Source organism: Polaribacter marinivivus, from assembly GCF_042651285.1.
In the GTDB taxonomy this organism is placed as follows: Bacteria; Bacteroidota; Bacteroidia; order Flavobacteriales; family Flavobacteriaceae; genus Polaribacter; species Polaribacter marinivivus.
Window position 1 is genome coordinate 1,436,917 of record NZ_JBHSCY010000001.1, and the last position, 57,671, is coordinate 1,494,587.

General features: G+C 28.5%; 58 protein-coding genes (2 of these 58 only partly in view). 31 read left to right on the top strand and 27 right to left on the bottom strand.

Annotation, left to right across the window (positions count from 1 at the left end; all coding sequences use genetic code 11):
- The 3 genes in view from ACFOWD_RS06780 to ACFOWD_RS06790 are tightly spaced (at most 22 nt apart) and all read left to right on the top strand, a layout consistent with a single transcriptional unit that may run on beyond the window.
- Positions 1 to 245, top strand: the end of a protein-coding gene (locus ACFOWD_RS06780) for a hypothetical protein (protein WP_377409156.1). Its footprint begins 664 nt before the window's first position; the window shows 245 of its 909 coding nt (coding positions 665-909); its start codon lies beyond the left edge, outside the window; it ends in the stop codon at positions 243 to 245.
- A gap of 4 nt (positions 246 to 249) precedes the next feature.
- Complete coding sequence (locus ACFOWD_RS06785) at positions 250 to 720, top strand: DUF6428 family protein (protein ID WP_377409158.1); 471 nt, start codon at positions 250 to 252, stop codon at positions 718 to 720.
- Positions 721 to 742: 22 nt separating this feature from the next.
- Positions 743 to 997 (top strand): hypothetical protein, encoded by a 255-nt coding sequence (locus tag ACFOWD_RS06790; RefSeq protein ID WP_377409160.1) that lies wholly within the window; start codon positions 743 to 745, stop codon positions 995 to 997.
- Here the strand turns inward: ACFOWD_RS06790 and ACFOWD_RS06795 are convergent.
- Both ACFOWD_RS06795 and ACFOWD_RS06800 read right to left on the bottom strand, forming a co-directional pair.
- Positions 981 to 2,015, bottom strand: coding sequence for an RluA family pseudouridine synthase (locus ACFOWD_RS06795; protein ID WP_377409162.1), 1,035 nt, complete (start codon positions 2,013 to 2,015; stop codon positions 981 to 983). The genes ACFOWD_RS06790 and ACFOWD_RS06795 overlap by 17 nt on opposite strands.
- Before the next feature lie 60 nt (positions 2,016 to 2,075).
- The gene (locus ACFOWD_RS06800; RefSeq protein WP_298992307.1) at positions 2,076 to 2,630 is read right to left on the bottom strand and encodes a PASTA domain-containing protein; all 555 of its coding nucleotides are present in this window, start codon (positions 2,628 to 2,630) and stop codon (positions 2,076 to 2,078) included.
- A 93-nt stretch (positions 2,631 to 2,723) separates the two neighbouring features.
- Between ACFOWD_RS06800 and ACFOWD_RS06805 the strand changes: the two genes are divergently transcribed.
- The 6 genes from ACFOWD_RS06805 to ACFOWD_RS06830 are packed head-to-tail and all read left to right on the top strand — an operon-like array spanning position 2,724 to position 9,785.
- On the top strand, positions 2,724 to 3,698 hold the full coding sequence (locus ACFOWD_RS06805) for a D-alanine--D-alanine ligase (protein ID WP_377409164.1): 975 nt from the start codon (positions 2,724 to 2,726) through the stop codon (positions 3,696 to 3,698).
- A gap of 5 nt (positions 3,699 to 3,703) precedes the next feature.
- The gene (gene coaD, locus ACFOWD_RS06810) at positions 3,704 to 4,159 is read left to right on the top strand and encodes a pantetheine-phosphate adenylyltransferase (protein WP_298992313.1); all 456 of its coding nucleotides are present in this window, start codon (positions 3,704 to 3,706) and stop codon (positions 4,157 to 4,159) included.
- 52 nt (positions 4,160 to 4,211) lie between these two features.
- On the top strand, positions 4,212 to 5,963 hold the full coding sequence (locus tag ACFOWD_RS06815; protein WP_377409167.1) for a M14 family metallopeptidase: 1,752 nt from the start codon (positions 4,212 to 4,214) through the stop codon (positions 5,961 to 5,963).
- 2 nt (positions 5,964 to 5,965) lie between these two features.
- Positions 5,966 to 7,069 (top strand): lactonase family protein, encoded by a 1,104-nt coding sequence (locus ACFOWD_RS06820; protein WP_377409169.1) that lies wholly within the window; start codon positions 5,966 to 5,968, stop codon positions 7,067 to 7,069.
- Between the two features lie 35 nt (positions 7,070 to 7,104).
- Positions 7,105 to 7,569, top strand: coding sequence for a (2Fe-2S)-binding protein (locus ACFOWD_RS06825; protein WP_298992320.1), 465 nt, complete (start codon positions 7,105 to 7,107; stop codon positions 7,567 to 7,569).
- Entirely contained in the window at positions 7,566 to 9,785 is a 2,220-nt protein-coding gene (locus tag ACFOWD_RS06830) for a xanthine dehydrogenase family protein molybdopterin-binding subunit (protein WP_377409171.1), read from the top strand. Before ACFOWD_RS06825 ends, ACFOWD_RS06830 begins: the two co-directional genes overlap by 4 nt.
- A 22-nt stretch (positions 9,786 to 9,807) precedes the next feature.
- Here the strand turns inward: ACFOWD_RS06830 and ACFOWD_RS06835 are convergent, their stop codons facing one another.
- Positions 9,808 to 11,436 (bottom strand): SulP family inorganic anion transporter, encoded by a 1,629-nt coding sequence (locus ACFOWD_RS06835; protein WP_377409172.1) that lies wholly within the window; start codon positions 11,434 to 11,436, stop codon positions 9,808 to 9,810.
- Positions 11,437 to 11,486: 50 nt separating this feature from the next.
- Positions 11,487 to 12,083, bottom strand: a complete 597-nt coding sequence (locus ACFOWD_RS06840) for an NUDIX hydrolase (RefSeq protein ID WP_377409174.1) — start codon at positions 12,081 to 12,083, stop codon at positions 11,487 to 11,489.
- Positions 12,084 to 12,090: 7 nt separating this feature from the next.
- Between ACFOWD_RS06840 and pyrE the strand changes: the two genes are divergently transcribed.
- Together pyrE and ACFOWD_RS06850 are read left to right on the top strand one after the other, a co-directional pair.
- Positions 12,091 to 12,732, top strand: coding sequence for an orotate phosphoribosyltransferase (pyrE, locus tag ACFOWD_RS06845; protein ID WP_377409176.1), 642 nt, complete (start codon positions 12,091 to 12,093; stop codon positions 12,730 to 12,732).
- A gap of 16 nt (positions 12,733 to 12,748) precedes the next feature.
- The gene (locus tag ACFOWD_RS06850; protein ID WP_298992333.1) at positions 12,749 to 13,138 is read left to right on the top strand and encodes an SRPBCC family protein; all 390 of its coding nucleotides are present in this window, start codon (positions 12,749 to 12,751) and stop codon (positions 13,136 to 13,138) included.
- Here the strand turns inward: ACFOWD_RS06850 and ACFOWD_RS06855 are convergent.
- The gene (locus tag ACFOWD_RS06855; RefSeq protein WP_377409178.1) at positions 13,135 to 13,863 is read right to left on the bottom strand and encodes a biotin--[acetyl-CoA-carboxylase] ligase; all 729 of its coding nucleotides are present in this window, start codon (positions 13,861 to 13,863) and stop codon (positions 13,135 to 13,137) included. The two genes, ACFOWD_RS06850 and ACFOWD_RS06855, sit on opposite strands and share 4 nt — an antisense overlap.
- A gap of 86 nt (positions 13,864 to 13,949) precedes the next feature.
- Here ACFOWD_RS06855 and rsfS point away from each other — a divergent pair, with 86 nt between their 5' ends.
- From rsfS to ACFOWD_RS06890, 7 genes are read left to right on the top strand one after another with little or no spacing between them, the layout of a single operon-like run.
- Positions 13,950 to 14,318 carry a ribosome silencing factor gene (gene rsfS, locus ACFOWD_RS06860; RefSeq protein WP_298992338.1) on the top strand — a complete coding sequence of 123 codons (369 nt, stop codon included), beginning with the start codon at positions 13,950 to 13,952 and terminating at the stop codon, positions 14,316 to 14,318.
- Positions 14,319 to 14,338: 20 nt separating this feature from the next.
- Positions 14,339 to 16,309: an ATP-dependent zinc metalloprotease FtsH gene (gene ftsH / locus ACFOWD_RS06865; RefSeq protein ID WP_298992340.1), complete on the top strand. Its 1,971-nt coding sequence runs from the start codon at positions 14,339 to 14,341 to the stop codon at positions 16,307 to 16,309.
- A gap of 8 nt (positions 16,310 to 16,317) precedes the next feature.
- Positions 16,318 to 16,902 (top strand): LUD domain-containing protein, encoded by a 585-nt coding sequence (locus ACFOWD_RS06870; RefSeq protein WP_377409181.1) that lies wholly within the window; start codon positions 16,318 to 16,320, stop codon positions 16,900 to 16,902.
- A 1-nt stretch (position 16,903) separates the two neighbouring features.
- The gene (locus ACFOWD_RS06875; protein WP_377409183.1) at positions 16,904 to 17,698 is read left to right on the top strand and encodes a phosphatidate cytidylyltransferase; all 795 of its coding nucleotides are present in this window, start codon (positions 16,904 to 16,906) and stop codon (positions 17,696 to 17,698) included.
- Positions 17,699 to 17,700: 2 nt separating this feature from the next.
- The gene (locus ACFOWD_RS06880; RefSeq protein WP_298992345.1) at positions 17,701 to 18,357 is read left to right on the top strand and encodes a phosphatidylserine decarboxylase family protein; all 657 of its coding nucleotides are present in this window, start codon (positions 17,701 to 17,703) and stop codon (positions 18,355 to 18,357) included.
- Positions 18,332 to 18,625, top strand: coding sequence for an acyl-CoA-binding protein (locus ACFOWD_RS06885; protein ID WP_298992347.1), 294 nt, complete (start codon positions 18,332 to 18,334; stop codon positions 18,623 to 18,625). Before ACFOWD_RS06880 ends, ACFOWD_RS06885 begins: the two co-directional genes overlap by 26 nt.
- Positions 18,626 to 18,629: 4 nt before the next feature.
- Positions 18,630 to 19,253 carry a YceI family protein gene (locus ACFOWD_RS06890; RefSeq protein WP_377409186.1) on the top strand — a complete coding sequence of 208 codons (624 nt, stop codon included), beginning with the start codon at positions 18,630 to 18,632 and terminating at the stop codon, positions 19,251 to 19,253.
- 5 nt (positions 19,254 to 19,258) lie between these two features.
- On the opposite strand, the gene ACFOWD_RS06895 is transcribed toward ACFOWD_RS06890, so the two are convergent.
- Together ACFOWD_RS06895 and ACFOWD_RS06900 are read right to left on the bottom strand one after the other, a co-directional pair.
- Positions 19,259 to 20,134: a TIGR01777 family oxidoreductase gene (locus ACFOWD_RS06895; protein WP_377409188.1), complete on the bottom strand. Its 876-nt coding sequence runs from the start codon at positions 20,132 to 20,134 to the stop codon at positions 19,259 to 19,261.
- Positions 20,135 to 20,216: 82 nt separating this feature from the next.
- Positions 20,217 to 22,844, bottom strand: coding sequence for a zinc-dependent metalloprotease (locus ACFOWD_RS06900; protein ID WP_377409190.1), 2,628 nt, complete (start codon positions 22,842 to 22,844; stop codon positions 20,217 to 20,219).
- A gap of 134 nt (positions 22,845 to 22,978) precedes the next feature.
- On the opposite strand from ACFOWD_RS06900, the gene ACFOWD_RS06905 reads away from it, so the two are divergent.
- Positions 22,979 to 24,103 carry a vWA domain-containing protein gene (locus ACFOWD_RS06905; RefSeq protein WP_298992356.1) on the top strand — a complete coding sequence of 375 codons (1,125 nt, stop codon included), beginning with the start codon at positions 22,979 to 22,981 and terminating at the stop codon, positions 24,101 to 24,103.
- Between the two features lie 21 nt (positions 24,104 to 24,124).
- The gene (locus ACFOWD_RS06910; protein ID WP_377409192.1) at positions 24,125 to 25,579 is read left to right on the top strand and encodes a magnesium chelatase; all 1,455 of its coding nucleotides are present in this window, start codon (positions 24,125 to 24,127) and stop codon (positions 25,577 to 25,579) included.
- 41 nt (positions 25,580 to 25,620) lie between these two features.
- On the opposite strand, the gene ACFOWD_RS06915 is transcribed toward ACFOWD_RS06910, so the two are convergent.
- Both ACFOWD_RS06915 and ACFOWD_RS06920 read right to left on the bottom strand, forming a co-directional pair.
- A complete protein-coding gene (locus ACFOWD_RS06915) occupies positions 25,621 to 26,205 on the bottom strand; it encodes a hypothetical protein (protein WP_377409194.1) in 585 nt (194 codons plus the stop codon).
- Between the two features lie 19 nt (positions 26,206 to 26,224).
- Complete coding sequence (locus ACFOWD_RS06920; protein WP_377409196.1) at positions 26,225 to 28,624, bottom strand: TonB-dependent receptor domain-containing protein; 2,400 nt, start codon at positions 28,622 to 28,624, stop codon at positions 26,225 to 26,227.
- Between the two features lie 188 nt (positions 28,625 to 28,812).
- On the opposite strand from ACFOWD_RS06920, the gene ACFOWD_RS06925 reads away from it, so the two are divergent.
- Both ACFOWD_RS06925 and ACFOWD_RS06930 read left to right on the top strand, forming a co-directional pair.
- Positions 28,813 to 29,859: a sensor histidine kinase gene (locus ACFOWD_RS06925; RefSeq protein WP_377409198.1), complete on the top strand. Its 1,047-nt coding sequence runs from the start codon at positions 28,813 to 28,815 to the stop codon at positions 29,857 to 29,859.
- Complete coding sequence (locus ACFOWD_RS06930) at positions 29,856 to 30,584, top strand: LytR/AlgR family response regulator transcription factor (protein ID WP_377409200.1); 729 nt, start codon at positions 29,856 to 29,858, stop codon at positions 30,582 to 30,584. The genes ACFOWD_RS06925 and ACFOWD_RS06930 overlap by 4 nt, the downstream gene beginning before the upstream one ends.
- Before the next feature lie 206 nt (positions 30,585 to 30,790).
- Here ACFOWD_RS06930 and ACFOWD_RS06935 read toward each other — a convergent pair whose 3' ends face one another.
- The 4 genes from ACFOWD_RS06935 to ACFOWD_RS06950 form a co-directional block, all read right to left on the bottom strand.
- Complete coding sequence (locus ACFOWD_RS06935) at positions 30,791 to 31,375, bottom strand: hypothetical protein (protein WP_377409202.1); 585 nt, start codon at positions 31,373 to 31,375, stop codon at positions 30,791 to 30,793.
- Between the two features lie 104 nt (positions 31,376 to 31,479).
- Positions 31,480 to 32,277: a M23 family metallopeptidase gene (locus tag ACFOWD_RS06940; RefSeq protein ID WP_377409204.1), complete on the bottom strand. Its 798-nt coding sequence runs from the start codon at positions 32,275 to 32,277 to the stop codon at positions 31,480 to 31,482.
- Positions 32,278 to 33,603, bottom strand: coding sequence for a M28 family metallopeptidase (locus ACFOWD_RS06945; RefSeq protein WP_377409206.1), 1,326 nt, complete (start codon positions 33,601 to 33,603; stop codon positions 32,278 to 32,280).
- Positions 33,604 to 33,607: 4 nt separating this feature from the next.
- Positions 33,608 to 34,945, bottom strand: coding sequence for a hypothetical protein (locus tag ACFOWD_RS06950; RefSeq protein ID WP_377409208.1), 1,338 nt, complete (start codon positions 34,943 to 34,945; stop codon positions 33,608 to 33,610).
- A gap of 201 nt (positions 34,946 to 35,146) precedes the next feature.
- On the opposite strand from ACFOWD_RS06950, the gene ACFOWD_RS06955 reads away from it, so the two are divergent.
- The 5 genes from ACFOWD_RS06955 to ACFOWD_RS06975 are packed head-to-tail and all read left to right on the top strand — an operon-like array spanning position 35,147 to position 40,499.
- Positions 35,147 to 37,465, top strand: coding sequence for a hypothetical protein (locus tag ACFOWD_RS06955; protein WP_377409210.1), 2,319 nt, complete (start codon positions 35,147 to 35,149; stop codon positions 37,463 to 37,465).
- 4 nt (positions 37,466 to 37,469) lie between these two features.
- On the top strand, positions 37,470 to 38,009 hold the full coding sequence (locus tag ACFOWD_RS06960; RefSeq protein ID WP_298992382.1) for a hypothetical protein: 540 nt from the start codon (positions 37,470 to 37,472) through the stop codon (positions 38,007 to 38,009).
- An 11-nt stretch (positions 38,010 to 38,020) separates the two neighbouring features.
- A complete protein-coding gene (locus ACFOWD_RS06965; protein WP_298992384.1) occupies positions 38,021 to 38,503 on the top strand; it encodes a hypothetical protein in 483 nt (160 codons plus the stop codon).
- On the top strand, positions 38,504 to 39,463 hold the full coding sequence (locus tag ACFOWD_RS06970; RefSeq protein WP_377409213.1) for a DUF6175 family protein: 960 nt from the start codon (positions 38,504 to 38,506) through the stop codon (positions 39,461 to 39,463).
- 7 nt (positions 39,464 to 39,470) lie between these two features.
- The gene (locus tag ACFOWD_RS06975) at positions 39,471 to 40,499 is read left to right on the top strand and encodes a hypothetical protein (RefSeq protein WP_377409215.1); all 1,029 of its coding nucleotides are present in this window, start codon (positions 39,471 to 39,473) and stop codon (positions 40,497 to 40,499) included.
- A gap of 85 nt (positions 40,500 to 40,584) precedes the next feature.
- Here ACFOWD_RS06975 and ACFOWD_RS06980 read toward each other — a convergent pair whose 3' ends face one another.
- Positions 40,585 to 40,965 (bottom strand): DUF6249 domain-containing protein, encoded by a 381-nt coding sequence (locus ACFOWD_RS06980; RefSeq protein ID WP_298992392.1) that lies wholly within the window; start codon positions 40,963 to 40,965, stop codon positions 40,585 to 40,587.
- Between the two features lie 139 nt (positions 40,966 to 41,104).
- On the opposite strand from ACFOWD_RS06980, the gene ACFOWD_RS06985 reads away from it, so the two are divergent.
- Positions 41,105 to 41,689 (top strand): RNA polymerase sigma factor, encoded by a 585-nt coding sequence (locus tag ACFOWD_RS06985; RefSeq protein WP_377409217.1) that lies wholly within the window; start codon positions 41,105 to 41,107, stop codon positions 41,687 to 41,689.
- A complete protein-coding gene (locus ACFOWD_RS06990) occupies positions 41,676 to 42,086 on the top strand; it encodes a hypothetical protein (RefSeq protein WP_377409219.1) in 411 nt (136 codons plus the stop codon). Before ACFOWD_RS06985 ends, ACFOWD_RS06990 begins: the two co-directional genes overlap by 14 nt.
- Here ACFOWD_RS06990 and ACFOWD_RS06995 read toward each other — a convergent pair.
- The 8 genes from ACFOWD_RS06995 to ACFOWD_RS07030 all read right to left on the bottom strand — a co-directional run bounded on the left by ACFOWD_RS06995 (position 42,083) and on the right by ACFOWD_RS07030 (position 50,844).
- Positions 42,083 to 42,697 carry a TMEM175 family protein gene (locus tag ACFOWD_RS06995; protein ID WP_377409221.1) on the bottom strand — a complete coding sequence of 205 codons (615 nt, stop codon included), beginning with the start codon at positions 42,695 to 42,697 and terminating at the stop codon, positions 42,083 to 42,085. The two genes, ACFOWD_RS06990 and ACFOWD_RS06995, sit on opposite strands and share 4 nt — an antisense overlap.
- Positions 42,698 to 42,702: 5 nt before the next feature.
- Positions 42,703 to 43,884 (bottom strand): nuclear transport factor 2 family protein, encoded by a 1,182-nt coding sequence (locus ACFOWD_RS07000; protein ID WP_377409223.1) that lies wholly within the window; start codon positions 43,882 to 43,884, stop codon positions 42,703 to 42,705.
- Positions 43,885 to 43,914: 30 nt separating this feature from the next.
- Complete coding sequence (locus ACFOWD_RS07005; protein ID WP_377409225.1) at positions 43,915 to 44,430, bottom strand: GNAT family N-acetyltransferase; 516 nt, start codon at positions 44,428 to 44,430, stop codon at positions 43,915 to 43,917.
- Positions 44,431 to 44,459: 29 nt separating this feature from the next.
- Positions 44,460 to 45,482, bottom strand: a complete 1,023-nt coding sequence (locus ACFOWD_RS07010; protein WP_377409227.1) for a transglutaminase domain-containing protein — start codon at positions 45,480 to 45,482, stop codon at positions 44,460 to 44,462.
- Positions 45,483 to 45,488: 6 nt separating this feature from the next.
- The gene (locus ACFOWD_RS07015; RefSeq protein ID WP_377409229.1) at positions 45,489 to 45,896 is read right to left on the bottom strand and encodes a carboxypeptidase-like regulatory domain-containing protein; all 408 of its coding nucleotides are present in this window, start codon (positions 45,894 to 45,896) and stop codon (positions 45,489 to 45,491) included.
- 145 nt (positions 45,897 to 46,041) lie between these two features.
- The gene (locus ACFOWD_RS07020) at positions 46,042 to 47,277 is read right to left on the bottom strand and encodes a DEAD/DEAH box helicase (RefSeq protein ID WP_377409231.1); all 1,236 of its coding nucleotides are present in this window, start codon (positions 47,275 to 47,277) and stop codon (positions 46,042 to 46,044) included.
- Positions 47,278 to 47,417: 140 nt separating this feature from the next.
- Positions 47,418 to 49,328 carry a molecular chaperone HtpG gene (gene htpG, locus ACFOWD_RS07025; RefSeq protein ID WP_377409233.1) on the bottom strand — a complete coding sequence of 637 codons (1,911 nt, stop codon included), beginning with the start codon at positions 49,326 to 49,328 and terminating at the stop codon, positions 47,418 to 47,420.
- Between the two features lie 124 nt (positions 49,329 to 49,452).
- Positions 49,453 to 50,844, bottom strand: coding sequence for a Gfo/Idh/MocA family protein (locus ACFOWD_RS07030; RefSeq protein WP_377409234.1), 1,392 nt, complete (start codon positions 50,842 to 50,844; stop codon positions 49,453 to 49,455).
- A 109-nt stretch (positions 50,845 to 50,953) separates the two neighbouring features.
- On the opposite strand from ACFOWD_RS07030, the gene ACFOWD_RS07035 reads away from it, so the two are divergent.
- Complete coding sequence (locus ACFOWD_RS07035) at positions 50,954 to 51,961, top strand: 3-oxoacyl-ACP synthase III family protein (protein WP_377409236.1); 1,008 nt, start codon at positions 50,954 to 50,956, stop codon at positions 51,959 to 51,961.
- Between the two features lie 35 nt (positions 51,962 to 51,996).
- Here ACFOWD_RS07035 and ACFOWD_RS07040 read toward each other — a convergent pair whose 3' ends face one another.
- The 3 genes from ACFOWD_RS07040 to ACFOWD_RS07050 all read right to left on the bottom strand — a co-directional run bounded on the left by ACFOWD_RS07040 (position 51,997) and on the right by ACFOWD_RS07050 (position 56,274).
- Positions 51,997 to 53,181, bottom strand: a complete 1,185-nt coding sequence (locus tag ACFOWD_RS07040) for an MFS transporter (RefSeq protein WP_377409238.1) — start codon at positions 53,179 to 53,181, stop codon at positions 51,997 to 51,999.
- Between the two features lie 13 nt (positions 53,182 to 53,194).
- Complete coding sequence (locus ACFOWD_RS07045; RefSeq protein ID WP_377409240.1) at positions 53,195 to 53,677, bottom strand: GyrI-like domain-containing protein; 483 nt, start codon at positions 53,675 to 53,677, stop codon at positions 53,195 to 53,197.
- 119 nt (positions 53,678 to 53,796) lie between these two features.
- Positions 53,797 to 56,274, bottom strand: a complete 2,478-nt coding sequence (locus ACFOWD_RS07050; protein WP_377409242.1) for a TonB-dependent receptor domain-containing protein — start codon at positions 56,272 to 56,274, stop codon at positions 53,797 to 53,799.
- A 94-nt stretch (positions 56,275 to 56,368) separates the two neighbouring features.
- On the opposite strand from ACFOWD_RS07050, the gene ACFOWD_RS07055 reads away from it, so the two are divergent.
- Entirely contained in the window at positions 56,369 to 56,731 is a 363-nt protein-coding gene (locus ACFOWD_RS07055) for a CoA-binding protein (RefSeq protein WP_377409244.1), read from the top strand.
- A gap of 152 nt (positions 56,732 to 56,883) precedes the next feature.
- On the opposite strand, the gene ACFOWD_RS07060 is transcribed toward ACFOWD_RS07055, so the two are convergent.
- On the bottom strand, positions 56,884 to 57,654 hold the full coding sequence (locus ACFOWD_RS07060; protein WP_377409246.1) for a response regulator transcription factor: 771 nt from the start codon (positions 57,652 to 57,654) through the stop codon (positions 56,884 to 56,886).
- Positions 57,651 to 57,671, bottom strand: partial view of a ribonuclease Z gene (locus tag ACFOWD_RS07065; protein ID WP_377409248.1) — the 3' portion only. Its footprint extends 897 nt past the window's final position; the window shows 21 of its 918 coding nt (coding positions 898-918); its start codon lies off the right edge, out of view; the stop codon is at positions 57,651 to 57,653. The genes ACFOWD_RS07060 and ACFOWD_RS07065 overlap by 4 nt, the downstream gene beginning before the upstream one ends.

The window sequence follows — 57,671 nt, forward strand, 5'->3', positions numbered from 1 at the left end:
CTTATACATTTAGTAGCATAATTAGAAGTCCATTAGGCCCAAGAATAGTTACAGTAGTTCAAGAAGTATTTGATTTATTAAATACTCAATTAAGTTTTCCATTGTCATTATCAACTAAATCATGGGATTTTGAAATAGGTTATCATTTAAATCTCCCAAATGCAGTTTCAAACGAAAGTAATTTATCTAACACTAATTTCTTTTCATTTTCAGTAGGATATTTACTAGATTTGAATAAGAATTAGAATCATGATATTATCAGAAATAAAAAATCATTTAAGAAACTTAAAAACCATAGCTTTTCAATTACCAAATGGAGAGTTAGTTCCTGCTCATTTTCATGTGACTGAAGTTGGTAAAATAAGTAAAGATTTTATTGATTGTGGAGGTAAAGTTAGAAAAGAAGAGGTAATTAATTTTCAGCTTTGGGAAGAAAACGATTATGACCACAGATTACATCCAGAGAAATTATTGAAAATTATTGAGTTATCTGAAAAAATGTTTCAATTTGATGATCTAGAAATAGAGGTAGAATATCAAGGAAAAGCAACAATTGGTAAATACAATTTAGATTTTGATGGAAAAAATTTCTTATTAACTTCAAAAGTTACTGCATGTTTAGCTGAAGATGCTTGTGGAATTCCAAAACAAAAACCAAGAATTCGCATTTCTGAATTAGGTAAAGTAAATTCTTGTGCACCTGGTTCAGGTTGTTGTTAGTCTTTAGTCTTAATAAGTAAAAATGGATGTAAAAAGAGCAATTAAAATAGCTGAAGATTTTTTATTAGAGCAATTCCCAAAAGCTACTGATATTGATTTAGAGGAAATAGAGATAACTGAAGATAAAGAGTTTTGGTATATTACTTTAAGTTATTTAGATGAAGTAAAAGATGAAATTCAGCAAAATCGAAAACGATTTTATAAAATATTTAAAATCGAAAACGAAACTTTTATTGTTTATGCTATGAAAATAAGAGAGTTTAAAAATCCTCTTTAGAATTCTCAGAATAAGTCCTCCATTTTTCCAAACAAGCCTGCATATCTTCTGGAATTTCAGAATCAAACTGTAAAAATTTTCCAGTGATAGGGTGCGTAAACCCTAATGTTTTTGCATGTAAAGCTTGTCTTGGTAAGGCTTTAAAACAATTTTCTACAAACTGCTTGTATTTGGTAAATGTTGTTCCTTTTAAAATATCATTTCCTCCATATCTTTCATCGTTAAAAAGCGTATGACCTATATGTTTAAAATGAGCTCTAATTTGGTGTGTCCTACCAGTTTCTAGTTTACATTGTACTAAAGTTACATAAGTTAAACGTTCTAAAACTTTAAAATGTGTAACTGCATGTTTCCCAAATTCACCATCAGGAAAAACAGCCATTTGTAAACGGTTTTTTAAACTACGACCTATATTGCCTTCAATTCGTCCTTCATCTTCTTCAATATTACCCCAAACCAAAGCGTAATATAATCTTTCAGTTGTTCTATCAAAAAATTGTCTAGACAAATTAGCCATTGCAAATTCAGTTTTTGCAACTACAAGTAAGCCACTTGTATCTTTGTCAATTCTATGCACTAAACCTGGTCTTTCATTAGAATTTGTAGGTAAATTTTCTATATGATGAATTAACCCATTCACTAAAGTTCCAGAATAATTTCCATGACCTGGATGCACAACCATACCTGCTGGTTTGTTTACAACAATAACAGTATCATCTTCATAAACAATGTCTAAAGGTATATCTTCTGCAACCAATAAATTTTCATGTGGTGGATGAGCTAAAACCACTTTTACTACATCATTTGGTTTTACTTTGTAGTTTTGTTTTACAGCAACATCATTTACTAAAATATTACCAGCTTTAGCAGCTTGCTGAACTTTATTTCTTGTAGCATTTTCAATAAAATTCATTAAAAATTTATCAACTCTTAAAGGTACTTGACCCATACTAGCAGTAAACCTGTAATGTTCATACAAGTCATCATTTTCTGTTTCTAAATTTTCGTTTTCTTGCATCTTGTTTTACTACAGCACTTTTATATTGTAATGTTTAAATTGAAGAATTTAAATAATTTGTTACTTATTACCATCACCCAAAACCAAATCTATAATTGAGTTTTTAGGTAATTTATCATTTGGATTTACAATTTTTCCTTTGTGTCTTAATCCTCTAACCACATCTTTTCCAAGATCTCTTACATAAGTGTAATTTGCACCTACAATAAAACCAATAGCTTGTAATTCAGACTCTGCTTGTCTTTTTGTGCGTCCATTTAAATCAGGAATTGTAATATCTCTGTATTTAGACGGATTTAGCGTTAAGTAAATTTTACGCTTTTCTTTTACATATTCTCCAGCTTCAGGGTTTTGTTCAATTACAGATTTTTTTGGGTATTCTGGATTGTAACTAGCACTATCAATTACTTTAAAATCTAAATCTAATTCTTTTAGTTTACGCTCAGCTTCATCAATTGTAATTTTATGCAAATCTGGTACTTGTATTTTTTGATCGTGATTTGTTGTAATATTTAACCAAAAATTTAAAATAAAATATAGCAATACAAGAGATATTAAAGCAATTGCTATTTGTTTAAAAAACGATTTACTTTTTAAAAACTGAAAAATACTCATGAAATGTTTTTTGATAGATGACAAATATATAAAAACTAAACGTTGTGGTTTCTATTTATATTTTGATAAATTTGTTATAATTAAACAAGATTGATGAAAAAAAATATTGCCATAATAATGGGTGGCTATTCTTCTGAAGTCAATATTTCTCTAAAAAGTGGAAATGTTGTTTATAAGCATTTAAATAAAGAAAAATATAATGCTTATAGAGTTCATGTTTTAAAAGAAAAGTGGGTAGCTTTAGATAATGAAAGTAACGAATACCAAATTAATAAAAGTGACTTTTCTTTTATTAAAAATGATGAACATATTACTTTTGATTGTGTTTTTAATGCAATACATGGTAACCCTGGAGAAAATGGAATGATTTTAAGTTATCTAGAGTTGCTAAATATACCACATACATCAGCTCCTTTTTATCAAATGTCTCTTACTTTTAATAAGAGAGATACCTTAAGTGTTGTAAAAGAATATGGAGTAAAAACTGCAAAATCTGTTTATTTAAATAAAGGTGATGAGATTCATGTTGAAAATATTATAGATAAAGTTAATCTACCTTGTTTTATTAAACCCAATAATGCAGGTTCTAGTTATGGTATTTCTAAAGCTTATACAAAAGAAGAGGTTTTAAAAGGAATTGATTTAGCTTATCAAGAAGATTCTTCAATACTAATTGAATCTTTTTTAGAAGGTACAGAAGTTTCTGTGGGAGTTATAGAATATCAAAATGAAATAAAAGTTTTACCAATTACTGAAATAGTTTCAGAAAATGATTTTTTTGATTATGAAGCAAAATATCAAGGTAAATCTCAAGAAATCACACCTGCAAGAATCTCTAAACGTAAACAAAATAGAGTAGAAGAAGTTGCTAAGAAAATATATAAAGCACTAAATATGTCTGGTTTTACAAGATCGGAATTTATTTTTGTGAATGATGAACCTCATTTTTTAGAAATGAATACTGTACCAGGAATGACAGAAGAAAGTATTTTACCACAACAAGCAGCAGCAGCAGGTATATCTCTAGAAGATTTATTTGAAAATGCAATTCTAATGGCTTTAAAATAAAAACAATGAAAAAAGCAATTTTCCCTGGATCTTTTGATCCTATAACTTTAGGTCACTTAGATATTATAGAAAGAGGTGTAAAATTATTTGACGAACTTATCATAGCTATTGGTGTTAATGCCGATAAAAAATATATGTTTTCTTTAGAAGAACGCAAAAAATTTATAGAAGACTCTTTTAAAGACGAACCTAAAATTAAAGTAGTTACTTATAAAGGATTAACTGTAGATTTTTGTCTAAAGAATAATGTAGATTTTATTTTAAGAGGATTAAGAAATCCTGCAGATTTTGAGTTCGAAAAAGCAATTGCACATACAAATAGAGATTTAGCTCCTATAGAAACAGTGTTTTTACTTACAGCAGCAAAAACTTCATATATTTCTTCTTCTATAGTAAGAGATGTCATCAGAAATGATGGAGATTACACAAAGTTGGTTCCAGAAACAGTAAGAGTTCAATAAGTAGGGTATACTTTGACTCAAAAGACTTCTAAAAACACTATAAAAATATCAAATGTTTAAAAAAAGCCTATTATTAGTAATCCTATTTTGTATCATTTTTTCATGTAAAAACAATACAGAAGAAAATAAAGATTTTACAACACTTTTTGAAAACTCAAGAGGAACTGAAACACCAGAATATGATGAGGTGATTTCTTTTTATAAAGATTTAGCTGATTCTTATACTAAAATATCGATGTTTTCTTTTGGGCAAACAGATTCAGGTAAGCCTTTACATTTAGTAGTTTATAGTAGTGAAAGTATTTATAATGTTGATGAAATTAAGAGTTCTTCAAAAAACAGAATCTTAATTAATAATGGAATTCATCCAGGAGAATCAGATGGAATTGATGCTTCTATGATGTTGTTAAGAGATATTGTTCAAAATGATTCTCTTCAAAAAAAATATCAAAATTCTATCATTTGTGTAATTCCAATTTACAATATTGGAGGCGCTTTAAATAGAAATTCGCACACAAGAGCCAATCAAAATGGACCAGCTGAATATGGTTTTAGAGGTAATGCAAGAAATTACGATTTAAATAGAGATTTTATAAAACAAGACACCAAAAATGCTGCTGCTTTTGCAGAAATTTTTCATGCTGTAAATCCAGATGTTTTTGTAGATAATCATGTAAGTAATGGAGCAGATTACCAATATGCAATTACACATTTATTTACACAACATAATAAATTAGGAGGTAGTTTAGGAAATTTTTTAAGTACTACAATGAAACCTGAAGTTGAGCAATCTTTAAAAGAAAAAGGCATTGATATAACTCCTTATGTAAATGTTTGGGGTTCTACTCCAAAAAGTGGTTGGTCTCAATTTTTTGATTCTCCAAGATATTCTACAGGGTATACAACATTGTTCCACACATTAGGATTAATGGTAGAAACACACATGCTAAAACCTTACGAAATTAGAGTAGATCAAACCTATGCTTTAATGCATTCAGTTTTAAAATTCACAGAAGAAAATTCAGAAAAAATAAAAGAACTAAGAGCAAATGCTGCTAAAGAAATTTTAGCTAAAAAAACATACCCTATTCAGTTTAAAATAGATAGAGAAAATTATAGTGATTTACTTTTTAAAGGTTATGAAGGTGAAATTATTGATAGTAAAGTTACTAATGGAAAGCGTTTATTTTATGATAAGACAAAACCTTTTGAAGAAGTTGTAAAATACTATGACAATTTTATTGCCACAAAAGGTATAGATATACCTAAAGCTTATATAATTCCTCAAGGTTGGCATGATGTAATTCAAAGGTTAAAAAATAATCAAATTGAGTTTATAAGATTTAAAAATGATACTTCAATTCAAGTTGAAGTAAATCATATTAAAGACTTTAAAACAAGAACAAATCCTTATGAAGGTCATTATTTACATTACAATACAACCATATCAAGTTCAATAGAAACTGTAAAATTTAGGAAAGGAGATATTTTTATTGATACCAACCAAAATGGAGTTAGATATTTGCTTGAAACTCTAGAAGCTGAGGCAACAGATTCTTTCTTTAATTGGAATTTCTTTGATACGATTTTACAGCAAAAAGAAGGCTATTCTTCTTATGTTTTTGAAGATGTTGCTCAAAAATACTTGTCTGAAGATGCCTTGTTAAAACAAAAGTTTGATGAGAAATTAAATAACGATGAAGACTTTGCAAACAATCCAAGAATGCAATTAGATTTTATCTACAAAAATTCCCCACATTATGAGAAAGCTCATAAACGTCTACCTGTTTTTAAAGTAAAATAATTATGAAAAAAATAATATTATTTTCAATCTTAACTATCATTATGAGTTGTAAAGAGCTAGACGTAAAAGATGAGAAATCAATAGAATTTTATGTTGGGACTTATACAAATGGAGCTAGTGAGGGTATTTATAAATATCAACTAGATACAAATGGAATGCTTTCTAAAATAGGTTTAGTGGCAAAAACAAATAATCCATCATTCTTAGCAAAAACTAAAGACAATAAAACATTATTAGCTGTAGATGAAACAGATGAAAATGGAATAGGTTTTGTAAAATCATTCAAAATAGATAATGATACTTTACTATTTAGAAGTAAATCAAAATCAGGAGGAGCACATCCTTGCTTTATAACTATAAATGAAAAAAATCAAGTTTTAGTGGCTAATTATACTGGAGGAAATGTTGGTTTTTTAGAAATAGACAATCAAAATGGATTAACTAATTTATTATCAGTGCAACAGCATTTTGGAAAAGGAACAACTGATAGACAAAAATCACCACATGCACATTCTGCATGGTTTCATCCTGCAAAGCAAGAGATAATTTCTGTAGATTTAGGTACAAATGAATTGTGGTTTTCAACTATAAATAATGAAAAAAACGAACTTGAATTTACAAATCAGAAAACATTAAAAATGGATGTTGGAGCAGGTCCAAGACATTTAACTTTTCATCCTAATCATAAGTGGATATATATTTTAAACGAATTAAATAACACAGTTTCTTTAGTTGAGGAAGTTGACAATAGTTATGTTTTAAAAACTACAATCTCTATGTTGCCTAAAGGATATGATAAATACACAAAAGGTGCAGATATTCATATTTCTAATGATGGTCGTTTTTTATATGCTTCAAATCGTGGGCATAATTCAATTGTTATTTATAAAGTTGATAGTAAAAGTGGTAATTTAAGTTTAGTTGGTTTTGAAAAAACAAGAGGTCAAAATCCTAGAAATTTTTCTTTATCACCAGATAATAAGTTTGTAGTTGTTGCCAATCAAGATGATAATAATTTAGTTTCTTTTAAAAGAAATCAAAAAACAGGAAAACTTACTTTTATAAGTGAAGTTTCTGCACCAAATCCTGTTTGTATTTTGTTCTAAAAATTACGTAACTTAGAGACTTAAATTTTATCTAAGTGAGTACAATTTTATCAATTAATGGAAAATCTTACACTGTAGAAGTGCAAGAAAACATGCCTTTACTCTGGGCAATTAGAGATATTGTAGGTTTAACAGGTACCAAGTTTGGTTGTGGTGTTGCACAATGTGGTGCTTGTTCTATTTTAATTGATGGCCAACTTACAAAATCTTGTAGTATGCCAGTTTCTTATGGAATAGGTAAAGAAATTTTTACTATAGAAGGCTCTTCAGAAAATTTAGAGGTTTTACGTGAAGCTTGGAATGATGGTAATGTACCACAATGTGGTTATTGTCAATCTGGTCAACTTATTGCAGCCACAGCTTTGTTAGATAAGATAGAAAGCCCTACAGATAAAGATATAGATGATGCTATGAGTAGTAATATTTGTAGATGTGGAACGTATAGTAGAATTCGAAAAGCAATACATAAAGCAGTTGAATTAAAAAATCAAAAAGCATGAGCAATATTCATCAAGTAAATCGTAGAGATTTTATGAAGCTTTTTGGTTTAGCTTCTACAGGTATTATATTAGGATGTACAGCACAAACTGCCAAGAAGAAATTTAGTCCTGAAATTAATAAAGACTTTTTTGCGCCTAATTTATTTATCCACTTAGAGAAAAATGGAAACATCACATTAATTGCTTCTCGATCTGAAATGGGTCAAGGAATAAGAACATCTTTAGCTTCTGCAATAGCAGACGAGTTAGAAGCAGATTGGAAATATGTTGATGTAAAACAAGCAACAGGAGATGCTAAATATGGAAACCAAAATACAGATGGGTCTAGAAGTGTAAGAACACGTTTAGAACCTATGCGTAAAATGGGTGCTGCAGCTAAAATGATGTTAATTACTGCAGCTGCAAATAAATGGAATGTAAATGAAAGCGATTGTAAAGCAGAAAATCATTATGTAATTAATACAATTTCTAATGAAAAAATATTTTTTGGAGATTTAGTAGAAGATGCTTCAGCTCTGCCTGTACCTAATGAAGATAATATTCAACTTAAGAAAGTAGAAGATTTTAAATACATAGGTAAAACTTTAAAAAGTGTCGATTTAAACCATTTTACACATGGTACAGCAACTTATGGAATAGATGTAAGAATTCCGAATTTGAAATTTGCAGCTATAGCTAGATGTCCAGTAACTTTTGGTACAGTTAAATACTATGATAGTACAAATGCAAGGAAAGTAGAAGGAGTAGAAAAAGTAATTAAAATTGATAGGAAAAAACCAGGAATTGGTCAGCAGTTTTATGGATGTTTAGGAGGTGTTGCAGTTATCGCCAATAATACTTGGTCTGCTTTTCAAGGAAAGTTAGATTTAGATATTGTTTGGGATTTTGGAGACAATAAATCATTTGATTCAGAAGAGTTTAAAAAAACACTTACTCAACGTATTCAAAAAAATGGAAAATTAGTTCCAGGCAGTAGAGGTAATGTTTCAACTGCTTTTAACAATGCAAATAAAGTTGTTGAAGCAACTTATCATGTTCCTTTTTTAGTGCATGCACCTATGGAAGTGCCTAATGCAACAGCTTGGTATCAAGATAATAAAATAGAAGTTTGGGCTCCTGTTCAAGATCCACAAACAGCAAGAGCAGAATTAGCTCAATTTTTTGAGATTCCTTTAGAAAATATTACGATAAATGTTACTTTTTTAGGAGGTGGTTTTGGTCGTAAATCTAAGTCAGATTTTGTGGTAGAAGCTGTTACAATATCAAAAGAAATTAAAGCTCCTGTTCAATTAGTTTGGACTCGTGAAGATGATATTAAACACAGTTTTTATCATGCAACAAGTGTGCAATATTTAAAAGGAGGAATTGATGAAAAAGGTAATGTTTCTGGTTGGTTACAAAGAGTTGCTTTTCCTTCAATAGTATCTTCATTTAAACCTTTATCTGATTATGCATCTGGTTTTGAATTAGGACAAGGATTTACAAATAATCCTTATGATTTAGAAAATTTTAGATTAGAAAGTGTAAAAGCAGAAGCACATTTAAGAATTGGTTGGTTACGTTCTGTTGTGCATATTCATAGTGGTTTTGGTAATAATTCTTTTGTAGATGAGCTAGCTTTTGCAGCAAATATAGATCCTGTTCAATTTCATTTAAATTTAATTGGAAAAGATAGAGTTATTAAAGGAAAATCAGACTATCCTTATGACACTAAGAGAATGAAAGATGTTCTAAATAATACAGCAAAAATAGCTGATTGGAATAAAAAAAGACCTGAAAACCATGGAATGGGTATTGCTATTCACTACAGTTTTTATAGTTACGTAGCTACAGCTGTAGAGGTTTCTATGAATGATGGTAAAGTTAAAATAGAAAACGTCTGGACAACCATTGATTGTGGATTGGTTTTAAATAAAGACAATGTTATTAATCAATTAGAAGGTGCAGCTATTTTTGGTTTGTCTATTGCTTTATTTGGAAAAGTATCAGCTAAAGAAGGAGCTGTAGAGCAAAATAATTTCTTCGATTATCAAATGACAAGAATGAAGCATACACCAAAAATACATGTTGATATTTTAGATAAAATGAATGAAAAACCTACAGGAGTAGGGGAACCAGGAGTACCTGTAATGGCGCCAGCAATATGTAATGCAATTTTTAATGCAACTGGTAAACGTTATCGTTCTTTACCTTTAATTGATGAAGGATTGATATAAAGAATTAAAAGTATTAAAAGTATTAAAACTTATATTCACCTAAAGGTTTGGGGAAATCTTCTGGATTTGCAGCCAAATGATATCTTGGGTCATCAATATCTTCTACAATGATATCAGTAAAAATAGGACTTGCTTTGTATAACAATACTTTACAATCTTCACTTAGATGTTTTAATGTAATGTTCTTTCCAGCTGTATGATATTTTTCTACTAATGCAAAAATTGCTTCTATAGCAGAATGATCTGAAATACGAGCTTCAACAAAGTCAATCTCAACGTTTTCTGGATCATTTTTTACATCAAATTTACTATTGAAAGCAGAGATGCTTCCAAAGAAAAGAGGTCCCCAAATCTCATATATTTTTGTGCCATCTTCTCTAAAACGCTTTCTAGCTCTAATTCTCTTTGCGTTTTCCCAAGCAAATACTAAAGCAGAAACTATAACTCCAGATACAACAGCTATTGCTAGATCAAAAATTACAGTTAAAGAAGAAACAAGAATCAATACAAAAACATCTGTTTTTGGTATTTTATTCATAATTCTAAAACTAGACCAAGCAAATGTGCCAATTACAACCATAAACATTACACCTACTAAAGCAGCAATAGGAACTTGTTCTATTAAAGATGATGCAAATAGAATAAACATTAATAAGAAGACAGCAGCTGTAATTCCAGATAATCGACCACGTCCACCACTTTTAATGTTAATAATTGATTGACCAATCATGGCACAACCACCCATTCCTCCAAATAAACCTGTGATAATATTTGCTCCTCCTTGAGCCATACATTCTCTGTTAGTATTTCCTCTGGTTTCTGTTAAATCATCAATTAAATTTAGTGTCATTAAAGATTCAATTAAACCAATTGCAGCTAATATTAAAGCATAAGGAAAAATGAATTTAAGTGTTTCTAAATTTAAAGGTGTATTAGAAAACGTTTCTAAAACAGGTACTGGAAAACCACCTTCTAATCCTGTTCCTCCTCCATCTCTAATAAAAGATCCCACAGTAGCTACATCTAGATTCGAAAAAATTACAATAGAAGAAACAACTAAAATGGCGATTAAGGCTTCTGGTAATTTTTTTGTAGCTTTTAGTTTAGGTAAACCCCACATAATTAACATAGTTAATCCAACTAAGCCAATCATATACCATAAAGAACTACCTTCTAACCAAGTTTTTTCTCCATTTACAGTTTTGGTAAACATACCTAATTGTGATAAGAAAATTACAATGGCTAAACCATTTACAAATCCCATCATTACTGGATGTGGAATTAATCTTACAAACTTTCCTAGTTTAAAAACTCCTGCTAAAACTTGAATAATACCCATTAACATAACAGTTAAAAATAAATAGTAAAGTCCTAAATTTTCATCAGGATTACCCATTGCATTTCCCTCTGCTACAAGAGAAACCATAACCACAGCTAAGGCACCAGTTGCTCCAGAAATCATTCCTGGTCTACCACCAAAAATAGAAGTGATTAATCCAATCATAAAAGCTGCATATAAACCCACTAAAGGATCTACACCTGCAACAAAAGCAAAAGCTACAGCTTCTGGCACTAATGCTAAAGCAACAGTAATTCCAGAAAGGACATCATTTCTAACATTTTTAACACGTTTGGTGATAAATTCAGTCATAATTTTGTAAATTTTTTAAGTCGGCAAATATAGAATGTTTTTTTAGATATCTAATTGTCTTTATAACAATCGTAAACCAATCTTATATTCGCATAACTTTCTTTTAAAATAGTATCTATACTTTCTTCTTTAATAAATTCTACTTTAGTTATACCTTCTTCTATTTGAGGTATTAAAGGTTTATCATAATTAGAATTCATTAAAAACCAATAGGTTAATTTTAGTTTATTTTTATTTTGAAAATAGATATGATAAGTTGTAATAAGTTGTTTTTCAATAGTTAAATTAAAAATACTACATTCTTCTTCTACTTCTCTAATTGCAGCAGTTTCTATAGATTCATTTTTTTCGATTCTCCCTTTTGGTAAATCCCAAATATTATTTCTGTAAATAAAAAGAATATCGTTTTTGTTATTTTTTACAAGTCCACCAGCTGCTGGAACAACTTTGATTTGAGTTAAAAAATAGTTCCAACCAGACTCTAAATCAGGTGTATACAAATAAACACCATCAATTATTTCATTTCTGAGTTTATGAATAATTTCATCTAAAACAATGTTTTTTAAAATGTAAACAGGAAAATTATTTTCTTTTTGTGAAGAAGATGTAATAATTATCGGCTTTTCATTTACAAAAACTTTATACATTTGTCTTATGATTATGAACAAAGATACAGCAAAAAAAACAGCCGAACTTTTATTACAAGTTAAAGCTATAAAGTTAAGTCCAAGTAAGCCTTTTCAGTGGGCTTCTGGATGGAAATCACCAATATATTGTGATAACAGAGTAACCTTATCTTATCCTTCTGTAAGAATTTTTTTGAAAGAAGAAATTGCTAAAATAGTTGAATTAGAATATGGCAAGCCAGATGTAATTGCTGGAGTTGCAACAGGTGCAATTGCTATTGGTATTTTAGTTGCTCAAGAGTTGGGAGTGCCATTTGTTTATGTAAGGCCAGAGCCAAAAAAGCATGGTAGAAAAAACCAAATAGAAGGGTATTTAGAAAGCGGACAAAATGTTGTGGTTATAGAAGATTTAATAAGTACTGGTAAAAGTAGTTTAAATGCTGTAGATGCTTTAAAAGAAGAAGGAGCTGTTGTTAAAGGTATGGTTGCTATTTTTTCTTATGGATTTGAAATTGCATCGAATAACTTTAAAGAAAAAAATGTTAGTTTAAAAACACTTAGTAATTACGAAAACCTATTAGAACAAGCTCTTGATAGCAATTATATTTCTGATAAAGAATTAGTAACTTTACAAAGTTGGAGGTCTAATCCAAGTGAGTGGAATCAATAAATAAAATCAACTAAAAATGAATATACAAGGAAACAGAGTTGTTGTAGAAAAATCTCAAAAAGAAACTTTTGAATTTTTAACAGATCTTAAAAATTTTGAGCAATTAATGCCAGAATCTATCCAAAAATTTGAAGTTGATGGAGATTCTTTCATCTTTGGATTAAAAGGAATGCCAGAAATAAGGTTGGTTTTAAAAGAAAAAACAGAATATTCTAAAGTTGTTTTAGGTGCAGCTAGTAGTAAATTAGATTTTCAATTAATTGCAAATATTGATGAAATTGATGAAGATTCATCTGAAGTTCAATTAGATTTTAATGGTCAATTTAATATGATGATGCAGATGATGGTTAAAAAACCATTAACTTCTTTTATAGAAACACTTACAGATAATTTAGAGACAGTTTAAAGAAAACTAATTTCTTTAATTGCAAATTCTTCAACTCCATTATTTTCACTTTCTACGAGTAAATTTCCATTTGTAGCAATACCAATAATTTTACCAAGAAAAGTGATTCCTTTATCTGTTTTAAACATAGAGGGTATATCTTTTTTATACAAAACAGCTAAGTATTCGTTTTCTAAATTAGAAAATAACTTTTTATTTAAAAGTTCAAATTGAAATTTAAGTTGTTTTATTAGATCTATTAATAAATCATCTAAATTTAATTCATAACCTAAGATGTTGTTAAGAGAACTTACTCTTTCTAAATTGGGAAAGTTAACCTGATTCACATTTAGCCCAATTCCAATAATACTGTTGTTTATTTTGTTGTTAGATAACGAATTTTCGATTAATATTCCACAAATTTTTTTATTAGCTGACATAATGTCGTTTGGCCATTTAATAAATAAATTTGGAATTTTATATATTTCAAGTACTTTAAAAATAGCCAAGCTCACAGCAAAGTTTATGTATTTTGCTTCGTTAGTTTTTAATTTCAATTCATTAACTAAAACACTGAATGTTAAGTTTTTAAATGGTTCAGAATACCAGTTAGCATCTCTTTGTCCACGACCTTTTTGTTGATTTTTTGTAACTACAATTGTAAAGTTTTCTAATGAAGAATCTTTGTTCAATTCTTTTAAAAAAGAGTTGGTAGAATCAATGGCATCAAGTTTGATTATTTTCAATTGTTAAATAATGTATAAACAAGTTTAATTATACATACAAAACTCGTAAAAAAATAATAACTTTGCGTTAAATTATAAGAATATTAATGACTAAGAAACAAGTAAGCACAGACGATTTAATCGCTGTAATTATTAAGGGGATTGATGATGTAAAAGGAGAGGAAATCCAACTACTAGATTTAAGAGAAATAGAAAACACAGTTTGTGATTATTTTATAATTTGTTCTGGTAACTCTAATACCCAAGTAAATGCTATTTCTAATTCTGTACAAAAAATTGTAAGTAAAGAAGTAAAAGATAAACCATGGCACATAGAAGGCCAAGGTAATGCTGAATGGGTTTTAATGGATTATGTTAATGTAGTAGTTCATATTTTTCAAAAGCAAGTTAGAGATTTTTATGATATAGAAAGTCTTTGGGGAGATGCAAAAATCACCGAAATTAATCCAGTTTAATCTGATAGATTTTAAATTACATGAATAATACAAATAAAGATAATAAAACAAATATGCCTAAGTTTAAATTTAGTTCTTACTGGATTTATGGGGCTATATTTATAGCAATAATAGCTTTTCAATTTTTAAATAGTGGAGATTTAGCTTCTAAAAGTATTTCTAAAAATAAGTTTGATGAAATCTTAAATGACAATGATATTCAGAAAATTACTGTAGTAAATAAAGATGTTGCTCAAATTTATTTAACTAAAGAAGCATTAGAAAAAGAAAAACATAAAAAATACACTACTTCAGCTTTTTATAGACCAGGCTCTCCTGTATATGAATATAATTTTGGAGATCAACAAAACTTTGAAAACCAAGTATATAAAGCTAAAGAAGAGAATAAATTAATTGTAGATTTAAGAAACGAAGAGCAAACTAGCATTTTTGATGCAATCATTGGTTTCTTGCCTTTTATCATTCTAATTTTAATTTGGGTATTCTTTATGAGAAGAATGTCTGGAGCAGGAGGTGGTTCTGGAGCAGGAGGTCAAATTTTTAGCATTGGTAAATCTAAAGCAAAACTATTTGATAAAAATACAGATGTTAAAACAACATTCGAAAATGTAGCTGGTTTAGAAGGTGCTAAAGAAGAAGTGCAAGAAATTGTAGATTTCTTAAAAAGCCCAGAAAAATATACTGCTTTAGGAGGTAAAATTCCTAAAGGTGCTTTATTAGTAGGACCTCCAGGAACAGGTAAAACATTATTAGCAAAAGCTGTTGCAGGTGAAGCTGGAGTGCCATTCTTTTCTTTATCAGGTTCAGATTTTGTTGAAATGTTTGTTGGTGTAGGTGCTTCTAGAGTACGTGATTTATTTAAGCAAGCACAACAAAAATCGCCTTCAATTATTTTTATTGATGAAATAGATGCTATAGGTAGAGCAAGAGGGAAAAATAGTATGACTGGAGGTAATGATGAACGTGAAAATACCTTAAATCAGTTACTAACAGAGATGGATGGTTTTGGTACAGATACTAATGTAATTGTATTAGCTGCAACAAATAGAGCAGATGTTTTAGATAAAGCTTTAATGAGAGCAGGTCGTTTTGATAGACAAATTTATGTAGACCTACCAGACATTAATGAAAGACAAGAAATTTTTGAAGTTCATATAAAACCTTTAAAGTTAGCAGAAGATGTAAATGTTGAGTTTTTAGCACAACAAACTCCTGGTTTCTCTGGAGCTGATATTGCAAATATGTGTAATGAAGCTGCATTAATAGCTGCTAGAAAAAGTAAAAAAGCAATTCAACATCAAGATTTTTTAGATGCAGTAGATAGAATTGTTGGTGGTTTAGAAAAGAAAAATAAAGTAATAACTCCAAAAGAGAAAAAGGTAATTGCTTATCATGAAGCTGGTCATGCAACAGTAAGCTGGATGTTAGAACATGCAGCACCATTAGTAAAAGTTACTATTGTACCAAGAGGTCAATCTTTAGGAGCAGCTTGGTATTTACCTGCAGAAAGAATGATTGTTCAAACAGAGCAAATGTTAGATGAAATGTGTGCCACTTTAGGAGGTAGAGCAGCAGAAAAAATTATTTTTGATAAGATTTCTACTGGAGCTTTAAGCGATTTAGAAAAAGTGACTAAACAAGCAAGAGCAATGGTTACTGTTTATGGCTTAAATAGTGAAGTAGGTAATATAACTTATTACGATTCTTCTGGTAATGATGCTTTTGTAAAACCTTATAGCGAAGAAACAGGTAAGAAAATAGATAAAGAAATTTCTAAAATGATAGAGTTTCAATATCAAAGAGCTATAGAGTTATTAAAGAAGAATAAAGAAAAGCTAACAGTTTTAGCAGAATTGCTATTAGAAAAAGAAGTTATTTTTAAAGACGATTTACAAAAAATCTTTGGTAAGAGACCTTTTGAAGAATTAGATGTCGAAGTTAAGACAGATGAAACTAAAGAGGAACCAAAAGATACAGTATCTGAAGAATAATTTTTTTAATGAATTTTTTTAAGAAGCTTTTTAATATCCAAGACGAAAAGGATAAGGAAATTAAAAGTCAAGAGGTAAATTTATCTCTTGACGATTTGTTTGTACACAATTTTGTAAAAAAAGGAGGTAAGTTTCTATACTGTATCAAAGAACAGGAGGTTAAAGAAAATTTAAGAAACATTCTTAAAGAGAATAATTGGAGTTCTGTTTATTTGTTAAATAATAATTTAAAGAATCTATTGCCATCTAAAGAAATAGAATCATCTTCTTTACCTAAAGCAGAATATCCAGTGTTTACTTCTTGTGAACATTTAATTGCAGAAAATGGAGATATTATGTTTTCTTCAAATCAATTAAGAAGTAAGAAACTTATAGAATATCCAGATAATTTTATTGTTTTAGCAACTACTAGTCAAATAGTAAAAAATACGGGTCAAGGATTAACAGGTATTAAAACCAATTCTAAAGACTCTTTACCTACTAATATTTCATCAATTAGAAATTATCAGATAAATAAAAATGACGATAATTTTCTGAACTATGGAAACAGTAATTCAAAAAACTTATATTTGCTGCTGTTAGAAAATTTATAATATGCGCAACCTTTTAAGAAGGAGCTTTTCTGGGATAGTTTATATATTACTTTTTATATCATCTATACTTTTTTCTCAATACACTTACCTTATATTAACTAGTATTTTTGGTTTTTTATGTATTTGGGAATTTTCTAAAATCATAAATTTAAAAGGATTTGCATCTTATATAATATTTGCATTATTACTTTTTTTAATAATTCAAAGGCAAGAAAGTTATCCAGTAGTTTTAATATTAGGCATAACTATATTATCAGGCATCTATTTTTTGTATCAACTTTTTGCAAAAAAAGTAACTACATTTAGAAATGATAGAGAAAAATTAGGCCTTACAATAAGGTACGTTATTTTTTCAATGGCATTTCTAATATTACTACCTTTTTATGATAATGTTTTTCATCCTTATTTAATGATAAGCATATTATCTATTATTTGGGTAAATGATTCTTTTGCATTTCTTGTTGGTAAAAATATTGGAAAGAATAAATTATTTGTTTCTGTATCTCCAAATAAGACTATAGAAGGTTTTTTAGGTGGATTAGTGTTTGCATTATTAGCTTCATTATTTATAAGTAAATACAATACTAGCTTCTCAATGTTAAATTGGTTGGTTATTGGCTTTATAGTATCTGTCTTTGGAACTTTAGGAGATTTAATAGAATCAAAATTTAAAAGACAAGCTAATATAAAAGACAGTGGAAATTTAATGCCAGGTCATGGAGGTATTTTAGATAGGTTAGATAGCTTGTTGTTTGTAGCTCCATTCGTATATTTGTATATCAATTTTATTATATAAGCATGATTCGTTTTCATAAAGAAGGTTATAAAATTATAGTTGTTACTTTTATTATTGCTATTTCTATAATCTTATTAGCAGATAAATTCGTAGATATTTTATGGCTTGCAAAATCTATTCAAGTATTAACTTTAGTTTTTGTGATAATTGTTTTACAATTTTTTAGAAATCCAAAAAGACTTACTGCTATAAATGATAATACAATTATTGCTCCAGTTGATGGTAAAGTAGTTGTAATTGAAGAGGTAGAAGAGCCAGAATATTTTAAAGATAAGAGATTACAAGTTTCAATTTTTATGTCTCCCATTAACGTACATGTAACTAGATATGCTATTGGAGGTAAAGTAAATTATAGTAAATATCATCCAGGTAAATACTTAGTTGCTTGGCACCCAAAAGCATCTACAGAAAACGAAAGAACTACTATTGTAGTAGAAAATGATTCTGTTGGAGAAATATTGTACAGACAAATTGCAGGAGCTTTAGCAAAAAGAATTGTAAATTATGCTACTGTAGGTGAAACAGTTGTTCAAGGTGAAGATGCTGGTTTTATTAAATTCGGTTCTAGGGTAGATGTTTTTTTACCTATTGGTACTAAAGTAAATGTAAATTTAGGAGATAAAGTTAAAGGTGGTGTCCAAGTTATCGCAGAAAAATAATAATGAAGATGCTAATTTAGATGATAATTTTCAAAAAGCTTTTGAAGAAATCTCTAAATTAAAAGAAGCTATTGCTCCAGATTTAATGCTAAAGTTCTACGCTTATTATAAACAAGCTACTTTTGGAAATAAGTTTACATTTAATAGTGGTTTAGATGTAAGAAGTGCCTTTAAATTTAATGCTTGGATGCAGTTAAATGGTATGAGTTCTACAGACGCAAAAAAAGAGTATATTAAATTGGCAAACAATATTTTAAATAAAAAATAAGATCATGAAAAAATTTAGTTTATTATTATTTTTAGTGGCAACAACATTCCAGTTTTCATCTTGTAAATCAGATGCTAATAAAGATAAAAATGGAACACAAATAGAAAAGGTGCCTGCAGCAGCTTTTGTTGTAGAAAATGCAAAAAACGATATTAACTTTACAGCTTATAAAACAACAGAAAAAGTTGCTGTTGGGGGTAAATTTACAAGAGTAGATGTAATTTCTGGAGGAGAAGGAGCATCTGTTAAAGAAGCTATACATAATACAGAGTTTTCAATTCCTGTAACTACTTTAGCAACTAAAGATTCGAGTAGAGATTATAAAATTAGAAAGTTTTTCTTTGGTGTAATGGAAAATACAGATTTATTAAAAGGTAAACTTTTAATCAATGATGAAACTACTGGTACAGCTAAAATAACTATGAATGGCGAAACTAAAGATGTACCATTTACTTATACAATTAAAGATAAAATATTTAATATGAAAGCAACTATAGATGTAAACGATTGGAATGCATCAGCTGCTTTAGCAAAATTAAATGAAGTATGTAAGTTATTACATACAGGTGCAGATGGTGTATCTAAAACTTGGAGTGAAGTAGCTTTAGATATTACGTCTACATTTTAAGAATATTACAAATTACTTAATGCTTTATTAAGTGTTTTAAATCGAAAAGGGTATCCATTCTTTTCGATTTTTTTTGATGATAATCTAGAGCCTTTAAGTAACATTTGAGACATATCTCCAAACATTAATTTTAAAGCAAAACTTGGCACATTTATACCAATAAAAGGTCTGTTTATATTTTTTGCTAATGCTTTAGAAAATGTTTTACTTGTGTGATGTTCAGGTGCTACAGCATTAAAAACACCCTCAATATTATTTTCTATGGTATAAATATACATTTCAGCTAAATCATCAATATGTATCCAAGGTAAATATTGATTTCCTGAACCTAAAGGAGAGATTATGGGTGTTCTCATTTTTTCTAAAGCTCCACCTGTTTTAGATAAAACAATACCTGTTCTTAAAATAGTAATTGGAACTTTTAAGGCTTTAAATTGGTGAGCAGCATCTTCCCATTTCTGGCAAACTTCACCTAAAAAATCATTTCCAGGTTTATCAGTTTCTTTAAATATTTTATCTGATGTTACTGCTCCATAATAACCACTTCCAGAAGCAGAAATAAAGCCTTTTAAATCAAGATTTAATTCCTTTACCTTTTTTAATAATAAGTTCGCAGTTTCAACTCTACTATCAATAATTACTTTTTTTCTTTTATCTGACCAACGTTCATCAGCTATACCAGCTCCAGCCAAATGTATTATATAATCTATATTTTCAAATGCTTTATCATCTATAAAGTCATTTTTAATATCCCATTTAAATTCATTTTGTTCCTTAGGGTTTCTACTAAGAATAACAACTTCATGGTTTTTTTCTAGTAGTAATTCTGTTAACCTTGACCCTACTAAACCTGTACCTCCTGTAATTAAAACTTTACTCATACCCTTAAAATGATTTATATGTAAAGATAAAAAAACCGCAATCCAATAGAATTGCGGTTTTAACTAAATATTTCTTAAAAGATTATTTAATTTCTTTCATTGCGTTAGTAATTAACGTTTTTAAGTGATTTTTATGAGCTTTAGTAGCTAAATCACCTGTACCATTACTAGCCCAAGTTTTGATGTTTTTCAAGTTGTAAATTGCCATAGATTTTGCAGCAACAGAAAAACGACCACTTGTTCTACCTGTAACCATACTAATTAATCTTTGAGTATAAACAGCTTGTAAATTTTGTCTAAAAGAATTAATACTTCCATATACATCTGGTTTAAACATCATATTGTTTAAATCTGTCATAAAAGTAGATAACTTATATTGGTTTCCATACAACTCAGAATTAGAAATTCTCTGTAAAGTGTTTGGATGCATAATGTGTGCTAATATGCTTGTTTGATAACCTAGCACTTGTTCATGTATTTTAGGATCTTCTGGTCCACCAAAGAAATTATACCCTCTTCTTTGTCTTGCTAAATAGTTGTAAACTTCATTAGGCGTGTCAAAAGCATTAGGTGCAAAAATGTATTTCTTTAAAGCAGCCATTGCTCTTTTTTGATCTTCTAAACTTACAGGAGTATAAGGTTGAGTTCCTCCTTCTTGTCCATAAGTAGATCTATCTACATAAACACCACCAATAAATCTAGAAATAACACCTCCTGCAATTCTTGTTTGATTATGTAAGGTATAATATGCTCTTCTTAAATCTTCATAAGTTTCACCTTTCTTTAAGAATTGAGTTTTTAGATTTTTCATCATATCATTTACTAATTCAAATCTGTTGATAGAATACGTAATTTGATCATTAGATAAATCTCCAATCATTACTCTAGGGTCAATTGCTTTTCCTGGAGAACGCATATCATCTGCATCATTACCAAAAATTAATTCTGGCTCAGTACTTCTGTTTAATAAAGCATTTCTTTCTGCTTCACTTTTAAATGGAGTATAACCAAACTGAATAGCCCAAATATCATAAGGGCCAACTGCCATATCGTAATACTGACCTTGCTTAGATCTATCATTTGTAATGTTAATTCCTGCATAATCCATTACAGAACCTGTTAAAGCTTTTCCTTTAATAAAGTCTTTATCTGCTAATTGAGCAGGAGAAAATAACTGAGAAGCTTTCATATTATGGTTTAATCCTAATGTATGTCCAACTTCGTGCATAATTAAAGATTTCATACCTTCTTTTTTAATAGCTTCCATATCTAAAGCAGAAGCACCTGTTGCTTGTAAAACAGCAGTTCCTAACTGTAAGTTTTCATGCATTACATGACCAGCAGAACAGAAAAGTAAATTGTTTTTAGCTAAAAACTTCTTAGCTTCTAATTCTTCAGTTGTCTCCAACATCATGTTTTTAGAAGCATTATTATATAATTTATCTGCAAATACTCTGTTTGTAAAATGCACATATTCTAACATAATATCTGCACCTAAAATTTGACCAGTTCTTGGGTTTACAAAGCTTGGGCCATATCCACCAAAAGGAGGATTTGGAGAAGATGTCCATCGTAAAACATTATATCTTACATCTCCAGCATCCCAATCTGCATCATCTGGTTGAACTTTTACAACCATTGCATTATTAAAGCCTGCTTTTTCAAAAGCTTCATTCCATGCTAAAACTCCTTCTTTAATAGTTTCTCTCCATTCAACTGGAGTAGAGTTTTCTATCCACCAAGTGATTGGTTCTACAGGTTCAGAAATAGCTGCTTCAGGATTTTTCTTAACTAACTTCCATCTGTGAATCATATCTCTATAATTAACAGTTTCTGTTGTAGTCATGTCATTAGTTTCGGTTAAAAAATAACCAACTCTTGGATCATCCATTCTAACTTCGTAGTCGTCAGTTGGCATATTCATAAAAGTATGGAATACTTTTATAGAAACATTTCTACCATCTGTAACAGCATTAGAACCTCCATTAATTACAGAAGGATTACTATAAACATATTCAGTTTTTACATTTGTATTTTCTGGATAGTTTTTAATGGCATTAATTTTAGATTTATTTTTATCAAATCTTCCTAAGCTAAATGCAAAAGGAGATTGGCCAGGAAATCTAGGTTGTTTTATTCTTGTAAAAGTTTCTGATAAGAATAATCCATTAGCATCAATTAAGTGCTCACCTTTCTTTTTGTCAGAAGCTAAAATTTTACCACTTGCAATTACTGCTTCACTAATATTAGCATCAGCAGATTTTGAAATTGCATTGTTCTTGTCAAAATAAAAAGCTGTGTTTGGAGCAACAAATTCTATTTTATTAAAATAATTTCTAATATGAAATACACTAGAACCTCTATAAGAACCTCTATAAGCACCTGCTTCTGTTACACCATCTGCTATTTGTGAAAAATAGATAAAGTCTTTATTTAATTGGTCATCTTTTACTAAAAGCTTTACAGAACCAGTAATTGTATCTTGATAGATTGTAAATAATCCTTCAATTTTTTTGCTGCTTTTTGTTAAACTAGCAATAGTTTTTCCTTTTGGTTTTGGTTTTGGTTTCGGAGCTACTACTTCTTTTTTGTCTCCTTTTTTCTTTTTCTTACTCTTTTTTTGTGCGTTTACATCTTGAACGCCAACAATAGCTATCATCAATAGAAATATCCATAAGATGTTAAGCTTTTTTAACGGTTGAGTTTTCATATAAGTTTGTTGAATTTATTTAGCTAACAAGGTACTTTTTAGATATTTATCTAAATGTTAAGATTTTTATAAAATTCTAAGCTATTATTTAATTGCAATTTTATCTAACTTAATAAAGCCGTATTTTTATAGTGATGAAAAACTACAAGAAAAGAAAAGGTTTTGTTTTTAAAACCTATGAAGCAAAAAATCAATCTCCTTTTGAGAAACTTTTTGAGATTTTTAAAGAACTCATAACATATACTTCAGGTGATTTTGATGAAGCTATAGACTGGTTACGCTCTTTAGATAAAGAGTATAATCTAACCACTGCTGAATATACAATTGATGATTTTATCGAAGATCTAAAAAAGAAAGGATACATCAAAGAAGAAATAGATGCAGATGGAGTAGGAGGCACAAAAATTACTCCAAAAACAGAACGTGCAATTCGTCAGCAGGCATTAAATCATATTTTTGGTAAGATAAAAAGAAGTGGTTCTGGTAATCATAAAAGTAAATCACCTGGAATAGGTGATGAGCATACAGGAGATTTTAGAGCCTATCAATTTGGTGATAATTTGGATAAAGTTTCTATGACTGAAAGCATTAGAAATGCTCAAATTAATAATGGAATTGGTGATTTTACACTTTCTGAAAACGATTTGGTAGTAGAAGAGACAATGCATAAAAGCCAAATGAGTACTGTGTTAATGATAGACATCAGTCATTCTATGATTTTATATGGAGAAGATAGAATTACTCCAGCTAAAAAAGTAGCCATGGCTTTAGCTGAATTGATTACAACCAGATATCCAAAAGATACATTAGATATTTTGGTGTTTGGAAATGATGCTTGGACTATTAAAATTAAGGATTTACCTTACTTACAAGTAGGTCCATATCATACAAATACAGTTGCTGGTTTAAATTTAGCCATGGATTTATTGCGTAGAAAGAAAAATACCAACAAACAAATTTTTATGATAACAGATGGTAAGCCAAGTTGTTTGCGTTTACCTGATGGTCAATATTATAAAAACAGTAATGGTTTAGATAAATACATAGTAAACAAATGTTATGCAATGGCACAACAAGCTCGAAAATTGCACATACCCATTACTACTTTTATGATTGCTCAAGATCCTTATTTAATGCAGTTTGTTAGAGCATTTACGCAAGCCAACCAAGGGAAAGCTTTTTATACTGGATTAAAAGGATTAGGAGAAATGATTTTTGAAGATTACGAAACCAATAGAAAAAAAAGAATAAAAGGATAAAAAACAGTCAAAAGCTGAACAATGAATAATATAAAAACATTAGGAGAATTAAAGAAGTCAGGTTATAAATCTAAATCAATTAAAGACGAATTACGTGAAAACCTAATTAGTAAATTGATGAGTAAAGAAACTGTTTTTAAAGGTGTACATGGATATGAAAATACAGTTATTCCTGAATTAGAAAGAGCAATTTTAAGTAAACATAATATCAATTTATTAGGTTTAAGAGGGCAAGCAAAAACAAGACTAGCAAGATTAATGGTAGGTTTGTTAGATGAATATATTCCTGTGGTTGAAGGATCAGAAATAAATGATGATCCACAAAATCCAATTTCAAGATATGCAATAGAACTCATCAAAGAAAAAGGAGATGAAACTCCAATTTATTGGTTGCATAGAGATGAACGTTTTGCTGAAAAATTAGCAACACCAGATGTAACTGTAGCTGATATTATTGGAGATGTAGATCCCATAAAAGCAGCTAACTTAAAATTGAGTTATGCAGATGATAGGGTTATTCATTATGGAATGATTCCAAGAGCCAACAGATGTATTTTTGTAATTAACGAATTACCAGATTTACAAGCTCGAATTCAAGTGGCTTTGTTTAATATCTTACAAGAAGGAGATATTCAAATTCGAGGCTTTAAATTACGATTACCTTTAGATATGCAATTTGTGTTTACTGCAAATCCTGAAGATTATACAAATCGTGGAAGTATTGTAACACCTTTAAAAGATAGAATTGGTTCACAGATTTTAACACATTATCCAGAGGATATAGAAACTGCAAAAATCATAACCCAACAAGAGGCAAAAAATATTCAGAAAGACTTTATTAAAGTTCCAGAATTAGCAAAAGATTTATTAGAACAGGTAGTTTTTGAAGCCAGAGAAAGCGAGTATATAGATGCAAAAAGTGGGGTAAGTGCAAGGCTTTCTATTTCTGCATTCGAGAACTTGCTAAGCACAGCAGAAAGACGTGCTATTTTATCTGGTGATGATGAAACCATGATTCGTTTAAGTGATTTTGATGGTATAATTCCTGCAATTACTGGTAAAGTAGAGTTGGTGTATGAAGGTGAACAAGAAGGGGCACATGTTGTTGCAGATAATTTGATTAAAAAAGCGATTAAATCTATTTTTCCAACCTATTTTCCAGAGATAAAGAAGTTAGAAAAACAAAGTGAAGAAACACCTTATGATGCCATTGTTTCTTGGTTTTTTAATGCTGATGAAGATTTTGAGCTCTTAGAAGATTTTAATAATCAGCAATATAAAAATGAACTAGATAAAATAGGTCCTTTAGATGATTTCTTACAAGAACATCAACCTAATATGAATAAAGCTGATGCTTATTTTGTAAAAGAATTATTACTTTGGGGATTAGTTGAATTTAAAAAACTAAGCAAGTATAGATTTGCAGAAGGTACACAATTTAAAGATCCTTATGGTAATTTTATAAACGGATTGTAATTAAAAAACCTCAGCTAGTGCTGAGGTATTTATTTATTTATTTATTCTTTACTCTCAAAGACCCACCAAGTTTCTCCATTATTTGGATTAAATCTTATTTTTAAAGTACCAAGTTTAGAGTTAATTACATATTTCCCTTTTATATCTAAATATTTGTTATTTAATGTTGCATTGTATTTTCCATCAACGTAACTAAATTCAATTCCATTGCTAAGTTTAAAATAAAGATTCTTTTTACTTTCTAAGGATTTAGAGTCTGTAATCTTTTTTAATCCTGTTAAAGAATTATGAGTATAGTTTAAGTTATTACTATCATTATCTTTAAAATGCTTTGTGAGTACTAATTCTAAAGAAGCACCTTTTTCTAAATGATATACATCTTTCTCAGATTTATAGGTAGGATATACATATAGACGAAAACCTTCACTTTCGATATCAAGCTTGTAAGGGTTTTCTGAGTTTTTCATTTGAATATAGCCTTCTTTTGTTTTTACTTCAAATTTTGTTCCTGGAGGATACATAATGTATTTACTTTCTTTGTCATCGACTTTAAATTTTAAGTAAGTATTTTGAGTATAACTAATTAATGATACCATTAAAATAAGGCTTGTTATAAATGTTTTCATAATTTTATTTTTTAAGTGATTATTCAATTCTATTTTTTTCATCTTCAATTCCTGTTTTTCTATTTCTAGCTTTTTTAACTTCATTACTACCAAAGTTGTAGGTTAGATTTATTTTAAATTGTCTGCTATCTCCACCACCAGAACCATCTATAAATAAATCTCCAAACTGAGTGGTTCCACTCCAAGGTGATGTAAAAAGGATATCGTCTATACCAATTCTAACATTTAGTTTATCGTCTAAAAACTTTTTTTGAAGTGCCAGATTTAAAGAACCTAAGCTATTGGTTCTATAAGTTCCACCCCAAATTGAAGGCGAGTTATACCAACCAGAAACTTCGAATCTAAAGTCATTTGGAAGTTTAAAAGTATTTTGTGCATAAAAGCTTAATGAATTTTGAGAAATACCTATAAAGTCTGGGTTAGTTGCAATAAACTCATTTCTTGAAGCATTTATACTGATGTAATAACTCCACCAATCGTTAAATTTAGAAGGATAAGAAATGCCTAAATTATATACTCTTTGATTGGCAACATTTCTAACATTAATAAAGTTTTGATTATTGCCTTGAGCTTCTGTTACTTGAGCAAATAAATCTTTTATAAAACTGTAACTAAATGAAGTAGTTAATCTGTAATTGTAAGTATGAGATAATTTTAAATTATTGGTGTATTGTGGTTGTAAAAAAGGATTTCCTTTTCTAAAAGATAACTCATCAATTCTATACTCAAAAGGATTTAAGTTCTGGTAATTTGGTCTTTGTATTCTTCTGCTATAATTTAAAGCCCAAGAGTTTTTTCTGTTAGGTGTAAAAGTGATTCCTGCACTTGGAAACCAATCTGTATAATTACGTTCAACTACATTATTATTACTGGTTTGCATTGCTGTTAATTCTCCTTTAGAATCTGTATTTTCTATTCGTAAACCAAACTGAATGTTTACTTTCTTATACTTTTTATTAAAGTTGATGTAAGCTGCATTTATAATTTCATCATATTCAAAATCATTTGATCTAGTATTATCTATTTGATTTTGTCCATTGTTAACATTAAAAAAATCAAAGTCATTTGCTGTATTAATTTTCGAGAATTTAACTCCAAAACTTAGTTTGCCCTTCAAGAAGTTTTGTTCATAATCTGCTTTGGCAGTAAATAAATTGATAGTAGTTGGTGATACTATAAAGAAAGTGTTTTCACTGATTACTTGTGTTTCATCACCATTAAAATAAAAGTTAGGTTGTAGGTTTTCTCGATCACTTTTGTACTTACCAAAATCCACATCAACATTAAAAGAAGTTCCTTTTTTATTGTCATATTTATAGTTGATGTTGGTGTATAGATTATACACATCACTATCAGTATCACTTTCTGCTACTAAAACATTGTCTGGTTGGTTTTGTCCTTGAGGAGTTATTGGAGTTCTAGAATCATTTTGAGAAAAGTTATCAGAAAAATTACCAGATAAAATAACACCAAAAGTCGATGATTTATTTGTGTACCAATCAAAACCAAAACGAGCATTGGTTCTATTATAATCGAAAATAGTTTCTGATTTTGCGTTAAAATTGGTGTTGTTTTGTGTTCTGTTTAAGTTTAAAAAACCAAAACTATTTCCTGTTCCATTACTTACAGAACCATACAAACTTGTTTTTTTATTTCTATTGTTAAAAGACACAGCATTGTTAAATCGAGCAAAATCACCTTGTGTGTAGCCACTTGTTAAGCTACCATTTGTGCCTAAAGACTTGTCTCTTTTTAATACGATGTTAATAATACCAGCATTTCCTTCAGCATCGTATTTAGATGAAGGTTGGGTTATAATTTCTATAGACTCAATATCTGATGATTGTAATGTTTTTAGAAAATTTACCAAATCTTCGCCTCTTAAAACTGATGGTTTACCATCAATATAAAATAGCACTCCATTTTTACCTTCTACAATTAAATTATCATTATTATCTATGACAACTCCAGGAGCTTTACGAAGCAAATCAAAACCAGAATCTCCTGCTGCATTTATGGTGTTTTGAACATTAAAAACAGTTTTATCAGCTAAAACTTGTATCATTGGTTTTTCAGTTTTTATAACAACTTCTTCCAACTGTTCTGTAGCTGAGGTTAATTGAATTGTATTTAAATTTTTGTCATTAGTAATAATGATTTTATCAGATTTATACACCTTAAAACCTAAACTCTCTATTTTTAAATAATAGGTTCCATTTTTAACATTTGCTATTTTAAAAAAACCTTTAGAATTAGAAACAGCACCTTTTATAAATTGATTAGAGTCACTTAATAAAGAAATGGCAGCAGCATCTAAAGGATTATTATTAGAATCAACAATTTTACCAGTAATTGTAGCTTGTGAAAACGTAAAATTGCTAAATATGTAAAAGCAAAGTAGAGTTATACTATTTTTCATTATTTTCTGATTTTAATTTTGACACTACAAAACTATTTCAGAAGTAAAGTTTTTGCAATAAGAAGTCTTTTAGTTGCACTATAATCCGTTAAATGGTCTTGGACAATTCAACTTTAAATAGGTCAATTCGTCGATTTTGAACATTAAAAACCTCAGATTAATAGTATTTTTGAGTAAATTCTTACATCATGAAGAACATCACTAAGAAAGAAGCTTTAACCATTTTTATATTTTATTTGTTTTTTTCGTTTCTCTATAGAATTGTGCTTTGGTATAATGTTGGAGACTATGCAAAAGAAGGTTTTTGGGGTTGGGCAAATCTTTCAGATTACTGGTATATGGCTGGTATGCAATACACTTTTTATTTTTTAGCATCTATTGGTATTTGGTTTGTAGGCATTAAATTATTAAAAAATAAGCCTCAATATTTGCAGATGTTAACGGTTTTAATTTTGATACCTATAGTTGTTTATTTTGTTAGAGAAACACGTTATTCTTTTTTAGATAGTATTGGTGTTTTTCATTTAAATGGAACTGGTTCTGTTTGGGATTGGTATATACCAACATTGTTTTTATTATTTCAATTCGGAATGTTTTTTGCCTATCGTTATTTTATAGACAATCAAAAGAAAATTAAATTAGAAGCAGAGTTGAAACAAGTAGCTTTAAAAAGTGAATTATCTGCTTTAAAAGCACAATTAAATCCTCATTTTTTATACAATGTTTTTAATACCATAAGCGCCTCTGTACCAGCAGAACAAGAGAAAACAAGAAATATGATTGCTGAGTTGTCTGATTTATTTAGATATCAATTAAAAGCAAGTAAAGTAGAAAAAGTAACTTTAGAAGAAGAGTTGAACTTTATAAAAAAATATCTTCAGTTAGAAAAAGAACGTTTTGAAGATAGATTAGAAGTAATATTTGATATTGATACTACTATACTAAATGAAAAAATTCCGCCAATGTTATTACAACCACTCATAGAAAATTCTATAAAACATGGTTTGTCTAGTTTAATAGATGGAGGAGAAATAAAAATAATAGTTAAGAAAAAAGAAGATAAATTGTATTTTGAAGTTTCAGATACAGGTGTTGGAATTAAAAATAAAGAAGCTGTTTTTAATAAAGGTATTGGTTTAACAAATACTAAACTTCGATTAGAAAAAATGTACGAAAGCACTTTAAAGATATCAGATAATACTCCTAAGGGATTAAAAATAAGCTTTGAGTTATGAAAAAAGTAATTATTGTAGATGATGAAAAAGCAGGAAGATCTCTTATTAATGAATACATTAAAGATTTTTCTGAATTAATTGTTTTGGGTGAAGCAAATAATGGTGTTGATGCTGTAAAAATGATTAATGAGTTTAAACCAGACTTGGTTTTTTTAGATATACAAATGCCAGGTTTAACAGGTTTTGATGTACTAAAACATTTAGATGAATTACCTCATATAATTTTTTCTACAGCTTATGATGAATATGCTTTAAAAGCATTTGAAGTTCATGCAGTTGATTATTTATTAAAACCTTATACTAAAGAACGATTTAAAAAAGCTATTGAAAAACTACCATCAAATACTAACGATAATACTGCAAAAGAGTTAACAAATAGTTTGTTAATGGATGCAGAAAAATATCCATCTAAAATATTAGTACAATCACAAAATAAATTAGTAACTATTGCTGTAAGTGATATTATTAGAATAGAAGCCTTTGGTGATTATTCTAAAATTATTACTGATGATAAGACCTTTTTAAGTAATTACGGTATTTCTCAATTAGAAGACAAATCAGATGATGCCATTTTTTTACGCGTACATCGTTCATCGATTATTAACATTAATAAGATAGAAGAAATGCATAAATATGGTAAAAGTTATGACATTACTATGCAAAATAAAGATGTAGTAAGAGTAAGTAGAGGTTATATGGAAACCATTAAAAAATTGATGTATTGATTTCTTTACTTATTTAATCTTAACTTTTTTTAAAAAAAATATAATTGATTTTAAAAAAAAATGAAATAAAGAAATTGTGGTTTTCAGTGTATTTTATTTATAAATCTTTTAAGAATTCAAAAAACTAATAAAAGAGAAATGGCACCTTAAAATACATTAAGATGCCAATTCAATCAATCAACCAAATTAAAATTCAAATAATCTTTTTAAAAATTTACAGCAAATAGGTTTAAGCTATTCTGTAATGTTTTGTCTAGTTCCGTTTTTAAAATTTTGTTTAAATAAGGATAAATGTTTTTACCAATTTGTAGTGTTACTTGTTCATTAACATCAACATTAATAATTAATTTATTTAGTAACTCTTCATAGTTTCTGTATAATTCTATATTTCTGTCACCATAAGTTAAAGACTCTTCTAAAAGAGATAATTTTAAAATTTCTTCGTTTAATTTTTTTACAATAACTTCTTTTATAAAATTTTGTTTAGTATCAGCAGATAAATGGATGTTTTTATCTTTAGGTTGTTTTGTTAAACTTTCATTGATTTTAATAAAATATTGCTTTGTTTTAGAATTCACTAAAAATTTACCTTCAGAAACTTCTTTATGTTCCCAATTTTTTATCAAGATAATTTCAGGGAAAATGGTATTTATATTGACTTTATCATTATTCACTTTAGACTTTTCTTTACTAAGAAAATCTAGGTTAGAATTAGAGTTTATAAAATTATCATTTTGTGAAAAAGTTAAACTCGAGATAAATAATGTTACTAAAATTGAAAGTAGTTTCATAATTAATAGTTTTATACCTTAAATATAATAGTTTTACTATTAATAAAGAAGTAAAAGCTATTATTTAACATTGTATTTAACAAAAGATTAAGAAATAGAAACTGTTACTTATTTAAGGCGTATTTACCCTTAATATATTTTTTAGTAGATATAGAATTTAAGAGATAAGGAATTGATTCAAAACCCTTTTCAGTGGCTTTAAATACTCCAAAATGTAAATGAGGCTCAGTGCTCATTCCTGTATTTCCAGAGTATGCTATGGGTTGTCCTTTTTTTACAGAGTCGCCTTTTTTTACAATTACTCCATCTTTTTTTAGATGAACATATTGTGTAAATAATCCATCTTTATGATATAACATCACATAGTTGCCATCATTTAAATATTTTTTACTTCTGCCACCTTTATTTGAATCTTGCTTAATTGCTACTACAACACCATCTCTCATAGCACAAATTGTTTGACCAACATTCATTTTAAAATCTATAGCATACTTAGATCTTGTTCCTTTATGTGTAAAGTTTGTATTTTGTCCTTGTAATATTTTGTAACGTTTTCCTTTCAAAAAAGGTAAGGCATAATTGTATAAAGTGTCATAACTTTTTAAAGGGTAAGAAGTTCCATATTTAAGGCTAAAATCAAATTCTTTTAGTATTTGAATGCTGTCTTTTTCTAAAGAACTAAATGATAAAAATGTTTTTTCTTGATAAGCTTTTAAGTCTAAAACTTTTTGTTTTTTGCTAATAAGATTTGTTACTTTTAGATGTGTAGGACATGCTAATGTATTTTTTACATTAACATAAATACTATCATTTAATTTTTTAAAAGAGATATAACTTGGTTTTTTTTGGCTTTGTCCACAAGAAACAAAAACTAAAGATAAAACAAGTACCCTAAAAATCATTTATCTAAATACTTTATTAGGAAAAACAACAACACTTTCATGTCCATTTTCTCCAACTGCAGAAACTCCAAAAAAGAAATTATCAATAACAATACCTTCTAAAGTAAATTCTGTTACTTCTACATACCTAGAATTGTCCCAAGTTGGAGATGTAGTATCTCTCCAATAAATTTTGTAACCTTTAGCACCATCAACCTTACTCCATTTAAATTTTGCAGAAGGCTCAACTATACCACCAATAGCTACTTCTTTTGGAGCAGGAGGTGCCCAAGCCAAACTAGCTAAATTTATTGCATTTACAGCTGTTAACTTTTTTGCATAAGGGAAATTTACATGTTCAAAAGTATCTCCATATTTAATGCCATTTTCTGTTCTAATATCTTGATGTTGTTGCGTATAATTTTCATGAGCTTCCATTATTCTTACTCCAGCAAAACCTAAATCATTAAATGGTCTATGATGACCTCCTCTACCAAATCTATCTAATCTATAAATCATCATAGGATTCATTTCTGGCATATAGGTTTTTGTTGTTTTATGAATATATCTTGCAAGTTGTCTTGAGATGCCATCAACTTCACCACCATAAAAACGACGCATTCTACGTTGTCTTTCAGTTTCGTTAGCTGGTACTGGTTCAGAAAAAATTCTAAAAGCTCTATTATCAGTAACACCATCTACACCAGTAATATTACCTATCATATCATTATTTAAAATACCAATAATATCCCAACCTTTTTCTTGAGCATATTTTGCTAATCCTGCACCACCAAAAAGTCCTTGTTCTTCTCCTGAAAGGCCAACATAAATAATACTACTTTCAAATTGATATTTACTTAAAACTCTTGCAGCTTCCATAGTGCCAGCCATACCAGAAGCATTATCATTTGCACCTGGAGCATCTTTAGTAAAATTAGAGCCATCACTATTTCTAGAGTCTATATCTCCACTCATTATAATATATCTATTTGGATATTTTGTGCCTTTTTGTATGGCTACAACATTTACAACATAAGCATCATGAGGCACTCTTCTACTCATTTTTGTTGTCACTAAGTCTTTTTGATAAAATACATTTAAGCAATTGTTACAGTCAGATGAAATTTTATCGAATTCAGATTTTATCCACCTTCTTGCTGCACCTATTCCTCTAGTATCAGAAATGGTATCAGAAAAAGTATTTCTTGTACCAAACTCTGTTAAGGTTTTTACATCTGCTTTTATTCTATCTGCAGAGATAGCATCTATAATATCATATATTTTTTGATCTGTTTGAGCAGAAATAATGGTTGAAAAAAGTAATGCAATTAATGTAATTTGTTTCATTTTTTTATTTTTTAAATTTCCAAAAAGGTATTTGTACTTCATTTCTTAATACTGTATCTTTTTTTCTGTTAATGTATTTACGGTTTATTCTTAAAAGGTGTTTCCCTTCTTTTAAGCTATCGATATTTACATAGGTTTCGAATCCTAATTTTTTATTTTTATTTGAAGTTACTACGTATTTTGTTTTGTAATAAGTATCATTAATTTTTGTTAAATATATTTCGTTAAATGTTTTAAAATATACTTTAGTTAAACTGTCTTTTTTTCTGAAATCAAAGGCGTTAAAATTACTTGAAAATTTTATACCAGAGTTTAACCCTCTATGATCATCTTTTGGTTTAAGACCTGGGTTAAAATCAAATAACCTATCTTCAATATTATCATTAAAAATGATAAATATTTTTAAATAGTTGTCAGTGATTACTTTAGATTGAATTGTTGCTCTATTAATAAAATCATTTTCTTTTTTTATTAAGTCTTCATAATTACCAGCATTAGCAACAAACTCAGAAGACCTTTTATCTAGATTTATATAATTAGAATCTACATAAGAATAAGAGGTTAAGTATAAAATACCAATATAAACAGGTAATAAAATTAAACTTAATTTTTTACCAAATTTATTATCTAAAAAGTTGTAAACTAAAGGTCTATATAAAAAAGAGAGCGTTATAATATTAAAAACTCTATAAAAAGGAAAATAAATTTTACTAGTCCATTTTTTACGTTTCAAAAAGCCTTGAGTAATAAAATCTAAAAATGTAAAAAACATACCAATTAAGGTAAATAAAATAAGCCCTATTCCAGTTATACTAGATATGTTTTCCCAAATCCCGTCTAAATCGTTATCTAAAAAAAGTAAGACTAATATTAGAATTAATACAACACATAAAAAACTTGCTAAAAAATAAAAAATAAATAAAAAAGAAACTGCAAATACAATACTACAATAATCTTCAAGAGTTGCTATATAGTCATCAAAAGAGCCTATTTTTTTTTGAAGATATTTTGTAAATTTATTTGAGTAGTTAAGCTCATCATAATCTATATCTCCAGATACATAACGTAATCCTAGTGCACCAATCCATAAGCCACGAAGTATAACATGTATTAATAAGTTTGTAATTAAAATCCAACAAGAAATATTTATAGCAAACCATATAAAAGTTTCTGTTAAATGTTGTTCATGCTGTGCTATTTGAAATTTTAGAGCTAAAGTATCTGTAGCTGAAAATAGACCTAAAATAGCAAAACCAGAGATTAATAGTTCTAGTTGCCAACTTTCTTGCTGTAACTTATCTAATAGTTCTTTAAAAGTAGAATTATGTAGCTCTTTGCTCATATATAAATTTACCCTTTAAAGATAGTGAGCTTTTTAAAAATAAAAAAACCATCTTAATTTAATATTAATATTGACTTTTAAACTAAATTATATTTTTTGCACTTTATAGGTGTTTTTAGTGTGTTTAAATGATAATTATTGTGAAAACTTTATGATTTTAACAAGTAATTTGTTATTATTGCATACTAACCAAAAATACCTATGAGACCTACAATTAATAAGATTGCTGTAGCAATGCTTGTTGTTACCTTTATGCAAGCTACTACAGTTGCTCAATCAAAAACTCAAAAAAACTCAAAATTAACTTATCAAAAAGTATTAGATAAATACTATGCAGCTATAGGTGGTAAAGAAAAATTAAAGAAAGTCAATAATAAGTTGATGAAATTCTCTTCTAAAATTTCTACAGAAGTTTCTGGAAAGACCACAAAAATGACCACTAAAAATATTATGGCTGTTAATAAAGATGGTAAATATTTAATGTTAACTGGCGATGAAAAAGATTTACTAACTAAAATTTATTTTGATGGTGAAAAAGGATATACTTATTTAAAAGCCTTAAATTCTAAAACAAATTTTGATGATAATTTAAATAAAATATATAAGAATCTCTCTAGTTCAATGTTAAATGGATTAGAAGCTGAGAGTATACAATATTTACCAAAAGTGACCACAGATTCACTTAGAGGAAAGCAATATCATGTAATTGAAAGTTTTACAGAAGCTAACAATCAAATAATAAAATCTAAAATGTATTTTGATACTAAAACTGGGTTATTATACGCAACTTTTGGTACAGGAGCAGGAACAAAAACAGAATCTTTTCATTTAGATTACAAAAATATAAATGGCTTTTTAACTTCTATGAATACTATAATAGTTTCTGATTTAGGAAATGGTATGAAGTCTATTATTTCGACTGTTTACGAAGAGTATAATTATAATGGCTTTTTAGATTCTTATTTTACAGAAGATATTTCTGTTTCTTCTCAGCAACTAAATTCAATTACAGTTTCTAATGAAAGACATCAAAAAGGTTTAGCTACTTTAGGATTAACATCTGGAACTGTACCAGATAAAATTGATAACATTAGTATTACAAATAAACCTGTAGTTGTCGGAAATAGTTTAAGAGATATAGCCTATAAAGAAATATTAGAAAGTAAAAAGAACGATTCAACTCAACTAGTTTCAAATAATACGAATACTATAAAATCAGTAGGAGTAAAGACTAAAGTAAAAGATTTACAAGATGATTATAACAGTTTTGAAGATCTAAAATATAGAAGGAGTTCTCTTTATACAATGATGATTAACGATCCTGGAAGAGAAAGAAATAACATCATTAGAAATGCTTTTGGAAATACAGAATTATCAACAAAATTTAATGACCATAACATTGGTCCTTATTTGATTTCTGGTAAAGAATCTGAAAAAGATCAAGTACCTAGAATTGAAGCCTATTTAAATGAAAATAATGTTGCCAAAGAATTAATTGCTAAATGGTTTAATAGAGATTCTAATGGTAATTTTAATATGGATTTAGTAGCAGAAAGAGGGCAGTATAATGCATCAGACTTAAATGTGCAAATCGCAAAAAATTCTAAAAGAGGAGCCGCAATTTTAAAAGATGCAGGAGAAGAATTAATAGGTAACACATTTGTTATTGTCTATGATTATAAATACACCAATAAAGAAAAGACAGCAAAAAAGAGAGGTGGTTTTTTAAAAGCTATTTCTTCTATAGCATCAATAGCTGGTGCAGATGATGTTTCATTAATTACTGATGGTGTTAAAATGGCTTCAGATGTTGTAGGTAAAGGGTACTTTGTAAGAACAACTTCGTATTTATACAAATTAGTTTGGGATGATGAGACAGCTAATACATTTTATACAGAAATGTGGGTTGATAAAGATAATCCAGATCAATCAAAAAAAGAAGCCTTTGAAAAATCGAACTTATTTAAATTAAAATACGTTGGTAGTGAAATCAGTAGAACAAATTTACAATCAACTATTTTTACATCTAAAAGTAATGATCAATTAATTGAAATAGCTACAACAAGAGCCGTAGATAAAAATATAGGTAAACTTCAAAGAAAATTTGAAGAATTTAGAGTTAAAACTCCACTATTGTCTGGAGATCCGATTTCTGCAAAAATAGGAACTAAAGAAGGTCTTGAGAGGGGTGATAAATTTGAAGTTTTAGAGCAGCTGGTAGATGAAGATGGATTTACTTCATACAAAAGAGTAGGTACAATTACTGTAGACCCAAGAAATATTTGGGATAATGCCTATTTAGCTAACGAACAAGAAGAAGCAGCTGAAAAAAAACCAGAGAAAAAAAGTAACACAAAAAATATGTTTTCTGTTTTCTCTAGTAAGAAAAAAGATAAAAAGGATAAGAAAAATAAAAAATCTAAGAAAGAAGAAGAAAAAGTAGAAAAACCAAATTACACAATATTTAAAGGTAAAAAAGGTAAATACGCTTCAGGAATGTTAATAAGACAAATAAATTAAAATAATGGCAAATAATAAATTAAATCTTTTAGTGATATTGCTTTTTGTTTCAACAATTGTTTTTTCTCAAGGAAAAAGAAGAACAAGCGAGAAACAAAATATGAAATGGAATTATGATCTTGAATGCGTAGGCGTTGGAAATCAAGGAGAATATTTGGTCAAAGTCTTTTCATTTTACAGAAAGAAAAAAAGAAAAGGTCTAGATTTAGAATTAGCAAAAAAGAATGCCTTACATGGTATTATTTTTAAAGGAATAAACTCTAAAAGTAGAGATTGTGTTTCACAACCTGCACTTATTAAAGATGCCAATGTAGAGGAGCAAAAAAGTGAATATTTCGATTCATTTTTTAAAGAAGGTGGAAAGTACAAAAAGTTTGTAAACTTAACCACTGGAGGTGCTGTTGAATCTGGAGATAGAATGCAAGTAAGAATAGGAAAGAAAAAGTATCTAAAAGTTGGTTTGGTTATTTCTGTTAATAAAGACTTATTAAGAAAAGAGTTAGAAGCTGCAGGTATAATTAGAAAACTAAACGCAGGATTTTAAAGGTGATTATTATGAAAAGAATATTATATATAACTTTTTTAAGTTTAACTATTACAACATTAGTTTCTTGTGGATCAAGACAAGTACCCAAAGTAATATCTGGATATTATAGTTATGATACAGAATGTATTAGAAAAGATGCAGGAGGAGAAATGCTTGTTAGAGCTTGGGGTAAAGGGCTTAATCAAAAAGAAGCTGAACTTGACGCTAGAAAGAAAGCTGTAGACGATTTATTGTTTAAAGGAATTCGAGGTACAGATGATTGTAGTATCAATCCAATTATTTCTAATCCAAACGCTAAAGAAGATGCAGAAAGAAAAATGTATAGATTTTTTAAAGACAAAGGTAAATTTAGAAAATTTGTCTCACGTGCTAAAGCAGAAAAATTAGACGAAAAAGAAATAGGGCAAGGACAAAAAGCATATGGTTTGTATTTTACTGTAGATACAAGAGAACTAAGAAAACTTTTTGTTAGAAAATTAAAAAATAAATAGATGAAAAAATTAACGCTTACCATATTAATGGTTGTAATTTGTTTTACAACATATTCTCAAGCAAAAAAGCCAACACTAATGGTTTTACCAAGTGATGCTTGGTGCATAGATAATGGTTATGTTATAGAATATGATAACCAAGGAATTAAAGAAGTAGTACCTGATTTTAAATCTGCATTTCAAAGAGATACAGACCTTTTACTTGTTATTAGTAAAATAAACGGTTTAATGGCGGAAAGAGGTTTTCCACTAAAAAATGCAGAAACCGTATTAAAGAATATTAATAGCACTACTGCTATAGACAATATGAGATCTTCTAAAGAAGGTGGTTCACAAATTGCAGAATCACTTGTAGATCAGCTTCTAAACCAAGCTAAGGCAGATATTGTCATTCAGTTAACATGGACCGTCAATAAAGTAGGTCCAAAGAAAACACTAACCTTTAATATGCAAGGTTTAGATTCTTATACCAATAAACAAATTGCAACTGCTGCTGGTACAGGTGCTCAAACATTTTCATCAGAAGTTGTAGTTTTATTAGAAGAAGCAGTAATTTCATACATGGATAAATTTACCAACTCACTACAAGTGCATTTTGATGATCTTTTTGCAAACGGAAGAGAAGCTTCTATTCGTATAAAAAGATGGGATGATTGGGAGTTTGATCTTGAATCTTATTTTGGAAAAGATGATGAAGAATTGGGTATTATTATTGAAGACTGGCTTGCAGATAATACTGTCAAAGGAAGATTTTCTACAACAGATGCTACAGAAAATATGATGGTTTTTGAACAAGTACGAATTCCTTTGTATTACGATAGAAATGGCAGGCAAAGAGCCATGGATACCAGACGTTTTGCAAGCAATCTAAGTAGGTTTTTAAGAGATAAGTTTGGTATTGAAAATAAATTAACAACAAGAGGATTGGGAGAAGCTACATTAATTCTTGGAAGTAAATAAAATAGATATGAAGAAATTATTAAATATTTTTGTTTTTGCTTGTATTATTTCGATAACACAAGTAAATGCACAGAGAAATAATCTTTCAGATAGTGAAAGAGTTAAGATTGTTCCTTATGTTCCTCAACAAATAGAAAACATTTCTTTAATTGTTAGAAACAACCTGCAGAGTAAACTAGCCCAAATTGTTACTAGAAATGGTTTTGCAGGCTCAACAGGATTTACCAATAGATTTATTATTGTACCTAATATTTCTGTTTTAACAAAAGAGGTTGTTGCTGGAGCACCAACAAGAATTGCGTTAACTCTAGATGTAGCACTATTTGTTGGAGATGGAATTGATGGTACAAAATATTCAAGTACAAATATTACTGTACAAGGAGTTGGCATCAATGAAACTAAGGCATATATTTCTGCAATTAAAAATATTAAAGCAAACAATAAAGAAATTACAAACTTACTAGAAGATGCTAAATCTAGAATTATTGACTACTATGATAATAATTGTAATTTTATTATAGCTGATATTGAAAAATATGAAGATGCAAGAGAACTTGATAAAGCTCTAGGTATGGCAATGTCAGTTCCAACTGTGAGTAAGTCTTGTTACAAAAAAGCTGCTAGAAAAGTAAAACCAATTTTCGAGAAAATAATCAATACAGACTGTAAAGAATTAATGAAGAATGCCCAAATAGCTTGGAATAAAGGAGAAGATTATGATGCTGCTAATGAAGCTGCAGTATTTTTACGTAAAATAGACCCTGCATCTTCATGCTATTCAGATTTAGAAAGATTAGTTTCTGATATCAAAAAAGAATTAAGAAAAGATGAAAATGAAATAAAGGATGAGATTAAAGAAAATAAAGAATATAAAAGAAAGCAAGCAGAAAAGGAGTGGGACTTTATACTTCAAAAGCAACGTGATTTAACAGCTTATAAACTTAAAGAAATAGAAGCTTATAAACAGGTAAACATAGAAAGAGCTAAGAATCAAAAAAAGACAGATATTTATAATATAAAAGAGTGGTTTAAATAAAAAAACATAAATTAAAATCATTATATAAAAAAACCATCTTAGCTTAATTCTAAGATGGTTTTTTTCAAATTATTTTTAATGTAAATTATTCTTGATCTAATTTTTTTGTAATATTAAAACCAATTAATAAAGAAGCTCCTGCACATAAAAATATAGATGCTACATAAAATGTTTCAGGACTTATATACATATCTGGTCTAGTATTATAAGGCCCATCATAAGCAAAGTTTAAAGCTAAAACTGCACCTAATAAAACACCTACTCCTATACCCATTGCTAATAAACCAAGGTTTAAAATTAAAACTTTCCAGAAAGGAGCTGCATTTTTGCTTCTTCCTTTCATAAAAATACTTGCATCTGCTCCTTTTTCTATTAATGCTAATCTTTCTTTATTTCTTGTAGAAAAGTACAAATAGAAAACTCCAAAGATGCTTCCAAAAATTACTGCTAAAACTGCTACTTCCATATGATTTGATTTTTAAATGGTTAATTTTATATTGTTTGTAGCTTTGACGAATCATTTTACAAAGAGGTTACAAAAAAATAAAAATAATTTTTTTAATAAATATTGTAACCTTTATTTAAAAATATATGTCAAATAGAAAATGACTACAACTAAAGACCAACTATATATAGATAAAGTCATCAATGGAGATGCAAGTGCTTTTGCATATCTTGTTGATAATTATAAAAATATGGTGTTTAGTTTAGCATATAAAATGACAAAGAATAAAGAAGAAGCAGAAGAAGTAAGTCAAGATACATTTATAAAAGCTTTTAAAAATTTATCAAATTTTAAAGGCGATTCTAAATTTTCTACTTGGTTATATAGAATTTGTTATCATACAACTTTAGATGCTATTAAAAAGAATAAAAAAAACAATTACACTTTTGAAATAAACGAAGTTACTTACAATCAAATACAATCAGTAGAAACAATTTTACAAGGTATAGAAAGAAAAGAACGTTCAGTAATCATGGACAAATGTCTAATGAAATTAGCAGACGAAGAACGTAGTATTCTTTGGATGTTTTATTATGATGAGTTATCTTTAAAAGAAATAATTGAAGTTACTAATTTATCTGAAGCCAATTTAAAAGTAAAACTACATAGAGCAAGAAAAAAATTATTGACAATTGTAGAGAAAAATATAGAACCAGAAATGATAGAAAATTATGGGAGAAAATAAACACATAAAAGAGTTAGATGATTTTTCTAAAAAATATATAAAAGATATTGATACAGAAAAATTATCACCAGAATTTACTAGTGAATTAATGAAAAAAATTCAAGTATTGAATGTATATAAAGTACAACCTTTTACACCTTTAATTTCTAAAAAAGTTTGGTTTTTAATTGGTTTGCTTCTTGTTGCAATTTTATCTATTCCTTTTAATTCTAATGAAGAAAGTATTTTAAGTGTACCAGAATTAGATGTTACTTTTTTAAATAAATTTCAGTTATCAAATTTGATTGAAAGCGTTTCTATTTCTAATACTACTTTTTCTATCATTTGCTTATTTGGTCTTATGATTTTTATTCAGTTTATTTATCTAAAAAAATATTTTGAAAGTAGAATACATTAGTATTTCAGGTTGTGTTTTTTATGAAACCATTTGGAGTGAAAGTAACATAGAGGGCCTAAAAAAGCATAAATAAAACCAGGAAAACCAAAAAGTAAGCCTATTCTTAAAGTCGCAAAAATAAAAGAAATTAAGGCTACCAACACAAAAACAAAAAAATGTCGAGAGTAGAAAAGTAATTTTAAATCATTTGTTTTTTTATATGCTCTTAAATACATAAAACAGAAACATAAAAATATTAATAGAAAACCAGAGCTATACATTTGAAATATACTTGCAAATTTTTCAATACTTATTCTAACACCACCTGTACCTGTATTTATTAAAGAACGAATAGGAAAAATATAGAAAAGTACAGTAAATAAAAGCACCATATTAAAGGCAATAATCCAATTATCAATAAAATCTGTTCTTCTAAAGTAATTATAGTGTACTTTCCAAATTGCCATCATTACAAAAAAACTTACAGCAAAACTTATTAAGTTGGGTAGTTCATCTTGAAAAGAAGTAATTGTTGCATTGTTGCCAATTGTTACTACCATTAAAGTAGCTGCAAAAGCAAATACTCCATCACTAACACTTTCTAACCTATTTTTTGAATGAAGAAATTTCATAGTAGTTACATAAAAGTTACACTTACAATTTTACCGTTTTTAATACTATAAATAGCTACTGCTTTAAATGTTCTTCCATTTGCAGTTATTAATTCATGATCTATAACTTTGTCTTTAAATACAATTCGTTTTAAAATTTTGCAATGTAAATCTGGTGTATTTTTAAAAAACGAATCATAGTTTTCTCTCATTTTTTCTAAACCCTCATAACTTAAAGTATTTGGAAATCGATAGACTTTTACGTTTTTAGCAAATGGTTTTAAAAAAGCATTAATATCTCTATTATTGTATCCAATAAGTTGTTCTTCAGCTAAATATCTAGGTGAAACTTCTGCCACAATTGCAATTTTTGTTCCTTCACTATTAACAGCCATTCTAGAAATGTTATTGATGTTTTCATCAGAAAAACTAAAGAATAATTTAGGGTTTTTATCTGTTTTGGGATTAAATTGATAAATAGTAGATTGGTTGGGTAATAGCAAAGTTCCATTAGGTAACCAGGTAACATCTTCTGTCTTGCCAACAGAAGTAATGGTTTTTATTTCTTTTGTTTTTGGGTTTAAAGATTTCAATAACCAATACTTATCATTCTCCTTACTTATAAAACTCATTAATTCTGTACCAGGAATTTTATGTACAGAACGTCCTACGTTTTTTGCGACAGTTGTATTTGTTTTACTTTTTAAATCAGATATAATGAGATGTAAACTATCATTTACAATAACTGAAGCCACAACCGTATTTTCATCAAACCATGCAGGATATGCAACTTTTAAATCAGGAATTAGTTCAGTGCTTTTTTTTGATTTACTATCATATTTATAAAAACGCTGTAACCCATCATTGTCTAAACGAACAGCTGAAATTTGACTAGAATTTGGAATTCTTTGTGGTGAATATTCTCCTCCATTAAGTGTGTTTGATCTATAATTTAAATTTTTATTTGTTGAATTTAGATTACTTAAAACAATTTCTGTTTGTCCATTCTTTTCTGAAGCAAAAAGTACTTTATCATTTTCATAAAAAAAAGGCTGGCTATCATAACCAGTGTTGTTAGATATATTTTTACCATTTTTTAAAATATAGGATTCCCCTTTTTTTACAATATCAAAAACATGAATTTCTGTATTGGTTTGTGATAAAACTGAAGAAGAGATAAAAAATATAATGAGAATAAAAATTTTCATAAAAAACTATTTTCTCAAATATAATAAATTCTATAAAGCCAAATACATATGATGATTTGGATTACTATGTGCTGCAGATATTCTAAAATCACTTTTACCAACAATTGTAAACCCCATTTTTTTATAAAATTGTATAGCTCTTTTATTTTCAACCCAAACTTTCAACCAAATTCCTGTTTGATTATTTTTTTTACATAATTGAATATTAAAATCTAAAAGTTGTTTGGCTAAACCTAAACCATAATGTGTTTTTAAAAAATATATTCTACTTAAATAAGTAATATTTTCTGCATCAATATTTTCGCAAGGTAGATTTAAAACAATTTTAGAATAACCAACCACATCATTATTATAAGTTAATAAATAATACTGGTGAGTGTTTTCTGAAAGTTCTTTAGCAAAGTTTTTTACTGTAAAATTTTCTGAAATGTAACTATCTATATCATTTTTTGGAGCAGAATGCCCATGTGCAGGTAAAAAAGTTTCTATACTTAATTTTGATAATAAGTTTGCATCTTTTTGGGTAGCTTTTCTAATAGAAATCATATTGTACTACTTTGCTTAAATACAGTTTATTAGTTTTGATTATCTTTTTTAATTTCAAAAATATAAGTTGCTATAATGTCTTCTTTGTAATACAGATGAACATCAAAATAACCTGCTTTATTAAAAGTGTATCTTAAAGTAGTGCTGTCGTTTTTCTGACTAATGAAAGGGTTATATGTTTTCTCTGAAACTCCAGAAACAAAAACTAACTTTAGATTTTTTGGGTCAACTTCTTTTTTAAAAACATAATTAAAGTTAAAAGTTTCACCTCTTTGTAAGCTGTAATACATCTTTTTAGGAGATATGTATTTATTTAAATATGTATAAGCACCACCATACAATAAAGGCATTTCTATAAACTCTTGAAAAGTTGGTGTTTTATCACCAAGAAGTGAAAACTCTTTTTGAATTGGAAAATGATTTTTGATAAATAGTTCTGGTTCTGTTAAAAAATAACCATCATTATATTTAAAAATAAATCTATTTTCATCAGGATAAGAAATACCTGCAGCCCAAGTAGCATCACATAAATACCATTTATTATTTATTTTAAATGCATTCCAAGTATGATTAGGATAATTAGGGTCAAATTCTGTTACATCTACAGTTCTACCAAAACCATAAACCATCTTAGATTCTATATCTACAACATCACACATAGCTTTAAACAAATATGCGTAACCAGTACAAATGGTTTTTTTTCTTTTTAAGAGTTTAGAAAATAAATCACGTTTTAACTCAGAATTCCATTCTGCGAGTTTTATAGAATCTTTTTTATATTTTTTTCTTTTGCGTTCGTTTTTTGAGTATAATTTAAAATCACTTGCAATATTTATACAAATCCATTTATAAATGGCTCTTACTTTTTCTATATCAGTATCAAGATTTTTTGTTAGATCAAGAGTAAGCTTATTTAAATTAAATAATCGCTTACTCTTAATAGTACTTGCAATTCTATCTGCTTTTGCAAAATTGATGTGTTTAAAGTCAGATTTTTGACTAAAACTGAGTATAGTGGATAAAACAAAAAGTAAAAAAAAAGCTTTTTGCATACAGAATTATTGCCCTTTTCTTTTAGAAGAAAAACGCTTATTAGTTCCAACTGCACCTAGCATTTCATTATCATCTTCTTTTAACACTATAGTAAGATTTGTAGAGTTTTTTGTGATGGTAACTTTTTGTTTTAGATAACCTAAGTAAGAAAAGTATATAACATCACCAACGTTTAATGTTTTTGGAAAAGTAAATTCTCCTTTTCTATTTGATGAGGTATAAACAGATTTATCTTTTAAATAAATATTTACTCCATTTAAAGGTTCTGCCTTTTCTTCAGTTTTACCTTTTACAACGCCTTTTACTTCAACTTTTTGAGCATTAATGGTTGATGTACATAAAAAACTAATAAAAAATAATGTTATTAAAATTTTAGTTGATGTTGTCATTTTTTCAGTTGTACTCGTTTTCATAATGATATGTTTTTAATGTTGATATCAAAACTATAGGTAAATAAAAAAACTTAAAAACGCTATTTAGCTAAGTAATTCATTTACTGGGTTAAAGTTACTTTTTATTTAGTAAAATTGAAAATGAAAAGATATAATACTTAAAAAATTAATACCAACGCTTTTTATTTTTTTTAGAAGCTGTAGATTTTCTGCTTTTTTTATGTTTACTAATTGTATTAGTTTGTTTCTTTTTGTGCTTTGGTTTATGAATTGGGTAGGGATGATCTTCAATAACTTTTATAGGTTTCTCTATTAAAGATTCTATGGTTTTTATATAACTATTTTCATCAGGAGAACAAAAAGAAAAAGCTATTCCAGATTTACCTGCTCTACCAGTTCTACCAATTCTATGCACATAAGTTTCAGGAATATTTGGGATATCAAAATTAATAATGGCATCTACGTTGGTAATATCTATGCCTCTAGCAGCAACATCTGTAGCAATTAAAATACTAGCCTTTTTAGTTTTAAAATCTTCAATGGCTTTGTTTCTAATAGACTGTGTTTTGTCTCCATGAATGCTTGTTGCTTTATATCCATTTTTAAGAAGAGTTTGCTCTAATTTGTCAACTCCAAATTTAGTTCGTCTAAATATAATTATTTTACCATTTATGGTGTTTCTTAACAAATGTAAACACAAGTCTGTTTTATTTTTTTTAGGCAAATAATATAATAATTGCCCAATATTTTTTGCAGTAGTTTCTTCTGGGTTTATTTCTACTTTAATAGCATTTTTAATTACAGATTTTGCAAGATCATCAATTTTTTCTGGAATAGTGGCAGAAAATAAAAGGGTTTGTTTTTTTCTAGGACAAAGTTTTTCAATCTTTTTAACGTCATTGATAAAACCCATGTCTAGCATTAAATCAGCTTCATCTAAAACAAAGATTTCTAAATGACTTAAATCTAAATGACCTTGAAGTTGTAAATCTAATAAACGACCAGGTGTTGCAACTAAAATGTCTATACCTTTTGCTAACTTTTCTTTTTGAGGTTCTAAAGAGACACCTCCAAAAACTGCTGTAGTTCTTAAGTTAGTATACTTGCTAAATAAGGTAAAGTTTTCTTCAATTTGTATTGCTAGTTCACGAGTAGGAGTCACTACTAAAGCCTTTATAGTTTTTGCTCCTTTTTCAGCATCTTGTTTATTAAATAATAAATTGATTATTGGCAATGCAAATGCAGCAGTTTTACCTGTACCTGTTTGTGCAGCAACAATTACATTTTTCTTAGCTAAAACTAAAGGTATTGTTTTTTGTTGTACTAAAGTTGGTCTCTGAAAACGTGCTTCAGAAAGTGACTTTAAGATAGATTTATGTAATGGTAATTCTGTGAATTGCATTGATTGATTTTTTTTGTAAAGGTAGTATAAAAGCTGCCTAGTTTTAGTTGTAAACTTTTATGTCAACAAAAAACCTCTCTGAATAAACAGAGAGGTTTTGGTTTTATAAATTCCTGTAAAATCAAGAACAAAATTATTGATTACTTAATTAACTCATAAGAACGCTTAATAAAGTTTGTTAACTCTTCACCATGTAACAAGTTTTGAGATAATTTTGCTAAATCAAAAGCTTGAGAAATTAAGCCTTTTTGCTTTTCTTCATCAGCAGCTAAAATTTCAGAAACTAATGGGCTATTTGTGTTCACCACTAAGTTGTACATATCTGGCATGTTACCCATACCAAACATACCTCCACCACCAGTAGCTTGCATTTCTTTCATTCTACGCATAAATTCTGGTACAGTAATCATAAAAGGTGAAGCATTAGAATCCATAGCTTCTAACTGCACAGTATAAGATGAATTGTTTACAGCACCTTCAATAACTGGCTTTAATTTCTCTTTTTCTTCATCTGATAATTTAGAAATTACGTTGTCGTCTTTTTTAATTAAATTATCAATATGATCTGCATCAACTCTAGAGAATTTAATTTTGCCATCTCCAGAAGTTTCTAATTTTTGCATTAAATGTGAAACAATTGGCGAATCTAAAATTAACACTTGATAACCTTTGTCTTTTGCAGCTTGAATGTAACTGTGTTGAGCATCTTTATTAGCTGCATATAAAATTACATGGTTACCATCTTTATCAGTTTGAGTGTCTTTTGTTTTCTCAACCAATTCATCAAACGTAAAATATGTGTCATCTACTGTTGGATATAAAGCAAACTTCTTTGCTTTATCAAAGAATTTATCTTCAGATAACATTCCATACTCAATAATTACTTTAATATCATTCCATTTTTTCTCAAAATCTTCACGATCTTTTTTGAATAATGATGCTAATTTATCTGCAACCTTTTTAGTGATGTAACCAGAAATTTTCTTAACAGCACCATCTGCTTGTAAATACGAACGAGAAACGTTTAATGGAATGTCTGGAGAATCTATAACACCCTTTAACATTTGTAAAAAGTCTGGTACAATACCTTCAACATTATCAGTAACAAAAACTTGATTTTGATAGAGTTGAATTTTATCCTTTTGCATATCTAAGTTCTGAGTTAACTTAGGGAAGAATAAAATACCTGTTAAGTTAAAAGGATAATCTACGTTTAAGTGAATGTGAAATAATGACTCCTCAAATTGCATTGGATACAATTCTCTGTAGAAATTATCGTAATCTTCTTTTTCTAAATCAGCTGGTTTTTTTGTCCAAGCAGGATTAGTATTGTTGATGATATCATCTACCTCTATTTGTCTGTGAGGTTCTTTAGTTTCTTTACCATCTTTATCTGTAATGGTTGCAGGCTCATGCTCTGGATCGTTAATTTTTTTAGTTCCAAATTTAATTGGCACTTGGTTAAAACGATTGTATTTAGTTAATAAACCTCTAATTTTACCTTCTTCTAAAAATTCAGTTGAATCTTCTGCTATGTGTAAAATAATTTCTGTTCCTCTGTCAGATTTGTCATGCGCTACTAAAGTATATTCAGGAGAACCATCACAAGTCCAATGAGCAGCAGGTTCGTCTTTAAAAGATTTTGTAATGATTTCTACTTTATCTGCCACCATAAAAGCAGAGTAAAAACCTAAACCAAAGTGTCCAATAACACCAGTTTCGTTTTTATCATCTTTGTATTTGTCTAAAAATTCTTCAGCACCAGAAAATGCAATTTGGTTGATGTATTTTTCAACTTCATCAGCAGTCATTCCAATACCTTGATCTTTTATGGTTAAGGTTTTTGCATCTTTATCAATACTGATTTCAATTTTAGCATCACCTAATTCTGTTTTTGCTTCACCAATAGAAATTAAGTGTTTTAGTTTTGTTGTGGCATCAGTACCATTAGAAATTAACTCACGTAAAAAGATTTCGTGATCAGAATACAAGAATTTTTTAATCAGTGGAAAAATATTTTCTACTGATACATTAATGTTTCCTTTGCTCATAATTTTATATTTATTTTAATATTATTTTCTGACGATTAATAAGTCAAAAAAAATACCAAAGAAAGAATTATGACAAGATGACAGAAATATTTTAATTACGAATTATAAATTCATAATTTGTAATTTATATGTCTCTCAACATTTCAGTTTTGTTCTCGTTTTTCCAAGTTCCACCTGTAAAATCGGGTACTTTTATAGAGCTACTGTTTTGTGCTACAGAAAGTTCTGATAGTGGAGTAATAGCGCTCCATAAAACACTATCATAGACATTAATGTCTAAAGGTAATCCTTTGTTTAAACATCTAATAAGTCTATAAATCATGACAAAATCCATGCCTCCATGGCCAACAGAATTGTCTGATATTTGAGTTTTTAATTTTGCCCAAAGTGGATGATTGTATTTTTCTCTATATTCAGTATATTTTTCATCATCTAACCATTTATGACCCCACCAAGCCAATTCTTCTTCATTAATATATAATTTAGAAGGATATCCTTCATGAACTGCTTTGGTTCCTACAACTGTATTTAATCGATCATAAGGTCTACCTGAATGCACATCAAACTGTAACATAATGGTTTTACCTAATTTGGTTTTAATCATAGTGGTGTTCATATCACCACATTTCACATTTTGAAATTGTGGTAGATTAGCCCTTTTAGCAGCATCACTTAAACTTTTTTCTCTTGAACTCATAGAAACTACATGGTCGTAAGTATCTCCTCTACCAATATTCATGTATTGACTTATTGGGCCTAAGCCATGAGTTGTATAAAAATTACCATCTTTCTTAAGATGATGTTTTATTCGCCATTGATTTTCATAATAGGTTTCATCTAAAAGATGCTTTCTTAAATCATGAATATATGCACCTTCTGCATGAGTTAAATCACCAAAAACACCTTGATTTACCATATTTAACACCCACAATTCTTCACCATTAAAACAACAGTTTTCCATCATCATACAATGTTTTTGGGTGCGTTCTGCAGTTTCTACTAATTTCCAACAATCTTCCAGAGTATATCCAATAGGTACTTCAGAAGCTACATGTTTTCCTTTCTCCATTCCATACAGAGCCATAGGTGTATGCATTTCCCAAGGTGTAGCAATAATTAATAAATCAATATCATCTCTATCTGCAACTTTTTTCCATTCATCTGGATTACCAAAATATGCATCTGCAGTAGTATTATGTGTTTTTTTAAGATGCGCATTTAATTTGTCTGTTTTTTCTTTTCTTAAATCTGAAATTGCTACAACAGTGGCATGGTTATTTTTTACCAACCAATCGAACATTTGTATTAAGGTTTGTCCTCTGTTTCCAGCACCAATAATACCTACTCTTACATTGTCAATTTTTGGAGTAGTTAGTCCAAAGGCAGTTCCTTTAGCAGTTTTATTCAGTAATGAATTTGTTTTTTCTAAAGTTTCTTCTTTACAAGAAATTGTTGTTGATAAACCTAAAAACAGAGCAGCTTTTGACGAAAGTGATAAAAAATCTTTTCTATTCATAATAAAAAAATGTTTAGTTGATTTTAAATTGCTTATTGTAAAGGTGTTAATTTATCACTATTTTTGTTAGTTACAAATAACAAATTACTAATTTTTAGAACCGATAAATATGTATAATTCAAAAATTACTGGTTTAGGGTATTACGTTCCAGAAAATGTGGTTACCAATAATGACTTAAAAGAGTTTATGGATACTTCTGATGAATGGATACAAGAAAGAACAGGAATTAAAGAACGTAGATGGATAGACCCAAAGACTGGTGATAATACTTCTTCTATGGGAGCAAAAGCTGCAAAAATAGCTATAGAAAGAGCTGGCTTAACTAAAGATGATATCGACTTTATCATTTTTGCAACATTAAGTCCAGATATGTATTTCCCTGGAGGTGGAGTAAGAGTGCAAGATATGCTAGATATGCCAACTATTGGTGCTTTAGATGTACGTAATCAATGTTCAGGATTTATCTATTCTATGTCAGTTGCAGACCAGTTTATAAAAACAGGTATGTATAAAAACATCTTAGTTATTGGTTCAGAAAATCATTCTGGAGGATTAGAAAAATCGACTAGAGGTAGAGGTGTTACTGTAATTTTTGGTGATGGAGCAGGAGCAGCAGTGCTATCTAGATGTGAAGAAGAAGGAAAAGGTATTTTATCTTCTCATTTACATTCAGAAGGTAAGCATGCAAGAGAATTAATGTTAGATGGACCTGCAACAGGAAGATGGGTGCCAGAAATTTTAGCTGAGAATGATCCAGATGACCAATCTTATTATCCATATATGAATGGGCAGTTTGTTTTTAAACACGCTGTTGTGCGTTTCTCTGAAGCTATTGTTGAAGGATTGCAAGCTAATAATCTACAAAAAGAAGATATAGATATGCTAATTCCTCATCAAGCGAATTTACGTATTGCTCAATTTATTCAAAAGAAGTTTCAATTATCTGATGATAAGGTTCATAACAATATTATGAAGTATGGTAATACAACTGCTGCATCAGTAATTATAGCATTAACAGAAGCTTGGGAACAAGGTAAAATAAACGATAACGATTTGGTTGTTTTAGCTGCTTTTGGAAGTGGATTTACTTGGGGTTCTGTAATTATTCGTTGGTAGTAAATACATTTTTTTAATAATATAAAGGTCTTTTCTTAAAGTAGAAAAGACCTTTTCTTTTTAATGACTTGTAAAGATAAAATACCAAATAATGGTCCTATAGCTAAAAGTGTAAATACCATTGGTGTATTAAAACGTGAAATTAATATACTCAAAAGCTGAATGCTAATAATAGTAATTGCAAAACCAAAACAATTTACAATAGTTAAAGCGGTTCCTTTTATTTTAGCCTCAGCATTATTTGCTACTAATGTTGAGAATAGAGGTGAGTCTGCAATTACTACAAATCCCCAGAAAAACAGAAAACTTAAAAAAATAAAACTGCTTTTTAGTTGAAAAATTAATGGACTAATAAGACAGCAAATAAAAGAACTTAATAAAATATAAAAAGCAACCTTTTTTGTTTTAAAATTTAGTGAAAGATAACCACTCACTACACACCCTAAAGCACCAATAGCAATTATTAAAAAAGAAAATAAGGGAATATTTATATCAATATTATTATTGTTTGCAAACATTTTTATAAGTACAGGAACAAAAGCCCAAAAGGCATATAATTCCCACATATGACCAAAATATCCGAATGCAGCTGATTTAAAATCATCATTTCTAAAAACACCAAAAAACGCTGAGAAATTAAATTGTTGACTTTGTTTTCTATTTTTACCATCTCCTAAAAAAAGAATTAACAAACCTCCTAGAATAGATAAAATAGAAATAAATATCATTACATTTTTCCAAGGAAACCCTGTATTTAAATCTTTTAATAAATGAGGAAAAGCAGTTCCTAAAACTAAAGCCCCAACTAAAAAACCTAATGCTTTTCCTAACCCTTTTTTGTAATAATCTGAAGCTATTTTCATGCCTACAGGATAAATACCTGCTAAGAAAAAACCAGTTAAAAATCTTAATAGTAATATACTAATAAAAGTATTTTGACTAAGTATAATTAGCAAGTTCGTAAAGGCTCCCAAAACAGCACAAGTAAAGAATACTTTAGCAGGAGAAAATCTATCTGAAATGGTAAGTATGGCAAATAATAATGTGCCTGAAATAAAACCAAACTGAACAATAGAGGTTAAACTAGCTATTGAATTTTCGGGTAAATTATAATTTATAATTAAATCATCTAATATTGCATTGCCAGCAAACCATAAAGAAGTACAACAAAACTGAGCAATAACAATAGTTGGTAAAATAAGCTTAGAATACTTAATCAAAACAGAATATGGGTTAATTTTTCACTTTTATAGGTATCCAAATTTCTTCTTCAGAATTGGGGTCGTTATTTCTATACTTTTCACCTAAAATTTCAAAATGGGGTCTATTGTCAACTTTATATTTAGAATTTGGTAACCAATTAAAAAATATATATTCATAAATAGAAGTGTCTAAACTAGATCCTTTGTAATCAAAAACAGCATATAAACCAGATTCTAAAAGTAAACTGTTAAATTCAGGTAATTTCTCATTAAAATTAGTCACTTCTACTGTTGCCCATTTTGTAAACTCTGTTGTAGGATTAAAATTTGCATAATAATCTGTAGGATAGATTTGTAAAGAGATTTTGTCTTCTGAAACTCGATTCTTAATATCTTTTATTTTAGGTGCAAATTGAGCCCAAAGTAAACCTGTTTTATTGTTTACTAAACTCATTTGTGTAGCTATACCTACTAACTTTTTTTCTTGAAGATTTGTAATTCTAGGTTGTATCATTTTTTTATATCTATTGTAAAATTACAAAAATCAATTAGTACAATTTAGTAAAATTAAAAACGTGCTGTTTAAAAAAAGCAGCACGTTTTATAATTCAAATTTACTATACATTAAAGTGGTTAGAAAAATCCTCCACCACCATCTTTTTCTCTATTGTCTCTATTTCTTCTGGCTTTAGCTCTATTTTTACCACCACCAAACCTGTAATTAAAGCCTAAGAAGGTAGTTCTGCTTTCCCATTGAAAGCGTCCATTTTGTACAAAAGGATTTGTAGAGTTAAACGCAAACTTCATACCCTGAAAGATATCATTAACTCTAAAATTAATGGTTCCTTTACCTTTTAAAACTGTCCAACTAGCACCTGCGTTTATCATCCACATATTTTCTACATCCCATTGAATGTCTTTTTGTGGTCCTCTATACATGGCAAATAGTTGTAAACGTAAGTTTTTTGTTGCTGTAAAACTATTACTAATACGTGCATTAAAAACATCGTTTTGTACAGTTAATTGTGTTGGGTTTGCACCAGTGTTATTAATGTTTCCTAATTGTTCTTGCGAATAAAAATCCATACTAGAGTTTACTCTCCACCATTTATTCATTTTAAAATTTGCTGAAAACTCAATACCATAAGCATCTGTATCACTAAAGTTTGTAAATGATAATATTTGACCAAAATCTGGGTTTGCAGGATCTACGTTAGTAATTCTAGAAATAACATCGTCTATTTTTCTGTAAAACGTACCAAAGGTTAAGTTACCTCCTTTAATTTGACGTGTATAATTTAACTCGTAACTATTGGTAAACTGTGGTCTTAAGTCTGCATTACCAATAGAAATAATTAAAGGAGTACTCCATTCTCTAATAGGGTTTACTTGTTGAATACCTGGTCTATCAATTCTTCTACTATAGCTTAATTGCCATTGGTTTTTTTCTGATGGACTATAAGTAAAGAAAGCTGAGGGATATATATTAAATAAATCTTGATTTACGTTCTGAATGTCTCTTACAGAGTTTCTATTTTCATCATTATATCTTCTAAATGTACCATCAATTAAAAAGTTTTCAAATCTTGCTCCTAATTGCATAGTAACTTTTCCAAAAGAGGTTCCGTAATTTGCATAGGCAGAGTAAATTCTTCTTTCAAAATCAAAATCTGAACTTCCTAAAACTTCTGTACCATTTATGGTGTTGTTATTATCAAACGTATAAATTTCTTGGTTCGTTAGATTAATATTATTGGTGTTGTCTCCTCTATATTCTAACCCTAATTCTAATTTTGTTTTGTCTGATAAAGGATTAGTATAGTCTAAATTCAGTTGGGCATTATTTCTATCATTATTAATGTTATTATAATAATTAAATACTCTATAATCAAAATCTGATGAAGTTTGTAGTAGGTTTAAATTATCTAATAAATTAGATGCGTCAGTATTAGAATAAGTCGCTTCAAATTCTAAATTATGTCCTTTTTTAGCAAAATCAATTTTATAATTTAAGTTATATGTACCAGTAGGTGAGGTGTTATCTTGCGTATTTGGTGCATTAATAATAACATTACCACTATTATCTGTAATTATAGAACGACCACTTGCTAAACCATCGAACCAGTTTTGAGTAGTGTAAAGAGATAATGTGTTTTTATCATTAATATAAATATCTGCACCAAATTTTACTAAGTTAGATGTATTGTCATTAACAAAAATAAAATCTTGAAAGTTTACGCCAGGTCTTTCTACAAAACCATAATTGTAATTTTCTCCACTATTATGCCCATAGTTCAAGAAAAAATTAACTTTACCTGTTTTATAGTTCATGTTTGTAGATGCATTATAACGTACATAATGACCAGCAGTTACACCTGTATCAACAGAACCATTAAAGCCCATATTTGCGTTTTTGTTTAGTATGATGTTAATAATTCCACTCATTCCATCAGGATTGTATTTTGCTGAAGGATTGGTAATTAACTCTACGCTTTTAATAGAAGTAGAGGGTATTTGACGTAACAATTGTGCAGCAGGTATGTTGGTTGGTCTACCATCTACTAATACTCTTACATTTGCGTTACCTCTTAAGCTTATTTGCCCAGTTTGACTATCTACACTTACAGATTGTACATTATTTAAAAGTTCTGAAGCTGTTGTACCAGCAGCAGTTAAATCTTTACCTACATTTATTACCTTTCTGTCTACTTTTTGAACTACAGAAGAGGTTTCTGCTCTTACAACAACTTCGTCTAATGAAGCACTAGATTCCGATAATGATATTGTACCAAGATTTATACTTTTATTATCATTTGTTACATTTATTTCTTTACTAAAAATCTCATATCCTATAAATTGAACTTCGACAATACTTTTGCCTTTTGGTAGATCTTTTATGCCAAAAAAACCTTCTTCATTAGTAATACCTCCTGTAATTATTTTTTTTGCAGCATCTCTAACTACAATATTTACATAAGGTAAAGGTTCTTTAGTTGTTTTGTCTATAACTTTACCTGAGATTGAGCCAGGTTTTGGAAGTGCAGATTTTGCAAGTTGCGCAAATGAATTTGCTGAAATTACAAGCATTACTAGTAGTAGTACTTTTCTCATTTTGGTTGATTTTTTGTTTTGATTGATGTATTATAGACGATACATAACTTATCTTTGTTACCATTCTTAACAGTGTTTAACGTATTATTAACAAATGAAAAATGTAACTTTAGTTTTAGGGGCTTCTTTAAATCCTAATAGATATTCAAATATTGCTATTAAAAGATTGAGAGATAAAAATATTGCTGTAGCAGCTGTAGGTCTAAGAAAAGGTAATGTTTTAGATGTTACTATATTAGACAAAAAACAGCCTTTAGAAAATATAGATACTGTTACTTTATACTTAAATCCTAAAAGACAAGAAGCGTATTACAATTACATTATAGATTTAAAACCTAGAAGAGTTATTTTTAATCCTGGGACTGAAAATATGGAGTTTGTTAAGCTGTTGAAAGAAAATAATATTGAGACAGAAATAGCTTGCACTTTAGTGCTATTATCTACCAATCAATATTAAAAGTAAAATTGGATTGGCTTAGTTGGGTGATAAAATCTTCTTTTTCTAGCAATAAAAATTCCCCCAAATAAAATACCAACCCAATTTTTTTAAAGCTTGGTTACACAAATGTAATTTTAAGAAAGAGTTTTTACAATACTCAATATGAGTATTTATATCAATTTAGGGTTATTTCTAAAATAGTTAATCAATTCAAAGGTAGAAGATAAATTAAATTTTCTGAGAATATTTCTTCTATGCGTGTCTACAGTATGCTTGCTAATATTTAGCGTTTTAGCTATTTCATCGCTTGTTTTTTTTGTAATTAATAAGCGTATCACATCTCTTTCTCTATTACTTACAGCATCTAAAATATTAGTATTAGAAATATTTTGATAGTACAATGTTTCATACTCATTATTTTCGTTTAAATACTTAGCACTTGCACAAATATCCATTTCTATTGCTCCATGTAAAACTGTATAATGTGCCAACCCAATAATTGGTTTATTAGTTTCATCAAATTGAAGAGGAGTTGTATTTTGAACTACATTTACATATATACCCTCAGCATTTTTTATACGATAATTCCAAGTATAGCTCATTTTTTTGCGTTGCTCATCATTTAATTCAGACATTGTAAACTGCATTAAATTTTGCAAACTCTTAATCCAAAGTTGAATATCATCTGGGTGAAATAAAGACCAAAAATACTCCATACCACCAGCTAACATCATTTCTTTATCTAAACCTGTACATGCAGTAAAGTTCTTGCTTATGTATTCAAAACTTTGATGAACTGTGTTTGTTATACAGTAAAAAGTAGAGTTATATGGATAAAAATAATCTAGCTCAATTAATTTTTTAATATGCTCTTCGATTTCTACTGTAGGGTAGGTTTCAAAAATTTTATTGTAGATATTATTAATTTCCTCTTTTCTCATAATACCGTAAAAACTTT

Bases quoted from the DNA above. Each gene is read 5' to 3' on its own strand.
- ACFOWD_RS06785 (WP_377409158.1), top strand. From the start codon at position 250: ATGATATTATCAGAAATAAAAAATCATTTAAGAAACTTAAAAACCATA.
- ACFOWD_RS06790 (WP_377409160.1), top strand. From the start codon at position 743: ATGGATGTAAAAAGAGCAATTAAAATAGCTGAAGATTTTTTATTAGAG.
- ACFOWD_RS06795 (WP_377409162.1), bottom strand. From the start codon at position 2,015: ATGCAAGAAAACGAAAATTTAGAAACAGAAAATGATGACTTGTATGAA.
- ACFOWD_RS06800 (WP_298992307.1), bottom strand. From the start codon at position 2,630: ATGAGTATTTTTCAGTTTTTAAAAAGTAAATCGTTTTTTAAACAAATA.
- ACFOWD_RS06805 (WP_377409164.1), top strand. From the start codon at position 2,724: ATGAAAAAAAATATTGCCATAATAATGGGTGGCTATTCTTCTGAAGTC.
- coaD (WP_298992313.1), top strand. From the start codon at position 3,704: ATGAAAAAAGCAATTTTCCCTGGATCTTTTGATCCTATAACTTTAGGT.
- ACFOWD_RS06815 (WP_377409167.1), top strand. From the start codon at position 4,212: ATGTTTAAAAAAAGCCTATTATTAGTAATCCTATTTTGTATCATTTTT.
- ACFOWD_RS06820 (WP_377409169.1), top strand. From the start codon at position 5,966: ATGAAAAAAATAATATTATTTTCAATCTTAACTATCATTATGAGTTGT.
- ACFOWD_RS06830 (WP_377409171.1), top strand. From the start codon at position 7,566: ATGAGCAATATTCATCAAGTAAATCGTAGAGATTTTATGAAGCTTTTT.
- ACFOWD_RS06835 (WP_377409172.1), bottom strand. From the start codon at position 11,436: ATGACTGAATTTATCACCAAACGTGTTAAAAATGTTAGAAATGATGTC.
- ACFOWD_RS06840 (WP_377409174.1), bottom strand. From the start codon at position 12,083: ATGTATAAAGTTTTTGTAAATGAAAAGCCGATAATTATTACATCTTCT.
- pyrE (WP_377409176.1), top strand. From the start codon at position 12,091: ATGATTATGAACAAAGATACAGCAAAAAAAACAGCCGAACTTTTATTA.
- ACFOWD_RS06850 (WP_298992333.1), top strand. From the start codon at position 12,749: ATGAATATACAAGGAAACAGAGTTGTTGTAGAAAAATCTCAAAAAGAA.
- rsfS (WP_298992338.1), top strand. From the start codon at position 13,950: ATGACTAAGAAACAAGTAAGCACAGACGATTTAATCGCTGTAATTATT.
- ftsH (WP_298992340.1), top strand. From the start codon at position 14,339: ATGAATAATACAAATAAAGATAATAAAACAAATATGCCTAAGTTTAAA.
- ACFOWD_RS06870 (WP_377409181.1), top strand. From the start codon at position 16,318: ATGAATTTTTTTAAGAAGCTTTTTAATATCCAAGACGAAAAGGATAAG.
- ACFOWD_RS06875 (WP_377409183.1), top strand. From the start codon at position 16,904: ATGCGCAACCTTTTAAGAAGGAGCTTTTCTGGGATAGTTTATATATTA.
- ACFOWD_RS06880 (WP_298992345.1), top strand. From the start codon at position 17,701: ATGATTCGTTTTCATAAAGAAGGTTATAAAATTATAGTTGTTACTTTT.
- ACFOWD_RS06890 (WP_377409186.1), top strand. From the start codon at position 18,630: ATGAAAAAATTTAGTTTATTATTATTTTTAGTGGCAACAACATTCCAG.
- ACFOWD_RS06895 (WP_377409188.1), bottom strand. From the start codon at position 20,134: ATGAGTAAAGTTTTAATTACAGGAGGTACAGGTTTAGTAGGGTCAAGG.
- ACFOWD_RS06900 (WP_377409190.1), bottom strand. From the start codon at position 22,844: ATGAAAACTCAACCGTTAAAAAAGCTTAACATCTTATGGATATTTCTA.
- ACFOWD_RS06905 (WP_298992356.1), top strand. From the start codon at position 22,979: ATGAAAAACTACAAGAAAAGAAAAGGTTTTGTTTTTAAAACCTATGAA.
- ACFOWD_RS06910 (WP_377409192.1), top strand. From the start codon at position 24,125: ATGAATAATATAAAAACATTAGGAGAATTAAAGAAGTCAGGTTATAAA.
- ACFOWD_RS06915 (WP_377409194.1), bottom strand. From the start codon at position 26,205: ATGAAAACATTTATAACAAGCCTTATTTTAATGGTATCATTAATTAGT.
- ACFOWD_RS06920 (WP_377409196.1), bottom strand. From the start codon at position 28,624: ATGAAAAATAGTATAACTCTACTTTGCTTTTACATATTTAGCAATTTT.
- ACFOWD_RS06925 (WP_377409198.1), top strand. From the start codon at position 28,813: ATGAAGAACATCACTAAGAAAGAAGCTTTAACCATTTTTATATTTTAT.
- ACFOWD_RS06930 (WP_377409200.1), top strand. From the start codon at position 29,856: ATGAAAAAAGTAATTATTGTAGATGATGAAAAAGCAGGAAGATCTCTT.
- ACFOWD_RS06935 (WP_377409202.1), bottom strand. From the start codon at position 31,375: ATGAAACTACTTTCAATTTTAGTAACATTATTTATCTCGAGTTTAACT.
- ACFOWD_RS06940 (WP_377409204.1), bottom strand. From the start codon at position 32,277: ATGATTTTTAGGGTACTTGTTTTATCTTTAGTTTTTGTTTCTTGTGGA.
- ACFOWD_RS06945 (WP_377409206.1), bottom strand. From the start codon at position 33,603: ATGAAACAAATTACATTAATTGCATTACTTTTTTCAACCATTATTTCT.
- ACFOWD_RS06950 (WP_377409208.1), bottom strand. From the start codon at position 34,945: ATGAGCAAAGAGCTACATAATTCTACTTTTAAAGAACTATTAGATAAG.
- ACFOWD_RS06955 (WP_377409210.1), top strand. From the start codon at position 35,147: ATGAGACCTACAATTAATAAGATTGCTGTAGCAATGCTTGTTGTTACC.
- ACFOWD_RS06960 (WP_298992382.1), top strand. From the start codon at position 37,470: ATGGCAAATAATAAATTAAATCTTTTAGTGATATTGCTTTTTGTTTCA.
- ACFOWD_RS06965 (WP_298992384.1), top strand. From the start codon at position 38,021: ATGAAAAGAATATTATATATAACTTTTTTAAGTTTAACTATTACAACA.
- ACFOWD_RS06970 (WP_377409213.1), top strand. From the start codon at position 38,504: ATGAAAAAATTAACGCTTACCATATTAATGGTTGTAATTTGTTTTACA.
- ACFOWD_RS06975 (WP_377409215.1), top strand. From the start codon at position 39,471: ATGAAGAAATTATTAAATATTTTTGTTTTTGCTTGTATTATTTCGATA.
- ACFOWD_RS06980 (WP_298992392.1), bottom strand. From the start codon at position 40,965: ATGGAAGTAGCAGTTTTAGCAGTAATTTTTGGAAGCATCTTTGGAGTT.
- ACFOWD_RS06985 (WP_377409217.1), top strand. From the start codon at position 41,105: ATGACTACAACTAAAGACCAACTATATATAGATAAAGTCATCAATGGA.
- ACFOWD_RS06990 (WP_377409219.1), top strand. From the start codon at position 41,676: ATGGGAGAAAATAAACACATAAAAGAGTTAGATGATTTTTCTAAAAAA.
- ACFOWD_RS06995 (WP_377409221.1), bottom strand. From the start codon at position 42,697: ATGAAATTTCTTCATTCAAAAAATAGGTTAGAAAGTGTTAGTGATGGA.
- ACFOWD_RS07000 (WP_377409223.1), bottom strand. From the start codon at position 43,884: ATGAAAATTTTTATTCTCATTATATTTTTTATCTCTTCTTCAGTTTTA.
- ACFOWD_RS07005 (WP_377409225.1), bottom strand. From the start codon at position 44,430: ATGATTTCTATTAGAAAAGCTACCCAAAAAGATGCAAACTTATTATCA.
- ACFOWD_RS07010 (WP_377409227.1), bottom strand. From the start codon at position 45,482: ATGCAAAAAGCTTTTTTTTTACTTTTTGTTTTATCCACTATACTCAGT.
- ACFOWD_RS07015 (WP_377409229.1), bottom strand. From the start codon at position 45,896: ATGAAAACGAGTACAACTGAAAAAATGACAACATCAACTAAAATTTTA.
- ACFOWD_RS07020 (WP_377409231.1), bottom strand. From the start codon at position 47,277: ATGCAATTCACAGAATTACCATTACATAAATCTATCTTAAAGTCACTT.
- htpG (WP_377409233.1), bottom strand. From the start codon at position 49,328: ATGAGCAAAGGAAACATTAATGTATCAGTAGAAAATATTTTTCCACTG.
- ACFOWD_RS07030 (WP_377409234.1), bottom strand. From the start codon at position 50,844: ATGAATAGAAAAGATTTTTTATCACTTTCGTCAAAAGCTGCTCTGTTT.
- ACFOWD_RS07035 (WP_377409236.1), top strand. From the start codon at position 50,954: ATGTATAATTCAAAAATTACTGGTTTAGGGTATTACGTTCCAGAAAAT.
- ACFOWD_RS07045 (WP_377409240.1), bottom strand. From the start codon at position 53,677: ATGATACAACCTAGAATTACAAATCTTCAAGAAAAAAAGTTAGTAGGT.
- ACFOWD_RS07050 (WP_377409242.1), bottom strand. From the start codon at position 56,274: ATGAGAAAAGTACTACTACTAGTAATGCTTGTAATTTCAGCAAATTCA.
- ACFOWD_RS07055 (WP_377409244.1), top strand. From the start codon at position 56,369: ATGAAAAATGTAACTTTAGTTTTAGGGGCTTCTTTAAATCCTAATAGA.
- ACFOWD_RS07060 (WP_377409246.1), bottom strand. From the start codon at position 57,654: ATGAGAAAAGAGGAAATTAATAATATCTACAATAAAATTTTTGAAACC.